Source organism: Bradyrhizobium sp. CCBAU 45384 (genome assembly GCF_028128665.1).
In the GTDB taxonomy this organism is placed as follows: domain Bacteria; phylum Pseudomonadota; class Alphaproteobacteria; order Rhizobiales; family Xanthobacteraceae; genus Bradyrhizobium; species Bradyrhizobium manausense.
On the sequence record NZ_LBIZ01000108.1, the window covers coordinates 114,116 to 171,786 of the forward strand.

The 57,671-nt window shown below is 65.2% G+C and carries 47 protein-coding genes (1 of these 47 cut by a window edge); 27 read left to right on the top strand and 20 right to left on the bottom strand.

Annotated features, from left to right (window positions below; all coding sequences use genetic code 11):
• The first annotated feature begins 245 nt into the window (after window positions 1-245).
• From thiD to XH80_RS19125, 4 genes are all read left to right on the top strand, one after another.
• The gene (thiD, locus tag XH80_RS19110) at window positions 246-1,046 is read left to right on the top strand and encodes a bifunctional hydroxymethylpyrimidine kinase/phosphomethylpyrimidine kinase (RefSeq protein WP_271599983.1); all 801 of its coding nucleotides are present in this window, start codon (window positions 246-248) and stop codon (window positions 1,044-1,046) included.
• Window positions 1,047-1,262: 216 nt separating this feature from the next.
• The gene (locus XH80_RS19115) at window positions 1,263-2,075 is read left to right on the top strand and encodes a UDP-2,3-diacylglucosamine diphosphatase (RefSeq protein WP_271599883.1); all 813 of its coding nucleotides are present in this window, start codon (window positions 1,263-1,265) and stop codon (window positions 2,073-2,075) included.
• Complete coding sequence (locus XH80_RS19120; RefSeq protein WP_271599884.1) at window positions 2,075-3,118, top strand: glycosyltransferase family 4 protein; 1,044 nt, start codon at window positions 2,075-2,077, stop codon at window positions 3,116-3,118. Before XH80_RS19115 ends, XH80_RS19120 begins: the two co-directional genes overlap by 1 nt.
• A gap of 122 nt (window positions 3,119-3,240) precedes the next feature.
• Window positions 3,241-4,224 (top strand): threonine/serine dehydratase, encoded by a 984-nt coding sequence (locus XH80_RS19125; RefSeq protein ID WP_271599885.1) that lies wholly within the window; start codon window positions 3,241-3,243, stop codon window positions 4,222-4,224.
• Window positions 4,225-4,431: 207 nt separating this feature from the next.
• Here the strand turns inward: XH80_RS19125 and XH80_RS19130 are convergent, their stop codons facing one another.
• A complete protein-coding gene (locus XH80_RS19130; protein ID WP_271599886.1) occupies window positions 4,432-6,174 on the bottom strand; it encodes a caspase family protein in 1,743 nt (580 codons plus the stop codon).
• Between the two features lie 269 nt (window positions 6,175-6,443).
• On the bottom strand, window positions 6,444-7,802 hold the full coding sequence (locus XH80_RS19135) for a hypothetical protein (RefSeq protein ID WP_271599887.1): 1,359 nt from the start codon (window positions 7,800-7,802) through the stop codon (window positions 6,444-6,446).
• Window positions 7,803-7,877: 75 nt separating this feature from the next.
• Here XH80_RS19135 and XH80_RS19140 point away from each other — a divergent pair, with 75 nt between their 5' ends.
• Window positions 7,878-9,074 carry an MFS transporter gene (locus XH80_RS19140; RefSeq protein ID WP_271599888.1) on the top strand — a complete coding sequence of 399 codons (1,197 nt, stop codon included), beginning with the start codon at window positions 7,878-7,880 and terminating at the stop codon, window positions 9,072-9,074.
• Here XH80_RS19140 and dgcA read toward each other — a convergent pair.
• A complete protein-coding gene (dgcA, locus tag XH80_RS19145; protein ID WP_271599889.1) occupies window positions 9,044-10,039 on the bottom strand; it encodes an N-acetyl-D-Glu racemase DgcA in 996 nt (331 codons plus the stop codon). The genes XH80_RS19140 and dgcA overlap by 31 nt on opposite strands.
• Window positions 10,040-10,176: 137 nt before the next feature.
• Between dgcA and XH80_RS19150 the strand changes: the two genes are divergently transcribed.
• From XH80_RS19150 to XH80_RS19180, 7 genes are all read left to right on the top strand, one after another.
• Complete coding sequence (locus XH80_RS19150) at window positions 10,177-11,310, top strand: MlaE family ABC transporter permease (RefSeq protein WP_271599890.1); 1,134 nt, start codon at window positions 10,177-10,179, stop codon at window positions 11,308-11,310.
• A gap of 1 nt (window position 11,311) precedes the next feature.
• Window positions 11,312-12,094: an ABC transporter ATP-binding protein gene (locus tag XH80_RS19155; RefSeq protein WP_271599891.1), complete on the top strand. Its 783-nt coding sequence runs from the start codon at window positions 11,312-11,314 to the stop codon at window positions 12,092-12,094.
• A 16-nt stretch (window positions 12,095-12,110) separates the two neighbouring features.
• Complete coding sequence (locus XH80_RS19160) at window positions 12,111-12,992, top strand: MlaD family protein (RefSeq protein ID WP_271599892.1); 882 nt, start codon at window positions 12,111-12,113, stop codon at window positions 12,990-12,992.
• A 225-nt stretch (window positions 12,993-13,217) separates the two neighbouring features.
• Window positions 13,218-13,394: a DUF3311 domain-containing protein gene (locus XH80_RS19165; RefSeq protein WP_083514315.1), complete on the top strand. Its 177-nt coding sequence runs from the start codon at window positions 13,218-13,220 to the stop codon at window positions 13,392-13,394.
• Window positions 13,384-14,874 carry a monocarboxylate uptake permease MctP gene (gene mctP / locus XH80_RS19170; protein WP_271599893.1) on the top strand — a complete coding sequence of 497 codons (1,491 nt, stop codon included), beginning with the start codon at window positions 13,384-13,386 and terminating at the stop codon, window positions 14,872-14,874. The genes XH80_RS19165 and mctP overlap by 11 nt, the downstream gene beginning before the upstream one ends.
• Window positions 14,875-15,007: 133 nt before the next feature.
• Window positions 15,008-18,571 (top strand): hybrid sensor histidine kinase/response regulator, encoded by a 3,564-nt coding sequence (locus tag XH80_RS19175; RefSeq protein WP_271599894.1) that lies wholly within the window; start codon window positions 15,008-15,010, stop codon window positions 18,569-18,571.
• Window positions 18,568-19,221 (top strand): response regulator, encoded by a 654-nt coding sequence (locus XH80_RS19180; RefSeq protein WP_271599895.1) that lies wholly within the window; start codon window positions 18,568-18,570, stop codon window positions 19,219-19,221. The genes XH80_RS19175 and XH80_RS19180 overlap by 4 nt, the downstream gene beginning before the upstream one ends.
• Before the next feature lie 176 nt (window positions 19,222-19,397).
• Here the strand turns inward: XH80_RS19180 and XH80_RS19185 are convergent, their stop codons facing one another.
• Entirely contained in the window at window positions 19,398-25,313 is a 5,916-nt protein-coding gene (locus tag XH80_RS19185) for an apolipoprotein A1/A4/E family protein (RefSeq protein WP_271599896.1), read from the bottom strand.
• 406 nt (window positions 25,314-25,719) lie between these two features.
• On the opposite strand from XH80_RS19185, the gene XH80_RS19190 reads away from it, so the two are divergent.
• Together XH80_RS19190 and XH80_RS19195 are read left to right on the top strand one after the other, a co-directional pair.
• Window positions 25,720-26,094, top strand: coding sequence for an Hpt domain-containing protein (locus XH80_RS19190; RefSeq protein ID WP_271599897.1), 375 nt, complete (start codon window positions 25,720-25,722; stop codon window positions 26,092-26,094).
• 176 nt (window positions 26,095-26,270) lie between these two features.
• The gene (locus XH80_RS19195; protein ID WP_271599898.1) at window positions 26,271-26,591 is read left to right on the top strand and encodes a 2Fe-2S iron-sulfur cluster-binding protein; all 321 of its coding nucleotides are present in this window, start codon (window positions 26,271-26,273) and stop codon (window positions 26,589-26,591) included.
• An 84-nt stretch (window positions 26,592-26,675) separates the two neighbouring features.
• On the opposite strand, the gene XH80_RS19200 is transcribed toward XH80_RS19195, so the two are convergent.
• Complete coding sequence (locus XH80_RS19200) at window positions 26,676-27,143, bottom strand: acyl-CoA thioesterase (protein WP_271599899.1); 468 nt, start codon at window positions 27,141-27,143, stop codon at window positions 26,676-26,678.
• 182 nt (window positions 27,144-27,325) lie between these two features.
• On the opposite strand from XH80_RS19200, the gene XH80_RS19205 reads away from it, so the two are divergent.
• The 3 genes from XH80_RS19205 to XH80_RS19215 all read left to right on the top strand — a co-directional run bounded on the left by XH80_RS19205 (window position 27,326) and on the right by XH80_RS19215 (window position 29,692).
• A complete protein-coding gene (locus XH80_RS19205; protein ID WP_271599900.1) occupies window positions 27,326-28,354 on the top strand; it encodes an NAD(P)/FAD-dependent oxidoreductase in 1,029 nt (342 codons plus the stop codon).
• 124 nt (window positions 28,355-28,478) lie between these two features.
• Window positions 28,479-29,090 carry a DUF2147 domain-containing protein gene (locus XH80_RS19210; protein ID WP_220003052.1) on the top strand — a complete coding sequence of 204 codons (612 nt, stop codon included), beginning with the start codon at window positions 28,479-28,481 and terminating at the stop codon, window positions 29,088-29,090.
• Between the two features lie 245 nt (window positions 29,091-29,335).
• Window positions 29,336-29,692: a hypothetical protein gene (locus XH80_RS19215; RefSeq protein WP_271599901.1), complete on the top strand. Its 357-nt coding sequence runs from the start codon at window positions 29,336-29,338 to the stop codon at window positions 29,690-29,692.
• Window positions 29,693-29,743: 51 nt separating this feature from the next.
• Here XH80_RS19215 and XH80_RS19220 read toward each other — a convergent pair whose 3' ends face one another.
• Both XH80_RS19220 and XH80_RS19225 read right to left on the bottom strand, forming a co-directional pair.
• Window positions 29,744-30,208, bottom strand: coding sequence for a hypothetical protein (locus XH80_RS19220; protein WP_271599902.1), 465 nt, complete (start codon window positions 30,206-30,208; stop codon window positions 29,744-29,746).
• Between the two features lie 21 nt (window positions 30,209-30,229).
• The gene (locus XH80_RS19225; RefSeq protein WP_271599903.1) at window positions 30,230-31,135 is read right to left on the bottom strand and encodes an AraC family transcriptional regulator; all 906 of its coding nucleotides are present in this window, start codon (window positions 31,133-31,135) and stop codon (window positions 30,230-30,232) included.
• A gap of 347 nt (window positions 31,136-31,482) precedes the next feature.
• Between XH80_RS19225 and XH80_RS19230 the strand changes: the two genes are divergently transcribed.
• Window positions 31,483-33,177, top strand: a complete 1,695-nt coding sequence (locus tag XH80_RS19230; RefSeq protein WP_271599904.1) for a hypothetical protein — start codon at window positions 31,483-31,485, stop codon at window positions 33,175-33,177.
• A 20-nt stretch (window positions 33,178-33,197) separates the two neighbouring features.
• Entirely contained in the window at window positions 33,198-33,902 is a 705-nt protein-coding gene (locus XH80_RS19235; RefSeq protein ID WP_271599905.1) for an outer membrane protein, read from the top strand.
• Window positions 33,903-33,918: 16 nt separating this feature from the next.
• Here the strand turns inward: XH80_RS19235 and garD are convergent, their stop codons facing one another.
• From garD to XH80_RS19275, 8 genes are all read right to left on the bottom strand, one after another.
• Window positions 33,919-35,460 carry a galactarate dehydratase gene (garD, locus tag XH80_RS19240; RefSeq protein ID WP_271599906.1) on the bottom strand — a complete coding sequence of 514 codons (1,542 nt, stop codon included), beginning with the start codon at window positions 35,458-35,460 and terminating at the stop codon, window positions 33,919-33,921.
• 119 nt (window positions 35,461-35,579) lie between these two features.
• Window positions 35,580-37,028, bottom strand: coding sequence for an aldehyde dehydrogenase family protein (locus tag XH80_RS19245; RefSeq protein ID WP_271599907.1), 1,449 nt, complete (start codon window positions 37,026-37,028; stop codon window positions 35,580-35,582).
• 81 nt (window positions 37,029-37,109) lie between these two features.
• Window positions 37,110-38,453 carry a glucarate dehydratase gene (gudD, locus tag XH80_RS19250; protein WP_271599908.1) on the bottom strand — a complete coding sequence of 448 codons (1,344 nt, stop codon included), beginning with the start codon at window positions 38,451-38,453 and terminating at the stop codon, window positions 37,110-37,112.
• Window positions 38,454-38,479: 26 nt separating this feature from the next.
• Window positions 38,480-39,424 carry a 5-dehydro-4-deoxyglucarate dehydratase gene (gene kdgD, locus XH80_RS19255; protein ID WP_271599909.1) on the bottom strand — a complete coding sequence of 315 codons (945 nt, stop codon included), beginning with the start codon at window positions 39,422-39,424 and terminating at the stop codon, window positions 38,480-38,482.
• Window positions 39,425-39,561: 137 nt separating this feature from the next.
• Window positions 39,562-40,467 (bottom strand): LysR substrate-binding domain-containing protein, encoded by a 906-nt coding sequence (locus XH80_RS19260; RefSeq protein WP_271599910.1) that lies wholly within the window; start codon window positions 40,465-40,467, stop codon window positions 39,562-39,564.
• A gap of 125 nt (window positions 40,468-40,592) precedes the next feature.
• On the bottom strand, window positions 40,593-41,945 hold the full coding sequence (locus tag XH80_RS19265; protein WP_271599911.1) for an MFS transporter: 1,353 nt from the start codon (window positions 41,943-41,945) through the stop codon (window positions 40,593-40,595).
• A gap of 409 nt (window positions 41,946-42,354) precedes the next feature.
• On the bottom strand, window positions 42,355-44,307 hold the full coding sequence (locus XH80_RS19270) for a hypothetical protein (protein ID WP_271599912.1): 1,953 nt from the start codon (window positions 44,305-44,307) through the stop codon (window positions 42,355-42,357).
• A gap of 110 nt (window positions 44,308-44,417) precedes the next feature.
• Complete coding sequence (locus XH80_RS19275; protein ID WP_271599913.1) at window positions 44,418-45,500, bottom strand: lysylphosphatidylglycerol synthase transmembrane domain-containing protein; 1,083 nt, start codon at window positions 45,498-45,500, stop codon at window positions 44,418-44,420.
• A 426-nt stretch (window positions 45,501-45,926) separates the two neighbouring features.
• On the opposite strand from XH80_RS19275, the gene XH80_RS19280 reads away from it, so the two are divergent.
• The 3 genes from XH80_RS19280 to XH80_RS19290 all read left to right on the top strand — a co-directional run bounded on the left by XH80_RS19280 (window position 45,927) and on the right by XH80_RS19290 (window position 50,494).
• Entirely contained in the window at window positions 45,927-46,433 is a 507-nt protein-coding gene (locus XH80_RS19280) for a YciE/YciF ferroxidase family protein (RefSeq protein ID WP_057749098.1), read from the top strand.
• Window positions 46,434-46,573: 140 nt separating this feature from the next.
• Entirely contained in the window at window positions 46,574-47,989 is a 1,416-nt protein-coding gene (locus tag XH80_RS19285; protein WP_271599914.1) for an MFS transporter, read from the top strand.
• Between the two features lie 105 nt (window positions 47,990-48,094).
• Entirely contained in the window at window positions 48,095-50,494 is a 2,400-nt protein-coding gene (locus XH80_RS19290) for a bifunctional diguanylate cyclase/phosphodiesterase (RefSeq protein ID WP_271599915.1), read from the top strand.
• On the opposite strand, the gene XH80_RS19295 is transcribed toward XH80_RS19290, so the two are convergent.
• The gene (locus tag XH80_RS19295) at window positions 50,491-50,934 is read right to left on the bottom strand and encodes a hypothetical protein (protein ID WP_271599916.1); all 444 of its coding nucleotides are present in this window, start codon (window positions 50,932-50,934) and stop codon (window positions 50,491-50,493) included. The two genes, XH80_RS19290 and XH80_RS19295, sit on opposite strands and share 4 nt — an antisense overlap.
• 59 nt (window positions 50,935-50,993) lie before the next feature.
• Here XH80_RS19295 and XH80_RS19300 point away from each other — a divergent pair, with 59 nt between their 5' ends.
• Window positions 50,994-51,581 (top strand): hypothetical protein, encoded by a 588-nt coding sequence (locus XH80_RS19300; RefSeq protein ID WP_271599917.1) that lies wholly within the window; start codon window positions 50,994-50,996, stop codon window positions 51,579-51,581.
• Window positions 51,582-51,646: 65 nt separating this feature from the next.
• On the top strand, window positions 51,647-52,246 hold the full coding sequence (locus XH80_RS19305) for a YdcF family protein (RefSeq protein WP_271599918.1): 600 nt from the start codon (window positions 51,647-51,649) through the stop codon (window positions 52,244-52,246).
• Between the two features lie 10 nt (window positions 52,247-52,256).
• On the opposite strand, the gene XH80_RS19310 is transcribed toward XH80_RS19305, so the two are convergent.
• Window positions 52,257-53,600 carry an aminotransferase-like domain-containing protein gene (locus XH80_RS19310; protein ID WP_271599919.1) on the bottom strand — a complete coding sequence of 448 codons (1,344 nt, stop codon included), beginning with the start codon at window positions 53,598-53,600 and terminating at the stop codon, window positions 52,257-52,259.
• A 186-nt stretch (window positions 53,601-53,786) separates the two neighbouring features.
• On the opposite strand from XH80_RS19310, the gene XH80_RS19315 reads away from it, so the two are divergent.
• Entirely contained in the window at window positions 53,787-54,023 is a 237-nt protein-coding gene (locus XH80_RS19315; protein WP_271599920.1) for a DUF1127 domain-containing protein, read from the top strand.
• A 211-nt stretch (window positions 54,024-54,234) separates the two neighbouring features.
• Here XH80_RS19315 and XH80_RS19320 read toward each other — a convergent pair whose 3' ends face one another.
• The 3 genes from XH80_RS19320 to XH80_RS19330 are packed head-to-tail and all read right to left on the bottom strand — an operon-like array spanning window position 54,235 to window position 55,721.
• Window positions 54,235-54,693 carry a hypothetical protein gene (locus XH80_RS19320; RefSeq protein ID WP_271599921.1) on the bottom strand — a complete coding sequence of 153 codons (459 nt, stop codon included), beginning with the start codon at window positions 54,691-54,693 and terminating at the stop codon, window positions 54,235-54,237.
• Window positions 54,694-54,708: 15 nt separating this feature from the next.
• Entirely contained in the window at window positions 54,709-55,134 is a 426-nt protein-coding gene (locus tag XH80_RS19325) for a universal stress protein (protein WP_057749171.1), read from the bottom strand.
• Between the two features lie 50 nt (window positions 55,135-55,184).
• A complete protein-coding gene (locus XH80_RS19330) occupies window positions 55,185-55,721 on the bottom strand; it encodes a SixA phosphatase family protein (protein ID WP_271599922.1) in 537 nt (178 codons plus the stop codon).
• A gap of 154 nt (window positions 55,722-55,875) precedes the next feature.
• Between XH80_RS19330 and XH80_RS19335 the strand changes: the two genes are divergently transcribed.
• The gene (locus XH80_RS19335) at window positions 55,876-57,339 is read left to right on the top strand and encodes an NAD(P)/FAD-dependent oxidoreductase (RefSeq protein ID WP_271599923.1); all 1,464 of its coding nucleotides are present in this window, start codon (window positions 55,876-55,878) and stop codon (window positions 57,337-57,339) included.
• A gap of 86 nt (window positions 57,340-57,425) precedes the next feature.
• Window positions 57,426-57,671 carry the 5' portion of a peptide-methionine (R)-S-oxide reductase MsrB gene (gene msrB / locus XH80_RS19340; RefSeq protein ID WP_271599924.1) on the top strand. 267 nt of this gene lie beyond the right edge of the window, so 246 of the gene's 513 nt are visible here — the first part of the coding sequence; it begins with the start codon at window positions 57,426-57,428; its stop codon lies off the right edge, out of view.

Below are 57,671 nucleotides of genomic sequence, written 5' to 3' on the forward strand. Positions count from 1 at the left end.
GATTGCGGCCGAAGCCGGACCGCAATTTGGCGTCGCTGAACGAATCCACTCACTAACGTGTCATTTGCACACTCGGGCGCCAAGGCCGGTCGATGCCGTGGTCATATTTTCTCAGGATATGCACGCCTACGGGACGACAATCCCGCGCAGCACCGGCTCCGCCTGATTCGCCGGCTTGCTGGGGCTGCGCCGGCGCGCTAGGACAGGCGATGGCCAATGTCCTTTTCGAGCAGGAATATCCTGCGATGACGACGCCCGTGGCGCTCACCATTGCCGGCTCGGATTCGAGCGGCGCGGCCGGGATTCAGGCCGACCTGAAGACCTTTGCTGCGCTCGGCGTCTACGGCGCATCCGCAATCACGGCGCTCACGGCACAGAACACCAAGGGCGTCACCGGCATTCACGCGGTGCCGGCAGCGTTCGTCACAGCGCAGATCGATGCCGTGTTTTCCGATCTCGATGTCGCCGCGGTGAAGATCGGCATGGTGGCGCAGGCCGCGAGCATCGATGCGATCGCTGCTGCGCTGGCGCGCTGGAAGCCTCGCCATGTCGTGCTCGATCCCGTGATGGTCGCAACATCAGGCGACCGCCTGCTCGCCGCAGAGGCCGTCACGGCGTTGCGCGCGAGACTGATGCCGCTCGCATCCGTGATCACGCCCAATTTGCCGGAGGCGGCCGCGCTGCTCGAAGAACCGATCGCGCGAAGCGAGGCCGAGATCGAAAGCCAGGGACGCCGCCTGCTGTCGCTTGGCTGCCGCGCGGTTCTGATCAAGGGCGGGCACGGCGAGGGCGCGGAGAGCACCGATTATCTCGTCGCTGCGGACACCACGCTGGCGCTCGCCGCACCGCGCGTCGCCACCCGCAACACCCACGGCACCGGCTGTTCGCTGTCGTCAGCGGTGGCGGCGGGCCTCGCCAAGGGCGAGGATCTCGCGACGGCGGTACGCAACGCCAAAGGCTGGATCAGCGCGGCGATCGGGTCTGCCGACCGTTTCAGCGTCGGTCATGGCCACGGGCCGATCCATCATTTCCACAAGTTTTACTGACGCCGGCGTCCTGCTGGCGCCGTCTGTCCCGATATTAACCAATGAGGCCGGGGGTTCCGCGGTCTTGCGGGCCATCATCGGCTGATCATGTCGCCTGATTGTCGCATGTGACTGATATTCGCGGGGAGGGCGAGGCAAGGTTCGATTCGTATCTGAGGGGCCTCAAGGGTTCAATCGGTCATCCCCTTGTCACGGGACACGGTTACAGGCTGGCGCATGGGAAGTTACGATGTGAGTGACGAGAGCCCGGAGCGGCGCTTTCGCACGTTGTTCATCTCCGACGTTCATCTTGGAGCCCGCGGCTCTCAAGCCGATCTTTTGCTGGACTTCCTGCGCTACCATGACGCCGATACGATTTATCTCGTCGGCGACATCGTCGACGGCTGGGCGCTGAAATCGAGCTGGCACTGGCCGCAATCGCATAACGACCTGGTGCAGAAGCTGCTGCGCAAGGCGCGCAAGGGCGCCAAGATCATTTACGTGCCCGGCAATCACGACGAGTTCCTGCGCAACTATTACGGCACGCATTTCGGCGGCATCGACGTCGTCGAGAACACGGTGCACACCGGCGTGGACGGCAAGCGCTATCTCGTCATCCACGGCGACATCTTCGACCTCGTGGTGCAGAACGCGCGTTGGCTCGCCCATCTCGGCGACAAGGCCTACGACTTCGCGATCCAGATGAATCGCTTCGTCAACTTCTTCCGCCGCCTGTTCGGCGTGCCCTATTGGTCGCTGTCGCAATGGGCCAAGCAGAAGGTCAAGAACGCGGTCAATTATATCGGCGCGTTCGAGCAGGCGCTCTCGGCCGAAGCGCGGCGCCATGACGCCGACGGCGTGATCTGCGGCCACATCCACTATGCCGTGATCCGCGACGAGAACGGCATCCGCTACATGAACTGCGGCGACTGGGTCGAAAGCTGCACCGCGCTGGTCGAGCATGACGACGGCCATTTCGAGATCATCACCTGGGCGGATCATCTGCAGAAACCCGCACAAGTGACGCAAGTGGCAGCAAGGGCAGCTTGATGCGCATCCTGGTCGCGACCGATGCCTGGCACCCGCAAGTCAACGGTGTGGTTCGGACGCTGACCAAGCTCGCTGACGCCGCCAAATCGCTCGACGCCGAGTTCACGTTCCTGACGCCGCAATCATTCCGCACCTTCGCGATGCCGAGCTATCGCGACGTTCGGCTGGCAATGCCGCGCCCGGCCCGCATTGCAAAGCTGATCGAGGACGCCCGGCCCGACAGCATCCATATCGCGACGGAGGGGCCGATCGGCCTGATGGTCCGCCGCCATTGCCGCCAGCGCAAGCTGCCGTTCACGACCAGCTTCCATACCCGCTTTCCTGAATATGTCCGCGCCCGCGTGCCGGTGCCGGGTTCGCTGATCTGGCGGGCGCTGCGCCGATTCCACAGCCCGAGCCGGGCCGTGATGGCGGCGACGCCGGCGCTGGCGCGGGAGCTCGACGAGCGCGGTTTCGACAATGTCGTGCTGTGGCCGCGCGGCGTCGACACCCGCCTGTTCCATCCTCGCGCTGTCGATCTTTGCCTGCCGGCGCCGATATTCCTCTCGGTCGGCCGCGTCGCGGTGGAGAAGAATCTCGAGGCGTTCCTCGATCTCGATCTGCCCGGCACCAAGGTGATCGTCGGTGACGGCCCGGCGCGCAACGCTCTGGAGGAGGCCTATCCCGAGGCGATTTTCCTCGGGGAAAAGCACGGCGAGGAACTGGCCGACATCTATGCGGCGGCTGACGTGTTCGTGTTTTCGAGCAAGACCGATACGTTCGGCCTGGTCCTGCTCGAGGCGCTGGCGAGCGGCCTGCCGGTCGCGGCCTTCCCGGTCAAGGGTCCGCGCGACGTCATCGGCGATGCGCCGGTCGGCGCGCTGGACCATGACCTGCGCAACGCCTGTTTTGCCGCACTCGACATCTCCAGGAAGGCCTGCGTCGAATTCGCCGCCGCCTACACCTGGGAGGCCTCGGCGCGGGCTTTCATCGACGGCATCCGCGCCGTCGGCGCCGTGCTGCCGGGCCGGGACAGGGCGGAACAGCCGCGCTTCGTGGCCTAGATTCTTGTTTTGACGCGTTTTCTTCACGCGAACCGGTACCCACTTCGCTCGAAAACGCTTTGGGAAAATCCTCGCGCGGAGGTGTCTTGCCCGCGCCGCTCCGGGCGCGATAACATCCCGCCATGTCCGAACAGCCCCTTCCGATCGGCCCCGCCGATATCGACGCCGCAGCGCGCGTGCTCGCGCCCTTCGCCGTCCGCACTCCGCTGTTGTCTTTCCCCGTGCTCAACGAGAGCGTCGGCGCAAAAGTGTTCCTGAAGCCGGAGATGCTCCAGCGCACCGGCTCCTTCAAGTTCCGCGGCGCCTTCAACAAGGTGTACTCGATCCCGCAGGACAAGCGCGCCGGCGGCGTCGTCGCATTCTCCTCCGGCAACCATGCCCAGGGGGTGGCGGCGGCGGCAAAAATCCTGGACATGCACGCGACCATCGTGATGCCGGCGGACGCGCCGCTGTCGAAGCGCGAGCGCACCAAATCCTATGGCGCCGAGGTCGTGCTGTACGACCGCTACAACGACGACCGCGAGGCGATCTCGCGCGGCATCGCCGAGAAGCGCGGCGCGACGCTGGTGCGGCCCTATGACGATCCCTTCGTGATTGCAGGCCAGGGCACCGCCGGCCGCGAGATCGCGGAGGACATGGCAGCGCTCGGTCTTGCACCCGATATCGTGGTGGCGCCGGCATCCGGCGGCGGCCTGATCGCGGGCGTCGCCACCGCCGTGAAGGCGCGCTATCCGCAGGCCCAGATCGTGGTGGCCGAACCGGAAGCGTTCGACGATCACGGCATCTCGCTGACCGCAGGCCATCGCGAGCCGCACCCGCCCGCCGGCCGCACCATCTGCGATGCGCTGATGGCGCTGATCCCTGGTGAGATGACCTTTGCGATCAACAGCAAGCTGCTGGCGCGCGGCGTGACCGCGTCGGACAAGGAAGTCGGCGCGGCGGTTGCCTTCGCCTATCACGAGCTGAAGCTCGTGGTCGAGCCGGGCGGAGCGGTCGGCCTTGCCGCGCTGCTGGCGGGACGTCTCGATGTCGCCGGCAAGAGCGTCGTCATCGTGCTCTCGGGCGGCAATGTCGATGCGGATCTGTTCGCCGAGCTGGTGGCTTAGGCGTCATTCCGGGGCTCGCGAAGCGAGAGCCAGGAATCCATCCCTACCGTTTCTCTGCCGCACAATGGATTCCGGGTCTGCGCCTTACGGCGCATCCCGGAATGACAAAATCCAAGAGCTGATACCAAGAAAGGGGCAGAGCGTTGCCGCTCTGCCCCTTATATCGTGCTTGCCCCGCAAGTGGGGGAGGGAGCGCTCCCTCTGCGATCAATGCATGAAGCCGCGGTGGTTGTTGCCGCCGTTCATCGCGGGCGACTGGTTCATCGACTGGCGGAAGTTGTTGTTGCCGCCGCCGTTGCCGATCGCATTGAACTGCGGGTGGTTGTTCACCTGGCCGTTCTGCACCTGCACCTTGTTCACCGGGTTGTTGTTGAGCTTCACGATGCCGGTGTTGCCGTTATTGACCCGGATCGGCTGGTTCTGGGGCTGAACATTCGTCGTCTTCACGTCGGTGCTCTTGACATCAACCGTCGAGCCACCCTTGCCGACATTCACCGGCATGCTCACGATCTTGCCCGCCGGGCCGGCATTGTTGTTGCCGGTGTTCGGCGTGGTGTTGGTCACCGGCAAGGTCACGATCTTGCTGATGCCGGTATTGTTCGTCGTGGCCTTGGTCGGCGCCGGCAGGGTGACGATCTTGCTGATCACTTTGCCATCGACCGGCTTCTGCACGACCGGCAGGTTGCCGTTCGTCGGCGAGCCGCCATTGCCCTGCTGCTGGATCAGCGGCATGTATTTGGGCTGACCGAGATTGCCGATCTTCAAGGTCGGGGCAATGTTCTGCGGAGCCAGGAACTTCGTCGCCTGCAGCAGCGGGATGATTTTGGGTTGCGCCTCGAGCTTCAGCGCGGCTTGTGCATAGGGGCTGTTGCTGTAGTGGCTGTAGAAGGTCTGGTAGCCGATCGGCGAGTTCGCGAGCACCGCTTCGTGCCAGGCCTGCGAGATCAAGAGGTTCGCCAGCAGCCAGCGGATATGATCGCATAGCGGGTCGTGCGGATACATCGCGACGAACTCCTGATAATATTCCGGCTTGCCCTCGGACAGCACGTAATCATAGGCCTGGCGCGCCGAGCGGCTCGGCAGGTTGGAGGCCATCTGCACCACCGGCGCATGCACCGGCGCACGGCTCGCGGCCACGGCCGTGTCGCCGAAGAAGGTGAAGTCCGAGGTCAGCGAGGAACTCTCCCAGGGGACCTGCGCACCGCTGGTGATCTGGTTCACCGCGAGCCGCACGCGCTTGAACAGCTGCTCGATCGGCACGTTGGGCTCGCGCGCGACGTTCAGGAAGGCCTGCGTATAGGGGCTGTGGCCGCCCGTGCCGTCGAGCGCTTCGGCGCCCGGCGCGGTCGAATAGCCGACAATCGAGCCGTTCGGCGCGTCGACGATGGCAAGGCCCCGGCCGGCGTCGTTCACGTTGGGGAACGGGTTGTTGCGGCAGGCGTCGAGAACGACGATGCGCATCCGGCTTGGGATCGTCTCCAGCGTCGACATCACGTCGACCAGGCGAACCGAGTCGTTGACGAGGTCGGTCTGGTTCGAGACTTTGGCATCGACGGGCACGAGGTAGTTCTCGCCGGCAAGCTGCACGCCGTGACCGGCGTAATAGACCATTGCCACCGTGTTCGGTCCGCGCGCGGACACTTTCGCGGAGAAATCCTGCACCACGCGCAGCATGTCGTTCTGGCCGAGGTCGGTGGCGGAGATCACCTCGAAGCCCGCGGAGTTGAGGAATTGCGCCATCGACTGGGCGTCATTGTCGGGGTTCGCAAGCTGCGGCGCGTTCTGGTAGTTCGAATTGCCGATCACCAGCGCCACCCGCTGCTCCGGGCCTTGCAGCGTGGTCGGGGCGGGCGTGACGGGGGCAACTTGCGCAGAAACAGGCCCGCAGGCGAAGCCGAACAGGCTTCCCAGCAGGCCAACAGTCATCACGGCGGATTTCAGGCGGAACATGGCGTGCTCCTTTGGCACTCATCTCGATGCGAGTTTGGTTGCGAGGAGACTAGGTCGCGTTCGAAGGCGTGGTCCGTGATCGCGATCACCCTGGACGGGGCGTGATCTAGATCACGCTGGTCTCAGCTACTCGCCAAGTGCTTGGAAATTGTAGGGTGGGCAAAGGCGCGAAGCGCCGTGCCCACCATCTCTTTCGATCACGGACAATGCGTGGGCACGCTTCGCTTTGCCCACCCTACGGCAGTGGTGCAGGGGTGCGTCAAACGCCGCTACGAGAAGAACGCGATCTTCTCGGCCTGGGTCATGCGGCGGATCGGGGCGAGCGCGTCGTTGGCGGCGGGGCGGGGCTTCTGCACGATGCCGCTGGCGAGGATGGTGGCGCCGAGCGAGGGCTCGGGCAGGGGCGACGGCAACGGCAGCGTTGCGCTGGGGGCTCCGCCAGAGAATGCTGCGGCCGCCATGGCGGGGGCCGGCTGCTCCATCACTTCGGCGGCGGCTTCCGCGATGGCATCGGTCAAGCGCGCGAGCGATTCCATCGCGATCGGCGCCTCGACGACGGGCTCCTCGACCTCGGGCTCCTCAATATGGGGCGCGATCGGCGGCTGCTCGGCGACCGGTTCCGCGATCTCCGCGGGCATCTGCTCCGGCATCGGCTCGGGAACTGCTGCACCCATCTCCATGGGCTCGACGATCGCGTCGAACTCCGGATCGGGCGCGGCCATCTCCAGCGCGATGGCGTCGAGGATGGCGTCGTCCTCGGCCTCAGCGGCCGCGTGAAGGGAGAATTCGTCGGTGATCTCGGCAACGTCTGCGAGTCCGGCGAGGTTGTCCTCGACCGCGGCAAAGTTCTCCTCGACGGCGGGAGCGTGGCTTTCGACGATCTCGGGCGCGACCGCGACGTCCATCATCGCCTCCTCGGCGATGCCACTGATGTCGGCGACTGCCTCAGGCTCGGGAGCAATCTCCTGCGGCGTCTCCGTAGAAGCCACGGGTGGTTCGCTCGCCATCGCCGGTCGCGCTTCGCCAACAGGTGCCCCAGCCGCCGGCTGCTCGGGCGTAGGTCGCGCCGTTGCCTGCTGTGCAGCAGCGCCCCCAGCGTCCGTCTGCTCGATCCGGTCCTTGAGCAGATCAAAGGCGGCCTTGAGGTCGCCGCGCGGATCGATCCCCGACACCTGGGCGCAGGCCGCTTCGATCGAGGCGAGCTGCGAATCAATCAGATCGCAGATTCGCCCGTCGGCGCCGATCTCGCGCCAGCGCCAGGAGATCTCCTTGATGATGCGTACGCCGCGCGTCACAGGCGCAAGGCTCGCTTCGATCGCGGCGGGATCGAACGCCCTGGCGACGGTGCTTTCTGTGTCCTCGACCGCGCGGCGGATCGCGACCAGCGCTTCCGGCAGGCGATCCTCGACGACGGGTTGTCGCTGTGCCGCAAGGGCTTCTTCGATTTTCGCGACCGCATCGAGCACCATGCTTGTGTCGGCGTTGCGGTTGCGCTTGGCGTATTCGCCGAGGAACCAGCGGCCGCGCGCCGTCTCCATGAAGGCTTCGCGGATCGCGTCGTAATCCTGCTCGTTCGGCTCAGCCGCGCGGGCAGACATGGGCGAGAGGGCGAATGCTTCGTTGGCCATGGCAATCTCGTCGCGCAAATCAGTGCGCGTTACTGTAACGATCACCACGATATCGACCGAATCGCAATTGGTTTGATGCAGAGCGAATCACAAATCCCCACGCCAGCGGCGGTCAAGCGGCGATTCGCCGTGAGTCTCGCGCTGTTCTACGGCACGTCCTACGGTGTCCTGGGCACCCATCTGCCGTTCTTCACTGTGTGGTTGAAGGCCATCGGCATCGAGCCGGGCTGGATCGGAATCATCAGCGCCGTCCCCGCCGTCACGCGCTTCACGACGCTGCCCGTCGTGACCGGCCTTGCCGAACGGCGCCGCGCATTGCGCGGCGCGATGATCCTGACGGCGTCGGCCACCGCGCTTCTCTTTATGCTGGTCGGCACCCAGCAGCTGCCCTTGCCGGTGCTCGTGCTCTACATCGTGACCTGTTGCTGCTGGACCCCGCTGACGCCGCTTACCGATGCCTACGCTTTGCGCGGCGTCGCCTGCTACAAATTCGACTACGGACCCGTGCGACTCTGGGGATCGGTCGCGTTCATCCTGGGTGCGCTCGCCTGCGGACTGTTGATCGAATTGATTGCGGCGCGCCAGCTGATCTGGATCATTGTCGCGATGGCGACGATCTCGGCCTTGACAGGGCTTTCGCTGCAGCCGCTGGAGGAGGTGCCGCGAACGTCTGGGGTGGCGGAGGGCGGCAGGCCTCTGCTGCGCGACGCAGGCTTCCTCGCCATTATCGTCTCGTCCGCGCTGATCCAGTCCAGCCACGTCGCCTACTACACCTTCGCCTCGATCAACTGGCAGAGCCACGGTCTTGGCGGATTGACCATCGCGGGGCTGTGGGCGCTCGGCGTGTGTGCCGAGATTGTCGTCTTCGCGGTGTCGCCGCGCTTTTCGTTGCATCCCGCGCTGCTGGTGGTGATCGGAGGCTTGAGTGCGGTGATGCGCTGGTCGATTACCGCGCATGAGCCGCCGATCGGCCTGCTTGCTATCGCGCAGCTCGGACATGGCCTGAGCTTCGGCCTGACCCAGGTTGGCGTGATGACTCTCCTGGTGCATCACGTGCCGCCCCGTCAAATGGCGCGAGCACAGGGATACTACGCGGCGACCACCGGGTTGTTGAGCTCGGCGACGTCGATCATCTCAGGCGCGATCTACGCAAGCTATGGCGAGGGGCTGTACTACGTCATGGCGGGGATGGCCGCGGCCGGCGCGCTTCTGATCTGGTCGGCGCGGCATCGGCTGAAGGATCAGCCCCACAATGCGGCATCAGGCGGATAGACCAGGCTGCCGTCGTAACGAAGCCCATGATCGCGGTCGCGGGCGAGCAGCAAGGGACCATCGAGATCGACGAAGCGCGCTTGCGGCGTCACCAGCATGGCAGGCGCCATCGACAGCGAGGTCGCGACCATGCAGCCGATCATGATCTCGAAGCCGAGTGCCTGCGCCGCATCGGCCATGGCGAGCGCTTCGGTGAGGCCGCCGGTCTTGTCGAGCTTGATGTTCACCGCGTCGTAGCGCGCGCGGAGCGGTGCCAACGAGCTGCGGTCATGCACGCTCTCGTCGGCGCAGACCGCGAGCGGCCGCTTGATCCGCGCCAGCGCCTCGTCCTTGCCCGCCGGCAGCGGCTGCTCCACCAGGGTGACGCCGACGGCGGCGCAGGCCGCGAGGTTGGCCTCCAGATTGGCCTCGGTCCAGGATTCGTTGGCATCGACGATCAGCTCGGATTCGGGAGCGGCCTTGCGCACCGCCGCGATCCGCTCCGCATCGCCGTCGCCGCCGAGCTTGATCTTCAATAGCGGCCGATGCGACGCCTTGGCGGTTGCCGCCGCCATGGCCTCGGGCGTGCCCAGCGAGATCGTATAGGCGGTGGTGCGCATCCCCGGCTCCGGGCGGTCCAGCAGGTTCCAGGCCCGCTGGCCGGCCGCCTTGGCCTCGAAGTCGATCAGGGCGCAATCCAGCGCATTGCGGGCGGCTCCCGGCGGCATGGCGGCCTGGAGGGCCTGCCGCGTCAGGCCATCAGCCACGGCCGCCCGCATGGCCTCGATGGCCGCAAGGGCTGCCTCGGGGGTTTCGCCATAGCGCGGATAGGGGACGCATTCGCCGCGGCCGAAGAGGCCGTTCTGGCTCACTTCGGCCACGACGGTCACCGCTTCCGTCTTGGCGCCCCGGCTGATGGTGAAACTGCCGGCGATCGGAAACCGCTCGATTCGCGCGGAAAGGGCAGGAACTTTGCTGGAAGTCATTTTGAACTCTGGCGAAATCTGAACCTGGCGGTTACCTCTAGCAACTAATATTAACCAAATGGGGATACCTTTTCCGGGTACGGGCGCGTGCGCAACAATCTGATTTCCTCCGCCCTGGTCGTATGGGAGCGGACACCTTGAGCGGCGATCCGAAGCTGGAACGGATTGCCAAAGGCAATGCGCTGGCCCTCTGCGCCACCGGGACCTGGACCGCGAGCTTCGCGCCGGCCCTGGAGCGGATGGTCGCAGATGCCGAGAAGCTCGCCGGCAGCCCGCAAAACATCTTCATCGACGTCTCCGAGGTTGCCAAGCTCGACACCTTCGGGGCCTGGCTGATCGAGCGGCTCCGCCGCAGCCTGACGAAAGGCGCCGTCGAGGCGCAGATCGCGGGGCTCTCCGCCAACTATTCGAGCCTCGTCGACGAGGTGCGCCGGGTCCGTGCGAGCCCTGTGGCCGAGATGTCGGCGATCACCATCACCGGCATGCTGGAGCAGATCGGCCGCGCCGTAGCCGGTGTCGGCGGCACCTTTGCCGGCCTGATCGACATGCTGGGCGCCGTGCTTGCGGCGGGCGTTCATGTGCTGATCCATCCCCGCTCGCTCCGCCTGACCTCGACCGTGCACCACATGGAGCAGGTCTGCTGGCGCGCGGTGCCGATCATCGTGCTGATCACCTTCCTGATCGGCTGCATCATCGCCCAGCAAGGCATCTTCCATTTCCGCCGCTTCGGCGCCGACATCTTCGTCGTCGACATGCTCGGCGTCCTGGTGCTGCGCGAGATCGGCGTGCTCCTGGTCGCGATCATGGTCGCGGGCCGCTCGGGCAGCGCCTACACCGCCGAGCTCGGCTCGATGAAGATGCGCGAGGAGATCGACGCGCTGCGCACCATGGGCTTCGATCCGATCGAGGTGCTGGTGCTGCCACGCATGCTGGCCTTGGTGCTGGCGCTGCCGATCCTCGCCTTCCTGGGCGCCATGGCCGCGCTCTACGGCGGCGGCCTCGTCGCCTGGCTCTATGGCGGCGTCGATCCCGAAGCGTTTCTGCTGCGCCTGCGCGATGCCATCTCGATCGATCATTTCATCGTCGGCATCGTCAAGGCGCCCGTGATGGCCGCGGTGATCGGCATCGTCGCCTGCGTCGAGGGCCTCGCGGTGCAGGGCAGCGCGGAATCGCTCGGACAGCACACCACGGCCTCGGTGGTGAAGGGCATCTTCTTCGTCATCGTGATGGACGGCGTGTTCGCCATCTTCTTCGCCTCGATCGGGATGTGAGATGGCGCAAGACACGCAAAGCGCGATTCAAAACCCCATCATCCGCGTCCGCGACATCACCGTGCAGTTCGGCAGCACACGGGTGCTCGACGGCCTCAACCTCGACGTCAAGCGCGGCGAGATTCTCGGCTTTGTCGGTCCTTCAGGCGCGGGCAAGTCGGTGCTGACCCGGACCATCATTGGCCTCGTACCGAAGATCGCGGGCTCCATCGAGGTGTTCGGCGTCGACCTCGATTCCTCCAACACCGCGCAGCGCCGCAATGTCGAGCGGCGCTGGGGCGTGCTGTTCCAGCAAGGCGCGCTGTTCTCCTCGCTCACCGTCAGGCAGAACATCCAGTTTCCGATGCGCGAGTATTTGCGTGTCTCGCAGCGGCTGATGGACGAGATCACCATGGCCAAGCTCGCCATGGTCGGCCTCAAGTCTGAGGTGGCCGAGCGTTTCCCCTCGGAACTGTCCGGCGGCATGATCAAGCGCGTCGCGCTCGCCCGCGCATTGTCGCTCGACCCTGATCTCGTTTTCCTCGACGAGCCGACCTCGGGCCTCGATCCGATCGGCGCCGGCGACTTCGACGAGCTGGTCAGGACGCTGCAGCGGACTTTGGGGCTGACCGTTTTCATGGTAACCCACGACCTCGACAGCCTTTACACAGCTTGCGACCGCATCGCCGTTTTAGGGAACGGTAAGATCATTGCGGCAGGGTCGATTGCCGACATGCAGGCCTCGCAGCATCCCTGGCTGAGGCAGTATTTCCATGGCAAGCGCGCCCGCGCAGTGATGGGTTGAGTAGCCGGAGCACCTGATGGAAACGCGGGCAAACTACGTATTGATCGGATCTTTCACGCTGGCGGTGATTGCGGCTGCGATCGGCTTCGTGCTCTGGTTCCAGTCGCTGCACACCACCAAGCTGCGCAGCCCCTTTCGCGTCGTGTTCGAGGGCCCCGCGGCCGGCCTGCGCAACGGCGGCAGCGTCAATTTCAACGGTATCCGGGTCGGCGAGGTGGTCTCGGTGAAGCTTGACAATCCGCGGCGGGTTGTCGCACTCGCCATGATCGAGAACAACACGCCGCTGCGCAAGGACACCCTGGTCGGCCTCGAATTCCAGGGACTGACCGGCGTCGCCGCGATCTCGCTCAAGGGCGGCGAGGAGGCCGCGCCGCCGCCGCCGCTCGACGAGGACGGCATTCCGACGCTGACGGCGGATCCGAACAAGCTCCAGGACGTCACCGAGGCGATCCGCGGCACGCTGCAGAACATCAACAAGATCGTCGCCGACAATCAGGAGTCGGTGAAGAACTCGCTGAAGAATCTCGAGACCTTCACCAATTCGCTCGCGCGCAATTCCGAGAAGATCGATGGCGTAATGGCCAAGGTCGACGGCGTGATGCTGAAGGCCGACAACCTCATGCTCGGCCTCAATACGCTTGCCGGCGGCAAGGATGGCGGCGAGCTGTTCCTGACGGTGAAGTCGATCCGCGAACTGGCCGAGGATTTCGACAAGCGCTCCGGTGCGCTGATGACCGACGGTCGCCGCACCCTCGGCGACATCAGCCGCGCTGTGAACAATTTCGACCGCAACCCGACCCGCGTGCTGTTCGGCGCCAGCAACAGCGCACCAGCCGCAGCGCCGCCTCCGGCCGAGCCGCCGAAGCCGGCACCGGCGAACGAGCGCAAGCGGCAGTAGGCGTCTCCCTCCTCCGTCATTGCTTCATCGCCTGCGCAAAATTGCGACGCAATTTTGTCGCGGGCTTCTTGCAGTGACGACCTATCGGTCGCCGCGCCCATACGAAAGTATGGGTGGCTGGCCGCGCCAAGGTAGGGGGAGGGGCTGGCGGTAATCTCCGCTATATCGCGCTCAAGGCGCGCTTCACGAAAAGCGCGTCGACTTCACTCATAGGGAGGAGAGAGCGTGATACGTCTGCTGCTGTTGTTGCCGTTCATCGGCCTGATGATCGTGCCGTTCTACAATATCCGGGAGCCCTATCTGTTCGGCTTCCCGTTCTTCTACTGGTACCAGCTCGCCTGGGTGCCGTTGACCTCGCTGCTCACCTACATCGTCTACAGGAGCGTGCGTCGTGCTGGCTAATGTCGATAGCGCGGCGTTCGCCGTTTTCCTCGTATTGTTCATCCTCGTCACCGGCATGGGCTTCGTCGCTGCGCGCTGGCGCAAGCCTGAGACGCTAGCTCACCTCGACGAGTGGGGCCTCGGCGGCCGCAAGTTCGGGACCTTGATCACCTGGTTCCTGGTCGGCGGCGATTTCTACACCGCCTACACCGTGATCGCGGTGCCCGCCCTCGTTTACGCGGTCGGCGCCTACGGATTCTTCGCGTTGCCCTACACCATCATCGTCTATCCCTTCGTCTTTGCGGTGATGCCGGTGTTGTGGAAGGTCGCCAAGAACCGCGGCTATGTCACGGCCGGCGACGTGGTACGCGGCGCCTACGGCTCGCGCGGGCTCGAGCTTGCCGTTGCGGCGACCGGCGTGCTGGCAACGATGCCCTACATCGCGCTCCAGCTGATCGGCATGGAAGTCGCGATCAAGGCGCTCGGGCTGCGCGGCGAGGTGCCGCTCGTCCTGGCCTTCCTGGTGCTGGCGCTCTACACCTATTCGTCGGGCCTGCGCGCGCCTGCGCTGATCGCCTTCGTCAAGGACATCATGATCTACATCGTGGTGATCGCCGCGATCGCGATCGTGCCGTCCAAGCTCGGCGGCTACGGCGCGATCTTCACCGCGGCGGATGCAGCGTTTGCGGCCAAGGGCTCGGGCGGCATCCTGCTGTCGCCGGCGCAGATCGTGCCCTACGCCTCGCTGGCGCTCGGCTCGGCGCTCGCCGCCTTCATGTATCCGCACACGCTGACCGGCATCTTCGCCTCGTCAGGCGGCAACACCATTCGCAAGAATGCGATGCTGCTGCCGGCCTACACGTTGCTGCTCGGCCTGCTGGCGCTTCTCGGCTACATGGGCCACGCGGCAGGGCTGAAGCTTGCGAGCAACAATGACGTCGTACCGGAGCTGTTCAAGACGCTGTTCCCGAGCTGGTTCGCAGGCTTTGCCTTCGCGGCGATCGCGATCGGTGCCTTGGTGCCGGCAGCTGTCATGAGCATTGGCGCGGCCAATCTGTTCACCCGCAACTTCTGGAAGGTGTGGGTCGATCCGAAGGTGACGCCGGCAGGTGAAGCCAAGGTCGCCAAGATCACGTCCATGCTGGTAAAGGTCGGCGCGCTGCTCGCCATCCTGTTGATGCCGACGCAGTTTGCGCTCGACCTGCAATTGCTTGGAGGCCTCTGGATCCTGCAGACGCTGCCGGCGCTGGTGTTCGGTCTCTATCTGACCTGGTTCTCGAGCACGGCGCTCTTGGCCGGCTGGGCCGTCGGCCTTGCGGGCGGATCGTGGCTGGCCTGGTCGGATGGGCTGAAGCCGCTGCACGGCATGGACTTCGGCGCCGGCAAGGTCGCGATCTACACCGGTCTGCTGGCGCTCGTGCTCAACATCGTGGTCGCGGTCGTAGTCAACCTCGTGCTCAAGGGCCTTCCGCAGGCTCGCTTGTCGCGCGAGGCGGCCTGACGTCAAGACTGGATCGGCGGCTGGACAGCCGGCCGCCGATCCAAAGTGCCTTCCATGCGATTGAAAACGCTTTAGTATCCGCCCGCGTTCCGAGCCCTCATGAGTGGGCGGATCGGTCTGGAGTGAGGATATCTTGCAGGCGTGGTTCGTTCTCGCGGTCGCGGCCGGTTATGTGACTACGCTGTTCCTGATTGCCTGGTGGGGCGATCGGCGGAGCGCGGACGGACCGCTGGTCTCGCCAAAGTCCTGGGCGGCGGCGATCAGCTATTGCCTGACGCTTGCGGTCTACAACACCTCATGGAGCTTCTACGGGTCGGTCGGCCGCGCCGCCACCAGCGGGCTGGACTTCGCCACGATCTATATCGGTCCGACGCTGGTGCTGCTGTTCGGCCAGAAGTTGCTCGGCAAGTTGATCGCCATTGCGAAGGCCCAGAACGTCACCTCGATCGCCGACTTCATCGCCGCACGCTACGGCAAGAGCCAAGTACTCGCCGCCTTCGTGACGCTGGCCTCGCTGCTCGGAGTGCTTCCCTATATTGCGCTTCAGCTCAAGGCCGTCGGCAAGAGCTTTGACTATCTGATCCTGCAGCCTGAGCGCGCCAGCGGCGAGGCGCTGCGGTTCTGGCAGGACTCGGCCTTCGGCGTCGCGGCGTCGATGGCGCTGTTCGCAATCGTGTTCGGCGTTCGCCACGTCCATGCCAGCGAGCATCATCGCGGCTTGATGCTGGCGATTGCGTTCGAGAGCGTGGTCAAGCTGATCGCCTTCCTTGTCGTCGCGTTGTTCGTGCTGTTTGGGCTCTCAGGAGGACCAGCCGCGCTGCTGTCGCAGTTCTCTTCGGATCCGCAATTGGCTGGGATCCTCGCCTTCGATCCCGCCCAGCCGGTCTGGCCCTCGACGATCATCATCTCGGCGATTGCCTTCCTTTGTCTGCCGCAGGCGTTCCACGTCGCCGTCGTCGAGAACGAGAGCCCTGGCCATACGCGCACCGCAGCGTGGCTTTATCCTGCCTATCTTGCGCTGTTCAGCCTGCTGATCCTGCCGATCGCGGCCGCCGGCCTTGCAAGGTTCGGTGCGATGACGGACCCCGACACCTACGTCATCTCGCTGCCGATCGCAGCGGATGCGGGCACCATCAGCCTGATCGCCTTCCTGGGTGGACTGTCGGCCGCCACCGGCATGGTGATCATGACTTCCGTCGCTCTGAGCACCATGCTCTGCAACGACGTCATCATGCCGCTGTTGCTGCGCTCGCGCTTCTTCGGCCTGCGCGCCCAAAGCCGGCCGGTGACTTCGGTGCTGATGACGGTGCGCAGGCTCTCGATCCTCTGCATTCTGCTGCTGGCCTACCTCATGCACCGCCTGGTCAACCAGGCCTATCCGCTCACCGTCATCGGCCTGTTGTCGTTCGTCGCAGTCGCGCAATTCGGTCCAGCGTTCGTCGGTGGCCTGTTCTGGCAGCGTGCCAACAAGATCGGTGCCTCGATGGGAATCGCCGCCGGATTCCTGATCTGGGCTTATACGCTGCTGCTTCCCTCGGCCGCACCGCTATGGCCCGCCTTCGAGGAGATCGTTAGCCACGGCCCGTGGCAGCTCGCTTTCCTCAAGCCGAACGCACTGTTCGACCTCGGCGGGCTCGATCCGATCTCGCACGCGACGCTGTGGAGCCTTGCCGCCAACATCATCTGCTTCGTTGCGTTTTCGCTGCTGGGGCGGCAAACCACCGTCGAGCGCAATCAGGCTGCGGCATTTGCCGACGGTGTCGTCCGCGACACGGTGCCAAAACTGTCATCGCGCGTGGTGGTCCGGCTCGACGATCTCCGCGCGCTCGCCCGGCGCTTTGTCGGTGCGGAGCGCGGCGAGGCGGCTTTTGACGGCTATCTCACATCGCGTATGGCGGGCACCGGGCCGCGCCTCGATCCGTCCGACTTCGTCGATCTCGACTCGATCCGCTTCACCGAGAATCTTCTCGCTGGCGCGATCGGTGCTGCGTCGGCGCGCGTGGTGATTGCAGCCTCGCTGGAAGGGCACTCGCTGTCGCGGCGGGCGGCGATGGCGATGCTTGACGAGGCTTCAGAAGCCCTCCGCTTCAATCGCAGCCTGCTGCAAAGCACGCTCGAAAGCGTGCCACAGGGCATCTGCGCGTTCGACGCCGATTTCAACATCACGGCCTGGAACGGGCGGTTTATCGCGCTGCTCGACCTGCCGCCGGATTTCGTGCGCGTCGGCCTTCCGCTCTCCGAGCTCATTGCCTTCAATGTCGAGCGCGGCGAATACGCCGCGTCCGAATTCGCTGCGCTCCTGGTCAATCGCGACGTCGCGACCCAGAGCTGGCCCTATCTGTACGAGCGCAAGCGGCCGGACGGCACGGTGCTCGAGATTGTCTACAATCGCGCCGCCGAGGGCGGTTATGTCTCGACCTACACCGACGTGACCGAACGTCACCGCGCTGCGGAAGCGTTGCGGCGCGCCAACGAGGATCTCGAACTGCGTGTCCGCGAGCGGACCGAGGCGCTTGAGCAGGCCAAGGCGGAGGCCGAGCAGGCCAATCTCGGCAAGACCCGCTTCTTGGCGGCGGCCAGCCACGATCTGCTGCAACCGCTGAACGCGGCGCGTCTGTTCCTGTTCGCGCTTGACGAGAGCCTCCATGCTTCTTCGCACGCTGGTGCCGCGGGGAAGGAGCGAACTCTCGCCGGTAGCGCCATCACGGCGCTGCGCTCGACCGAGCATGTCCTCGATCGGCTGCTCGACATCTCCTCTTATGATGCCGGTGCCGTTCGTGCCGAGCCGATCGACTTTCCGATCGCGGATCTGCTCGTGCAGCTGAACGTGGAATTCTCCGCGATGGCGCGCGAGCGTGGGCTCGTCCTCCGCGTCGTCGATTGCCGGCTCGCTGTGCGCAGCGATCCGCATTTGCTCCGACGGATCTTGCAGAACCTGCTCTCGAATGCGCTGCGCTACACGCCCAAGGAGACTTTCAAGGGACGCATCCTGCTTGGCTGCCGGCGACGCGGCGGCGACTTGCGCATCGAGGTCTGGGATACCGGGATCGGCATCGCCGCGGCGGATCAGAAGCGCGTTTTTGAGGAGTTCCAACGCCTGGCACCGGGATCGGAGAAAGGGCTGGGCCTAGGGCTCGCGATCGTCGATCGCATCTCGCGGCTGCTCAGTCATCCCGTCGACCTCCGTTCGCGCCCCGGACACGGCTCCTGCTTTGCCGTCACGGTGCCGCTCGCGCACGGGCCGGGAACGTCGCTCCAGCGCAAATCGGCCGACGCGGCGCCTGATGTGACGGAGCGTGCGCTGACGATCCTGTGCCTGGACAATAATGCAACGATCCTCGATGGTCTGACGGCGCTGCTCGGCGGCTGGGGTCATCGCGTCCTGGTCGCAACCGATGCCGCCAACGCGATGGCGGCGGCCGCGGCAAGCCCGCCCGACGTCGTGCTGGTCGATTATCATCTTGATGGCGAGCGTACCGGCTTGGACTTTCTCGACGATCTCAGGCAGAGATCGGGCCGCGGCGCCTGCGCGCTGGTCGTCACCGGAGATCGCAGCGAGGCCGTCCGGACAGCGGCGAAGGCACGTGGCTGCGAGGTACTGTCCAAGCCGCTCAAGCCCGCGGCGCTGCGTCGCTTCCTCGGGGGTGAGGCCTTGAGCCGGCAGTTCGGGACCCAACAGGGAGCCTCATCAGTGTGACCATGCGCATCCTTATCGGCGATGATCATCCGCTGGTGCAGGCTGCGCTCCGCAGCGCGCTGTCGACCGTGCTGCCCGACCTCGACATCATAGCCTGCCAGTCCCTCGACGAGGCGGTGAGCGTGCTCTCGGCGCAATCGGACGAGATCGACCTCATCCTATGGGACCTGACGATGCCGGGGATCCAGGGATTTGCCGCGCTATTCATCCTGTCGGCGCAATTTCCGATGGTGCCGGTTGCGATCATCTCGGCGCGGCAGGACGCGGCCACGATCCGTCGCGCCATCGCCTATGGCGCATCCGGCTACATCCCGAAATCGCTCAGCCTGCCCGAGATGGCGGAGGCGATCACGAAGATCCTGGCCGGCGAAATCTGGATGCCCCCCAATGTCGGCGGCCGCGGCTCGATCCAGAGCGCCGATGTCGAGCTTGCCGCCCGCATGGCCTCGCTGTCGGCGCAGCAGCTGCGCATTCTCACGATGATCGTCGAGGGCAAGCTCAACAAGCAGATCGCCGGCGAGCTCGACATCGCCGAGCAGACCGTGAAGGGTCACGTCTCCACGATCCTGCGCAAGCTCGGTGTCGGCTCGCGGACCCAGGCTGCGGTCCTCGCCGAGCGGCTGTCGTTCGGGCAGCCCGGCGGGGCCTGATCTCGCAAGGTCAAAAAAACAAAACGGAGGCCGTAAGGCCTCCGTTCTCATTCATAGGTCGCTAAAGCATGATCCGAAAAAGTGCGAAGCGGTTTTCCGAAAAGATCATGCTCAAACAAAGAGCTAAAGCGCGATGACGATTGAACCTAATCTCATCGCGCTTAAGCCTCGCCGCTTTATCCCAACCGCCCCGCCGCATGTGCGAGCAGGGTGTAGACCAGGCCCGTCTCCGAGGTCAGGTGGCTGCGCAGCTCCTGCGGGCCGCGGCCGTCGCGAGCGACTTCGTCGAGCAGGCGTTCGAACTCGCCGATGTAGCGGTCGACCGTGGCCTTGAAGTTGCGGTCGGCGCGATATTTGCGGCCGACCTCGTCGAAGGCCTTCTGGCCGGCGGGCGTGTACAGGCGCTTGGTGAAGGCCTTGTTCTCGCCGCGCTGGTAGCGGTCCCACATCTCGGCGGCGAGGTTGCGGTCCATCAGCCGGCCGATGTCGAGCGACAGCGATTCCAGCGGATTGCTGCTCGCCTGCGGGGCCTGCGGCTGCGGAGCGGGGGCAGCCTGGCGGCCGCGCGGGGCGGCCTCACGACCGGTCGAAGTCGCCTGGCCCGCGTCCGTGCGGTTCAAGAGATCCGACAGCCAGCCGTCGCGGCCCTGGTCGTTGCCACCAGGGGCGACCGGGGGGGCCTCGGTGCGACGCGAGGAGGCGGGCATGCCGAGGTCCGGCGGCGGCAGCGTCGAGGCGCTGCCGGTGTCGCGCGTGCGGGTCTCGATGCCACGACCGCCCACGCTTGCCATCACCGGCTCCTCCTGGCGCTGGACAGCGACGGAGGCGCGGCCCGCCGTGGTGACGTCGAGGCCGCGGCCGTGCTGGGCCACGATGCGGTTGAGCTCGGCGAGCGCCTCAATCTGGTCGACGATCACCTTGCGCATCTGCGCGGTGCTCTCGGCGGCCTCCTGCGGCATCTCGAGCACGCCGCGGCGCAGCTCGTTACGGGTGGCTTCGAGCTCGTTGTGCATCTCGAACGCCATCTGCTTCATGCTGGCGACCAGGTTGCCGAACTTCTCGGTCGACTGCTTGAACATCGCATCCGCCTCGTCGGTGGTCTGGCGGTAGATGTCGTGCATGGCCTCGATGGTCTGGCGATGCTCCTCTTCGGACGCCGCGCGCACCGCCTCGAACTGGCGGGTGATCGCGGCCGAGCCTGCGCCGGCGGTCTCGGCGACCACGCGCGCGATGTCGCGGGCGCGCTCTTCGGCCGCAGCGAGCGACTCATCGAGCAGCCCGGTGAAGCGCGACAGGCGCTGGTCGAGATCGGCGGTGCGCAGGTCGATGGTGGTGACCAGCGATTCCAGCGCCGCCTTGCGTTCGGCAAGCGAGGCGGTGGTGTTCTTGTTGCTCTGCTCGACCACCTGTGCGGCCTCGACCAGCGCCTGGCCGTGCTTGTCGAACTGGGTCGACAGCTCGCCGAGATCCTGCAGCGCCCGGGTGGTCTTCGTATTGAAGACATTGAGCTGGTCTTCCAGGTTCTGCGTCGCCGCTCCGTTGCGCGAAGTGACGTCGTTCATCGCCGAGACGAAATCGGCGACGCGCGTCACCAGTGCCCGCTCCAGCGAGTTGAGGTTGTCGTGCGCACCGGTCAGCACCTCCTGGAGCAGGATGTTGCCTTCGCGCAGACGCTCGAACAGGGCGACCGTGTCGGTGCGCAGGATCTTGCTGGTCTCCTGCATCTCGGTGACCGCAGCGATGGAGACCTGGCGCGACTGGTCGATCGCCGCGCGCGAGGCTGTTTCGAGGTCCTTGAGCGACTTGCCGACGGCGCTGGTCGCGATCTCGCTCGCCGCGTTGATGGTGCGGGCGACTTCGTTGCCGTTGCCCATCATGCTCTGCGAGAAGGCCTGGCCGCGCGTCTCGATCGACTTCAGCGCGTCGGAGGTGACGCGGTCGATGTCGAGTGTGAGCTGGCTGGTCTTCGAGCCGATCGCGTCCACGAGCGAGCCGCGCTTGCCGTCGATCATGTTGGAGAGGCGGTCGGCCTGCTGCTGCACATAGGTGACGATCTCGTCGGTCTTGCCGGTCATGGCCTGGCCGAAGCTCGAGCTGGCGGCGAGCACCGAACGCTCGACGTCGGCCGAGCTCGACTTGACCCGCGAGCTCGCCTCATTGGAGGCGGAGATCAGCGCGTTCTGGGCATTGAGCGCGCTGGTCTGGATGTCGTTGGTCGCGTTCGCCGTGGCCGTGCTGAGCGCGCGCTCGATCTCGGTCGAGATCGTGCGGATCTGACTTGCGGCGTCCGCCGAAGTCGAGGTCAGCGAGATCTGGGCCTCACGCGCGCTGCTCAGGATGGTCGAGGCGGTGTCGGCGCCGACCGCGGTCAGCGTGCGCTCGATATCCGTCGTTAGCGACTTGATCTGGGTCGCGGCGTCGGTCGAGGCCGAGATCAGCGTGCCCTGGGCCTCGCGCACGCCGCTGGTGAGCGCTTCGATGGTGGCGCCGCCCGCGGTTGCCAGCGCGCGCTGCATCTCGGCGGCGAGCGAGCGGACCTGGCTGGTCTGTTCGGCCGAGACGGAGAGCAGGGTGCTCTGGGCGTCGCGGGCGCTGGCCGTGATGGTTTCGGCGGTCGTCAGGCCGACCTGCGACAGCGAACGATGCACTTCGGCCGCGAGCGACTTGACCTGGCTTGCGGCCTCCGAGGACGCATTCACGAGCGTGCTTTGAGCTTCGCGGGCGCCAGCCAGAATGCTCTCCGCCGTCGAAGTGCCGGCCATGGAAAGCGAGCGCTGCACGTCGGCTGTGAGGGCCTTGACCTGGTTTGCCGCATCCGCAGATCCGGCGACGAGCGTGCTCTGGGCCTCGCGCGCGCCCGTCACGATGCTCTCGGCCGTCGCGGTCCCCGCCATCGAGAGCGAACGCTGCACGTCGGAGGACAGTGCCTTGATTTGGTTGGCGGTCTCGGTCGAGGCGGCGATCAGCGTGCTCTGCGCATCGCGGGCGCCCGCGGTGATCGATTCCGCCGTCGAGGTGCCGGCCATCGAGAGCGAGCGTTGCACCTCGGCGGTGAGCGTCTTGACGTGGTTGGCCGCATCCGAGGAGGCGGTGACGAGCGTGGTCTGCACCTCCCGGGCGCCGGCCAGGATCGAGGCCGCGGTCGCCGAGCCGGCTGCCGACAGCGTGCGCTCGACGTCGGCCGCGAGGCCCTTGATCTGGTTGGAGGCATCGCCCGAGGCTGCAACCAGCGACGACTGCGCTTCGCGGGCGCTGGTCAGGATCGAGTTCGCAGCACCGGTGCCGACCGCAGTCAGCGCGCGCTCAACTTCGGCCGAGGTCATCTTGAGCTGGGCGTTGACGTCGGAGGAGACCGTCATCAGCGACTGCTGCGCGGTGCGCGCACCGGTCTGGATCGTCTCGCTGGTGTTGACCACGAGGTTGGTGAGCGAGCGCTCGGCATCCTCGACATGCGAGCGGATCGCGGTCGAGATCATCTCGGCGCGGGACATCATGTCCTCGCTGGCCTGGCGGCCGCTGCTCTCGATGCGGCCTGCGACGGCCTCGACACGCGAGCCGAGCAGATCCTCGAACTGCGCCACGCGGACGTCGATGTCGCTCGCGACCGAACCGACCTTGGTCTCGATCGCCTGCTGGATGTCCTGGAAGCGCGCCGTGACCGTATCGGTCAGATGCATGCTGCGGCCGTCGATGAGGTCGGCAACGCTGGTGATGCGGCGATCGACCGCCTCGATCGCCTGTGCGGTGCCGTCGGTGAGCGTGGATGTCAGGAGGCCGAGGCGCACATCGATGGACTGCAGGGCTTGCGAGGCGCCGTTTGTCAGGGCGGTGTTCAGATAGGTGAGGCGGGTGTCGATGGTCTCGAGGGCCTGCGCCGAGCCGCCGGTGAGCGTCGTGGTGAGATGGGTCAGGCGGCTGTCGATTGTCTGGATGGTTTGCGATGCGCCGTCGGTCAGCGTCGTCGTGAGGTTGGTCAGGCGCGAGTCGATGGATTCGAGCGCCTGCGCCGCGCCGCCGGTGAGCGTCGTCGTGAGGTTGGTCAGGCGCGAGTCGATGGATTCGAGCGCCTGCGCCGCGCCGCCGGTGAGCGTTGTCGTGAGGTTGGTCAATCGCGCATCGATCGATTGGATCGCCTGCGTCGCACCGTCGGTCAGCGTCGTGGACAGCGCGTTGAGACGGCCGTCGATGGTCTCGGTGACGGACTTCGCACGGGCATCGAACGACTGCTCGAGCGCGCCAACGCGGCCGCCGAGCTGTTCGTCGAAGGTCTTGATGTGGCCTTCGATCGTGCCGTCGAGGCTGGTGATCTTGCCGTTCAACGAGGCGTCGAGATTAGACACGCGCTCGCCGATCGTGGTCTCGAACTGCACCAGGCGCTGGTCGAGAATGGCCGTGATCTCGCCGCCGTTGGCGGTGAAGCGGGTGTCGAAATTCTCGACATAGGTCTTCAGCGAGTCATGAATGTCCTGCGTGCGCTGGCCCATGCGCTCGACGATCTCGCCGCCGAAGGTCTTCACGGTGCGGTCGAACTCGGAGATGTGGCGGGTGATCAGGGCGCCCAGCGTGCCGGAATCGCGGGCGAACCTCTCGACCAGCTCGGTACCCTGGTTCTTCACCAGCTCGTCGAACGCGCTCATCTGCAGCGACAGCGAATCGTGCGCGGTCTCGGTCTGGCTGACGACATTGGCGACGAGGGTGTTGACCGTGGCCTCGAGCGCTTCGCTCGCCTTGTCGCCGGAGGTCATGATCTGGCCGGCGAGGCGGTTGCCGGCGTCGTCGATCTTGGCGGAAAGATCGTTGGAGCGCAGCTCGAGCTCGAGCAGCAGCGAGTCCGACGAGTTCTTGAGGCTGTCGTGCACCTGCTCGGTGCGCTCGGAGATGCCCTCGACGATCGCGGTGGAACGCTGCTCGAACTCGCCGGTGATGCGGTCGATACGCTCGTTCAGCATCTCATGGACGCGGTCGGCGAGGTCGACGAATTCGTCGTGGACGTGGCCGGTCTTGAAGTTGAGGCTGGTGGTCAGCCGCTCGCTGGCGTCGAGCACCGCGCGCGTGGTTTCGGCGCTGGCCTCCTCGAGGCGGTCGAGCAGGTCGCCGCCGCGCTCGCCGAGCGCCAGGATCATGTTGTCGCCGGCATGGCTCAGCGCGCCGGTGATGTGGGCGCCGCGCTCTTCCAGCGCGCCGGTGATGGATTTGGCGACCTCGTCGACGCGCGAAGCGATCGCATCCGAGATCAGCGCGATGTCGTGGCGGAGGTCGATCTGCACGCCGGAAATGGCGCTGCGGACCTGCTCGGCCTGGCCGACCAGGTTGTCACGCTGGTGGGCGATGTCCTGCAGCAGGGCGCGGATGCGCACCTCGTTGTCGGAATAGGCGCGCTCGAGTGCCGCGACCTCGTTGGCGACAAGGGTCTCGAGTTCGCCGGCACGCGCGATGGCGCGCTCGATGCCGTCGCCCATCGCCGCGACCTCGCGGCGGATGGCCTGACCGACGGTGACCATGGAATCGGAGGCCGAGCCTTCCGGCTCGGAGAAGCGGATCGCGACCTGCGCCATCGCTTGCGCGACCTGGCTCATCTGCTGGCCGCGCCAGACGAGGCTCGCGAGGAAATAGAACAGCATGATCGGCGCAAAGAACATGGTGGCGAGGCCGGCGATCGCCAGCACGCCGCCGCTCTCACCCATGGCGGCCCGAATCGAGGGCAGGAAGCCGACCGTCAGCGCGGCGCAGGCTGCAAGCCAGACCGCGGTGAAGATCGTGGCGCCGGTGTAGATGTTGCGGGCAGGGCGGCCCGTCTGCAGCGACTGCAGCAACTGGCCGATGGTCTCGCGGTCATCATTGGCGGCGCGGCGCGAGGTCCGCGGTTCCTCGATGGAATCGAACACGGCGCGCTCATTGGCGGCAGGCCGCGGTTCGAAGGCCGGATCGTCGAACACGGGCGGCGCGGGCGGTGCGACCGGCGGCACCGTTTCGTTGCGCATCGATGCATTCCGGCTGGTGTCGGCAGCCGTGTCGCTGATGTTGAGGGCTTCCTGGATCGCAGAAAGCGCAACTTCTGTGGGGTCTTTGACCTTTTTGGGAGTATTGGCCATGTTCAGTCCGAGCCCTCGTTACTTACTTGTACGCGTCCCCCGCGAGCCCTGCGCGCGGCGCAAGCCCACAGACCGGATCATGCCGCTTGCGCGGATCTCCAAGCCGTCCCCACCCGGACGGCTTGTCCGCCAATTTCCGCAACATCCTATTGGCAGAGCGTCGCGAATGAAATGCCCGCGATTAAGACATTCTTAATCATCCTTAATCATCGTTAACAGGAATGGGCCGTAACACCTTAGGCCTAAATGAAATTCTCCACTGGACTCGGCTGATTGCGGCAACTTTTCGTCAAGAAACCGGCGGATTTGCGTAAAACGACCCAAACACTTCGTTAACCATTTCCGTGCTTCGGTTGGGAGGAACCGCCGGACCGGCGGACCATCGCGCGATGCCGGGGCCTGCGCCATGACGCCTGAACTGCAACGGATGGACTGGATGCCCTCGCCCCCGCTTGCGCCCATCGACAGCCCGCTCGACCTCGACCACCTCTCGCGCATGACGCTGGGCGATGCCGAGCTTGAGCAAGAGGTGCTGGCGATGTTTGCCGAGCAGGCGGTCCGCCTGATCGCGGCCATGGCCGCGCTGCCGGCCGAGACCGGCGCGCTGGCACACAAGCTCAAAGGCTCGGCACGCGGGATCGGCGCGTTCGCGGTCGCCGATGCGGCGGCCGGCCTCGAGACGGCGATCAGGACCGGCGACAACCCGGCGAGGGCCTTTGCTGCCCTGAAAGAGGCGGTGGCCGAGGTTCGTGCCGCGATCGCGACGATCCTCAAGCACTAAAGCCGGGGTCTCCAAAGGGCCCTGGTCTGCTCACCGCATGCTTTGTTTCGGCGCTCTTTCTCTCCGGCGAACAGGTCCTCACTTCGCTTGAAAACGCTATGGCGCGGCCCTGAGCGACCCGTTATAGGACAGCCCAGACCTCCTTTTTCCCCCAGATCGCGGCAGCACGAGAACACATGGCCAAAATTCACTTTGTCGACCACAAGGGCGAAACCCGCACGGTGGAAATTGAGAACGGCGCGACCGTGATGGAAGCCGCCATCCGCAACAGCATTCCCGGCATCGAAGCCGAGTGCGGCGGCGCGTGCGCCTGCGCGACCTGCCATGTCTATGTCGATGAAGCCTGGCGCGAGAAGGTCGGCAGCCCGACGCCGATGGAAGAGGACATGCTCGACTTCGGCTTCGACGTGCGCCCGAACTCGCGCCTGTCGTGCCAGATCAAGGTCTCCGACGACCTCGACGGGCTCGTGGTGTCGACGCCGGAACGTCAGGCCTGATCTTCCTCTTTAAGAGCGCATGATCTTTCCGGAAAACCGCTACACACTTTGCGCTAACGCGGCCCTGCGGGTCCGGATCTTGCGCTAAGCGGCCGGCGGCGCGACTTCGATGCCGCGCTTGTGCCAGGGCTTGAATTTCTCGACCACCTCCGCAGTCAGCGGCGCCGGCCGCCGCGTCGCCTCGTCGAGCAGGACGCCGACCGACGTCGCCGATGCGATGCACGTTCCATTCGAGAACACGACCTGCTCGAAGGTCACTGACGTGCGTCCCAGCTTGACCACGCCGAGGCCGAGCTCGATCATGCCGGGCCAGTGCAACTCGGCGCGAAAATGCATGTCGAGCCGCACCATGATCCAGGCGAAGCCCGGCGGGGTCAGCCCGTATTCGGGAAGCTTCATCAAGGTGACGCGGCCGGTCTCGAAATAGGTGGCATAGACCGCGTTGTTGACGTGCTGGTTCGGGTCGAGATCGCCGAAGCGGACATTGTCGCTGAGGCGAAAAGGGAAGTCTTCCAGGCGCGGCGTCGTATCGAGGCGGCTTGGTGCGTTCACCGATTGATCTCCGTCAAATCCAGCCTCGTTACAGCCCAGTTATCTTGGCCCGGCAAGTGGGTGTGCCTGCGGGGCGCTCCCGCTTTTATGCCTTCCCTGATCCATTCCCGTTGGCTAGACAGGCAGGGTCACCTCTGCCCGCCGGGCGCCGTCCAACCGATAACGACCGATAAAGAGACGACATGAGCGACGTGATCAAAACCGATGTGCTGATTATTGGCGCAGGCCCCTGCGGTCTGTTCGCCGCCTTCGAGCTTGGCCTTCTCGACATGAAGGCGCATTTCGTCGACATCCTCGACAAGGTCGGCGGCCAGTGCGCCGAGCTCTATCCGGAAAAACCGATCTACGACATTCCCGGCATTCCGCAGGTTTCGGGGCAGGGGCTCACCGAAGCGCTGATGGAGCAGATCAAGCCGTTCCACCCGACCTTCCATCTCGGCGAGATGGTCGAGACGGTCGAGAAGATCGGCGACCCCTTGTTTCGCTGCACCACCGACGCCGGCAAGGTGTTCGAATGCAAGGTGGTGGTGATCGCAGCCGGCGGCGGCTCGTTCCAGCCCAAGCGTCCGCCGGTGCCGGGGATCGAAGCCTATGAAGGCACCTCGGTGCACTACGCCGTGCGCAAGATGGAAACCTTCCGGGACAAGAACGTGCTGATCGTCGGCGGCGGCGATTCCGCGCTCGACTGGACGCTCAATCTGCATCCGGTCGCGAAGCGCATCACGCTGCTGCATCGTCGCGACGATTTTCGCGCCGCGCCCCACAGCGTCGAGCAGATGCGCGCGCTGGTTGCCGCCAGCAAGATGGATTTGCGGCTCGGCCAGGTCACCGCGCTGTCAGGTGCTGACGGCCAGCTGACCGGCGCCACGGTCAAGGGCAACGACAACAATGTCAGCGAGATCGCCTGCGACACCATGCTGCCGTTCTTCGGACTGACCATGAAGCTCGGTCCGGTTGCGAACTGGGGCATCGCGCTGGAGAATAATCTGGTGCCGGTCGAGACCAGTGCGTTCGAGACCAACGTGTCAGGCATCTTCGCGATCGGCGACATCAACACCTATCCCGGCAAGATCAAGCTGATCCTGTGCGGTTTCCATGAAGGCGCACTGATGTCGCAAAAAGCCCACCGTTATGTCTATCCGGAGAAGCGGCTCGTGTTCCAGTACACGACCTCCTCCTCCAGCCTGCAAAAGAAGCTTGGTGTCAATTAGTGGCGCCGGTGTCGGGCGCGTAGCGTCCCATGGTTCTGGTGCTGGAATCGTTCGCGAAATCGCCGTAGTCTGCGGCCAATCCGGTCTTGACGAGCAAGGTGTTTGGCTTAGCAAGGTGATGATGATGCGGAATCCTTTTTCGAGCTTTCGGCTGCTCTCGCTTCTGACGCTCGCCCTCGCCCTGTCGATAGGCGCGGCGAAGCCGGCTGCGGCGCAAGTGCCGGCTCAGCAGCCGACCGCAGCGGGGCTCTGGCAGAAGGTCGAAGACGGCAGGCCGGTGGGCTGGTTTCTCTTCATCGATCACAACGGCATCTTCGAAGGCGTCATCGCCAAGACCTTTCCCCGTCCCGGCGATGATCCGAACGAGGTCTGCGCGAAATGCACTGACGATCGCAAGAATCAGCCGGTGCTCGGGCTCTCCTTCATCCGCGACATGAAGCGCGATGGGCTGAAATATGAGGGCGGCAACGTCGTCAATCCGCGTGACGGCAACATCTGGAAAGCCAAGATGACTGTCAGCCCGGACGGGCAAACGCTGACCATGCGTGGCTTCCTCGGCATTTCGCTGTTCGGCAAGGACGAGACCTGGCAGCGCCTGCCTGATGCCAATCTGGCCGAGGTCGATCCCGCGATCATCGCCAAATATCTTCCCGCGCAAGCCGCCGCCGCAAAGACACCGCCGTCCGCGACCAAGAAGGGCGGTGCGATGATGATGGCGCCGGCGGCGAAGAAGTAGGCGCCGCGCGGCCGTTGCGGCCGCTGCCTCACACAGCACTGCCATTTCTGCAGGCGAGCGCATTCGTCGAAAGGCCAATGCCGCCTACGACTGCGCCAGTAGTTCCCCGGAATGCGCCTTGGCGCCGGATTTGCATAGCTGTCGCAAAGCCGCTGGGGGAACGAGTCGTCGTTTCGCGCCTGTTCAAAAGGCGTGAGCGGCCTCGTCTGTGCCTCGTGGCGCAATTCGATCCGCGAGAAGACGATATGAGACTTGCAAGATCGTGTCCGGCGATGGTGCCGGGACTGCTCCTGCTGCTGGCAACATCGGCGCTCGCGCGCGATGACGGCCGCTATGCCAACTCACCGCTCAAACCCTGGTTCGAGAGCCTGCGCAGCGAGTATGGGTTGTGCTGCTCGGACGCCGACGGCTATGTGGTCGCCGATGTGGACTGGGAGTCCGACAAGGGACACTACCGTGTCCATCTCGACGACGAGTGGGTCATCGTTCCCGATGGCGCCGTGATCACCGAGCCGAACAAGACCGGCCGCACCATGGTGTGGAAGCATTATCTCGACGGCCACCCGCGTGTGCGGTGTTTCATGCCGGGCAGCATGACGTGAAAATGCTTGCAGCGCCCGCACGGGATGCGAGCGCTGCGAATTGCGGATGATCTAGCGCGCTTCGCTGTCGGAGGTCGTGCTGGCGAGCCGCTTCACGCGTGGCGTGAGCACCGACATCTGTACGGGAGAGGCGGGCATTCCGGCGACGATCATCATGGGCGCGGTCGACTGTTCCTCGACACCGGCGCCGCCGAGCACCTGCACTTGCACCGCCGAGATCGGAAACGACTTTACTTCGTAGGAGGGGAGTTCGCCGGCAAATGCGCTGGCCGTGCTCGCAATCATCGCGCCGGTCACGGCAATCATCGAGAGAATACGCATTTCAAAATCTCCGTGAGAAAATGACAATCGCAGATTTGGTCGCGGCACGACCGCGCCAGGTTCGCTTCCGAACCAGCATTCGATGCGGATCGATGGAGATATTTGATTGCGCGCGCCGACGGGACGAAACGCTCCGGAAACGCGCAGCTCATAGGTTTCAGCACCGTTTCGCCGGAAACTGTCGCGTGCGGCCAAGCGATGTGAGGGAGTGCGTTCTCAGCGAATCCGGAATGTGGCCGCGCGGATGTCGGACGGCGTCGCGCCATAGGCCCGGCGGAAGGTCCGGTTGAAATAGGAGATGTCCGAGAAGCCGCACTCGAAGGCGATTGCGCTGATCGTGTGGGCTGCAAAGGCAGGATCGCGCAGCATCTGCGATGCGCGCTCGAGCCGGCGCGCAAGCAAATATTCCGAGAACGTCGTGCCGTCGCGTTCGAACAGCTTGTGCACGTAGCGCGGCGTCACCGCGTGTCGCAGGGCGATCGTCGCGGCCGAGAGGTCGCCTGAGCCGAGCCGCTGGCGGATCTCCGCCTTGATCGACTGCAATCGCGCGGCGGCCACCCCACGCTGCTTTGCCTCATGCGCCGCATCGGCATTGGCGCCGATCGCGAGCGCGGCGAGATCGACGATGTGGCTCGCGGCAGCCTTGGCCAGCGACGCCTCGAGCGGGCCGTCCTCGTGCAGGGTCTGCACGTAGCGGACCAGCAGCCGCAGCGCGCGGTTCTCGGCGGGAAGCTGGCTCGCATAGGTCGAGTCGAGGTCGCGCACCAGAGCCGAAACGGCCGGCCGGGGCAGCACGATGGTGATGAAGCTGCCGAAGCTGTGCATCGTGTTCACCGAAGGATCGGTCCCGGAGATGATCGAGGCAGAGCCGGGCCGGCCGACGATCTCGCGGCCGAGCTGCTTGGTCGTTCCGGCTCCGCTCATCAAGACCGATATTCCGAAGCCGTCCCGCGCACTGGCGAGATGCTGACGGGTGACATGGTAGTGCGCCGGAGAGCGCGAGCCGGCGACCACCCCGACGCCGGGCAATCCCTGGAAGGTCACGCTGGCATGAAAGGGCGTGTCGTCGATCGTCTCGATGTCCACATTGGCGATGTTGCGGCCGTAGACCTCGCGCCACATGGCAAGGCGCCGGTGAGCTGGGAACGCGTCAGTCGAAGTGCGGACGGGAACGAAGGGCGGGGTCGGAGACGTCATGCTGCTTGGGTCGCGATCCATCGTTCGGCAGTTCGATGGCTCTGGCGCCTTGTTAGCGGATTCTCGCACCATTTCAACCGCGAGGGTCCGACTGTGGCCGCGATGCATCGAATGTCGGCAAAATGCCGATGAGTTCACACCGGTCCAATCCAGTTCATCCCAGTCCGAGCCTGCCGCGGCAGCCGCCGTTTAGGTGTTCGCACGAGCCGAAGCAGCCGCGTCGGCGTTGAGTCCCGACGCGTGCGGCGGAGACGATTTCTGGAGGAGTGGGAATGAGGATTGGTCTCGGATTTCGCAACGTGTTGCTCACGACGACATCCGTCGCGGCATCAGCGGTGTGCGGCGTCACGTCGGCCATGGCCGGCGACAACGAGGCGCTTCTGTCGCTGCTGGCCAGCAAGGGCGTGATCTCGCCAGGCGAAGTCCGCGCCGTCAGCTCGGCCCCGCCTGCTCAGCAGAACGACCGTCTGGTGGCGATCCTGCGCAAGAAGGGCGTGCTCGCCGACGGCGACATCCAGGCGCTCAAATCGAAGTCGCGGCCGGAGAGCGTGGCCAGCACGGATGCCCGACCAGCCCCGGCGTCCACCGTGCCGCCTCCGGCCGCGGCGCCTGCCGGTGCCGCGACGATGCCGCGCAAGGCGGCTGTGCTCGAGGTCGGCGGGTTCGAGATCGCGCCGGTCGGCTACATTGCGCTCACTGGCGTCAGCCGCAACACCAACACGGGCAACGCGACCACGACCAATTTCGGCGCGATCCCGTTCGACAATACAATCGGCGGTAACATGACCGAGACGCGCATGTCGGCGCAAAACTCGGTGTTCGGCCTGCGCGCGCACGGCAACGTCAGGGGCGTCGATCTCACCGGTTATTTCGAGGGTGATTTCAACGGCAACGATCCTGCCAATGTCTTCGTCAATTCGAACAGCCATACCTTCCGGATGCGGCTTGCCTATGCCGACGTGAAGACCGGCCAGTTCGAGACGAGCTTTGGCCAGACCTACAGCTGGTTGACGCCGAACCGCTACGGCATGGGCCCCGATCCGTCGGACGTCTTCCTGACCAACAATATCGACCAGAGTTTCCAGGTCGGCCTGCCATGGGCACGCCAGGCGGCGGCGCATTTCGCCTGGCACGCGACGCCGAACTTCACCATCGGTGCCGGCGTCGAAAATCCGCAGCAATATATCGGTGCGGGTGAGGTGACCTATCCGTTCGCGTTCAATGCGCAGCTCCAGTCGCAGTTCGATACCGGCGCCGTCCCCGGCACGCCGAACCGGACGCCCGATGTGGTCGCGAAGGCCGCCTACGACAGCGACGTCTGGTCGGGCACGCGGCTGCATGTCGAGGCGGCCGGCATGTGGCGGCATTTCCGCTCCACGAATATCCCCTCGCTCATCGGATCGAGCTGGAGCTGGCATGATACGAACGGATGGGCGGCGACGGTGGGGGCGAACCTCGAATTCTTCAGGACGTTCACGCTTGTCGGCAATGCGTTCTGGGGCAATGGCGGCAGCCGCTATCTCGGCGCACTCGGTCCTGATGTCGTAGCGTTGCCGACCGGGCCTGCCGGCGGTGCGCACGATATCACGCTCTCGACGGTCAGTTCGCACGGCTTCCTCGCCGGCGCCGAGTGGCGCGTTCTCGATCCGACGATCCTGTCGGCGTATTACGGCCAGGCCTATTTCGATCGCAACTACACCCTCGACACGACCAACCCGTCGGCATTCCCGGCATACGCCGGCTTCGGCGGTCCGAACTCGCCGAACACCGCCAACAAGCAGATCGAGCAGTGGACGGTCGATCTCAAGCACACCTTCTGGGCCGATCCGCAATACGGCGCCATCTCCGGCCTCACCCAATACTCCTATCTGCGGCGTGAGCCCTGGTTCGTGGCTATCGGCGCGCCCGGCGAGGCCCACACCCATCTGTTCTTCACCGAGCTGCGCTACCAGCTTCCCGGCACTTGAGCGAAACGAGGGTACGAACAATGATCAAGCACGCAATTGCCCTCGTTTCGCTGATGAGCGCTTTCGCCGGCCAGGCTGCGGCCGCGGATCTCGCAGCGGTGCCCTACGCGGCTGCGACCGCGGCGGCGCCGTGGACCGGCTTTCACGTCGGTGTCGTCGCCGGCGGGGGGCGTGGAACGGCAAACCACGATTATCCTAATCTCCCGCTCATCGGCAAGTCCGGCGACTTCGGGCAGACCGGCTGGATCGGGGGAGCCACGGCCGGATACGACTGGCAGTTCGGCACGTTCGTCGTCGGCGTCGAAGATGACCTTTCCGCTGCGAACATTGATGGCAACACATCGAACGGCTTCTGCGCCGGCACTCCGTGTCGGACGAAAATCACGTGGCTGCACACCGGCCGCGCCCGCGTCGGCGTGGCGCTCGGAGACGTCATGCCATACGTCACCGGCGGCGTCGCCGTCGCTGGATTGAAGTCCTGGAACAAGTTCAACCCGACCAATTCCGAGCCGAACGCCATTTGGGGCGGCGTCGTTGGCGGCGGCGTGGAATGGTCGTTCCTGCCGAATTGGTCGGCCAAGGCCGAATATCTGTTCGTGCCTTCGTTCGCGACGGCCACCTCGACCGACCTGCCGGACGCCAAGGTGAACGAACGCAATGTCAGCCTGGTGCGGTTCGGCGTGAACTATCACCTCGGCGACGCACCGCTGAGGGCGCGGTATTGAGCGCCGCCGTCACGGTTCACGTCACCGGCGCTGGATTGAACAGCGTCAGATCGTTGTGGATGCCCCAGCGATCCGACCACGGTTTGGTGCGGCCGGAGGCGACATCGAGGATCAGGCGGAACAGGTCCCAGCCGGTTTCCTCGATGGTCTTGGCGCCGGTGGCGATGCCGCCGGCGTCGAAATCGATCAGATCTTTCCAGCGGCGTGCAAGCTCAGTGCGGGTCGCGACTTTGATGACGGGCGCGGCGGCCAGGCCGTAAGGCGTGCCGCGGCCGGTGGTGAACACTTGCAGCGTCATGCCCGAGGCAAGCTGGAGCGTGCCGCAGATGAAGTCGGACGCCGGCGTTGCCGCGAACAGCATGCCTTTCTGCGTCGCCTTCTGGCCGGGCGAGAGCACGCCGGTGATGGCTGACGAACCGGACTTGACGATCGAGCCCAAAGATTTTTCGACGATGTTGGCAAGGCCGCCCTTCTTGTTGCCGGGCGTGGTGTTGGCGCTGCGATCGGCGCCGCCACGGGCGAGATAAGAATCGTACCAGGCCATCTCGCGCACCAGCGCGCGGCCGACATCCTCGTTGATGGCGCGGCGGGTGAGCAGCTGGATCGCATCGCGCACCTCGGTGACCTCGGAGAACATCACGGTGGCGCCGGCGCGCACCAAGAGGTCGGCGGCGAAGCCGACGGCAGGGTTGGCGGTGACGCCGGAGAAGGCATCGCTGCCGCCGCATTGGAGGCCGATGACGAGGTCGGAAGCGGGACAGGTCTCGCGCTTGCGGGTGTTGAGCACCTTCAGCCGCGCCTCGGCCTGGGTCATGATCGCGTCGACGATGGCGCCAAAACCGTCGAAGGCCTCATCCTGCATGCGGACGATGGCATCGTTCACGCCCTCCGGCACCAGCCGTTCGGGTGCAAGCTTTTCGCAGCCGAGGCCGACGACAAGGATCTCGCCGCCGAAATTCGGGTTCAGCGCGAGGTTTTGCAGCGTGCGGATCGGCACGACCGCATCCGGCGCGGTGATGGCGACGCCGCAGCCATAGGCGTGGGTCAGCGGCACGACGTCGTCGACGTTCGGGTACTTCGGCAGCAACTCGGCGCGGATGCGCTTCACCGCGTATTCCATCGTGCCCTTGACACATTGCACGGAGGAAGAGATGCCGAGGATGTTCTTGGTGCCGACCGATCCGTCAGGATTGCGGTATCCCTCGAAGGTGAAGCCTTCGAGCGGCGGCAGCGGCGTGGGAACGGCGGTCGAAATCTCGAGCTTGTCGAGGGCAGGGGCCTCCGGCATGCGGATTCGGGCTTCATCGACCCATTCGCCGGCCAGGATCGGCGACAGCGCGTAGCCGATCACCTCACCATAGCGGATGATCGGCTCATCTTGGGCGATGTCGACCAGGGCAGTCTTGTGCCCTTGCGGCACAAAGGCGCGCAGCGTCAGTCCGCAGGCAAAGCGGGAGCCGGCGGGAAGCCCGAAATCATTGACCACGATCGCGACGTTGTCGCGCGCGTTGAGCTTGATGTAGCGGGGCTGCTCTTTCGCTGCGACGTCCTGGTCCATTTGCTCTTGCCTCGGAGACTGAAGTCGTAGGGTGGGCAAAGGCGCAATGCGCCGTGCCCACCATTCTTCACGTCATGCGCAGGTGGTAGGCACGCTTCGCTTTGCCCGCCCTAGATATCTCAACCCGGGAACGTATAGGCCGTCTTCACCGTCGTGTAGAACTCGCGCGCATAGGAGCCCTGCTCGCGGGGGCCGTAGCTCGAGCCCTTCCGGCCGCCGAACGGCACGTGATAGTCGACGCCAGCGGTCGGCAGATTGACCATCACCATGCCGGACTCGCTGTTGCGCTTGTAGTGCGAGGCGTATTTCAGGCTGGTGGTGCAGATGCCGGAAGCGAGGCCGAACTCGGTGTCGTTGGAGATCGCGAGCGCCTCCTCGTAGTTCTTGGCGCGGATGACGGCGGCGACCGGTCCGAAGATCTCCTCACGCGCGATGCGCATGTTGTTGCTGGCTTCGGTGAACAGCGCCGGCTGCAGGTAATGGCCGGGGTTCTCGCGCTTGAGCAGCTCGCCGCCGAAGGCGAGCTTGGCACCTTCGTCCTGGCCGATCTTGATGTAGCGCAGGTCCTGGTCGAGCTGGCTCTGGTCGACCACCGGGCCGATATGCACGCCGGCCTTGAGCGCATCGTCGACCGACAGGCTGTTCAGACGTTCGGCCACCGCGGCGACGAAGCGATCATGAATGCCTTCGGTCACGATCAGGCGCGACGAGGCGGTGCAGCGCTGGCCGGTCGAGAAATAGGCGCCATTGACGGCGACCTCGACGGCGATCTTCAGATCGGCGTCGTCAAGCACGACCAGCGGATTCTTGCCGCCCATCTCGAGCTGGAATTTCTTCATCGGGTTCGAGAGCACGCAGGCCTGCGCGATCTTGCGGCCCGTCTGCACCGATCCGGTGAAGGAGATCGCCGCGACATCGGTATGCTCAAGCAGGGTCTGGCCGACCACCGAGCCGGAGCCGACCACGAGGTTGAAGACCCCAGCGGGGACGCCGGAGCGGGTGATGATCTCGGCGAGGGCGTGGCCCGAGCCGGGCACCAGCTCGGCCGGCTTGAACACGACCGTGTTGCCATAGCAGAGCGCGGGCGCGATCTTCCAGGCGGGAATGGCGATCGGGAAATTCCAGGGCGTGATCATGCCGACGACGCCGACCGGCTCGCGGGTGATCTCGACATCGAGACCGGGACGCACCGAGGCACCCTTCTCGCCGATCAGCCGCAGGGCCTCGCCCGCGAAGAACGCAAAAATCTGGCCGGCGCGGGCGACCTCGCCGATGCCCTCGGGGAGCGTCTTGCCTTCCTCGCGGGCGAGCAGGCGGCCAAGCTCTTCCTTGCGAGCGAGGATCTCGGTTGAGATCTTGTTCAGCGCGTCGTAGCGCACCTGCGGCGTCGACTGCGCCCAACCCGGGAAGGCGGCCTTCGCGGCGGCGATCGCCTTCTCGGTCTGCGCCTTGTCGGCCTTGGCATATTCGCCGACGAGATCATTGGTGTTGGAGGGGTTGATATTCGTGGTGACGCCGGAGCCATCGACCCACTCGCCGCCGATGAAGTTTTTCAGGATCGCAGTCATACAGTCCTCCAAGTCATTTAAGGGGGCATGATCCAGGTCGGAAAACCGGTACCCACTTTTCCGGGACCATGCCTCAGTTTCTTAGCGAACGAGGCAGGGACGCTTGTCGTCAAAGGTCCAGCCCGGGATCAAATCCTGCATGGCAATAGCGTCATCGCGGGCACCGAGTCCATGCTTCTTGTAGAGCTCATGCGCGGCCTCGATGGCCGCCCGGTCGATCTCGATGCCGAGGCCCGGACGATCCGGAACCGCGATCTTGCCGCCGCGGATCAGCAACGGCTCCTTGGTCAGCGCCTGGCCATCCTGCCAGATCCAGTGGGTGTCGATCGCGGTGACCTTGCCGGGGGCGGCGGCGCCGACATGGGTGAACATGGCGAGCGAAATGTCAAAGTGGTTGTTGGAGTGCGAACCCCAGGTCAGACCGTTGTCACGGCAGGTCTGGGCGACGCGCACGGAGCCTTGCATGGTCCAGAAATGGGGATCGGCGAGCGGAATGTCCACCGCGCCGAGGCGTAGCGCGTGGCTGAGCTGGCGCCAGTCGGTCGCGATCATGTTGGTCGCGGTCGGCAGGCTAGTTGCGCGGCGGAACTCGGCCATGATTTCGCGGCCGGAGAAGCCGGCCTCGGCCCCGCAGGGGTCCTCGGCATAGGCGAGGATGCCGTGCATGTTCTTGCAGAGGCTGATGGCCTCATCGAGTGACCAGGCGCCGTTCGGGTCGAGCGTGACGCGGGCGTTGGGGAAGCGCTTGGCGATGGCGGTGACCGCCTCGATCTCCTGCTCGCCGCGCAGCACGCCGCCCTTCAGCTTGAAGTCGGCGAAGCCGTAATGGTCCTGCGTGGCCTCCGCGAGCCGGACGACCGTCTCAGGCGTCATCGCCTCCTGATGGCGGAGGTTGAACCATTCCGCCTTGCCGGTCTCGCCCTTGACGTAGTCGACCTTGCTCTTGCTCCGATCGCCGACAAAGAAGAGATAGCCGAGCGTCTCGACGCTGCTCCGCTGCTGGCCTTCGCCGAGCAGAGCTGCGACCGGCAGATTGAGGTGCTGGCCGAGCAAATCGAGCAGGGCGGATTCAACGGCGGTGACGGCGTGGATCATCACGCGCAGGTCAAACGTCTGCTTGCCGCGGCCGCCGGCGTCCCGGTCGGCGAAGGTGGTTCTGATATCGGCGAGGATGTTGTTCATTGCGCCGACGGTCTTGCCGATCACGAGCTCGCGGGCGTCCTGCAGCGTCTGCCAGATCTTTTGCCCGCCCGGCACCTCGCCGACGCCGGTATGGCCGGCATTGTCGGTGAGGATGACGATGTTGCGGGTGAAGAACGGTGCATGCGCTCCGCTCAGATTGAGGAGCATGCTGTCGCGGCCGGCGACCGGAATCACCTGCATCGCCGTGACAATCGGTGCGCCAGATATATCCGTCTGGGCCATCGCGCGCTTCTCCCTGTTGTTGCCTGTTATTCTGCAGCCTGTTGTGACGATGGGATGGCGGGCAGATTCTTCACCAGCGCGGTCAGTTCCGCCATCTCCTGCTCGGTCAGGTCGGTCAGCGGCGGACGGACCGGGCCGGAATCGCGGCCGATCACCTTCATGCCGGCCTTGATGATCGAGACCGCATAGCCCTTCTTGCGGTTGCGGATCGCGATTAGCGGCAGGATGAAATCCTTCAGCCCGGCGTGGATGGTCGCATGATCGCGCTTGCGCACGGCGGCGTAGAAATTGGTGGCGAACTCCGGCACGAAATTGAACACGGCCGAAGAATAGGTCGTCACGCCCATGTCGAGATAGGGCAGTGCGAAGGTTTCAGCGGTCGGCAGGCCGCCGACATAGGTCAGGCGATCGCCGAGCTTGGTGTAGACGCGGGTCATCAGCTCGATGTCGCCGATGCCGTCCTTGTAGCCGACGAGGTTCGGGCAACGCTCGGCGAGGCGGGCGAGCGTGTCGGGCTGCAGGATGGCGTTGTCCCTGTTGTAGACGATGACGCCGATCTTCACGGCGGCGCAGACGGCCTCGACATGGGCGGCAAGGCCGTCCTGCTCGGAATGGGTGAGGTAGGGCGGCAGCAGCAAGAGGCCATCCGCGCCGGCCTTTTCCGCGCCAACAGCGATCTCGCGGGCGATGGCAGTGCCATAACCCGTGCCGGCGAGCACGGGCACGCGGCCCTTGGTCTCGTCGACGGCGACCTTGACCACCTCAGGAACCTCGTTCGGGGTCAGCGAGAAGAACTCGCCGGTGCCGCCGGCGGCGAACAGGCCTGCGACCTCGTACCCGCACAACCAGTCCATGTTGGCGCGGTAGGTCGCTTCGTCGAAGGAGTAGTCCGCCTTGAACGGCGTGACGGGGAAGGACAGGAGGCCCGATCCGATCTTCTGGGCCATTTCCTGCGGGGTCATCTTGCTCACGGGGCGCTGCTCCCTGCTCTCGTGTGTGTCGGGGACGCTCACTGAGGCACTGAGGCACGCGTCCATGGGCCGCTGTTTAGGAGACCGTTCGATGCGCGTCCAAGCCAAAGCCTATATCGACCGATGCGGATTGAGCATCAATCCTCCACGATCTCCGCGGACGATAATTCGCTGGCGATTTTGACCAGCGCCGACAGCAGCGGGTTCTCGTCGTCGCGGCGCCAGACCATGAAGAGCTCGACCGGGACGCGGTTGCGCAGCTTCAGCGGCCGCAGCCGCACGTCGGAGATCTTGAGGCCGGCGGCCGCGGCCGGCACGATGGCAAGGCCAAGGCCGGCGCGCACCATCGCCAGGATCGAATGGATCTGGCTGAGGTGCTGGACATAGCGCGGCAGAATGTCGGCGCGGGTGAACAGCGCAACCAAGAGGTCGTGGAAGTAGCGGCTTTCATAGGGCGAATACATCACGAAGGGCTGGTCGTCGAAGTCCTTGATGGTGATGTTCTCGGCATTGGCCAGCGGATGCTTCTTCGGAATGGCGGCGAGCAGGGGCTCGGCGACGACGCGGCGGCTGGCAAGCTCGGGCCGCGCGATCGGCGGGCGCAGCAGGCCGGCATCGATCTGGCCCGAGGTGAGGGCCTCGAACTGGTCGCCGGAAACCATCTCCTTCAGCGAGAAGTCGACCTCCGGCAGCTTGGCCCGGCAGGCCGCGATCAGCTCAGGCAGAAAGCCGTAGGCGGCGGCGGCGGTGAAGCCGATCTTGAGCGAGCCGGTCTTGCCGAGCGCGATGCGGCGAGCCACTTGCGAGGCGCTTTCGGCAAGCTTCAGGATACGGCGTGCCTCGGGCAGGAAGCTGCGGCCCGCCGGGGTCAGGCGCACCGACCGGCTGGTGCGCTCCAGGAGCGGCGCATCGATGATGTGCTCCAGCACCTGGATCTGCCGGGACAGCGGCGGCTGGGTCATGTTCAGTCGCGCGGCGGCGCGGCCGAAATGCAGTTCCTCCGCCACTGTGACGAAACAGCGGAGCTGGTTGAGGTCGAACATCGATACATGCCTTAGATGAATAAGGCGTTTCCCCGGCACTTCTAGCATCGATCACCTCCAAAAACAAAGACGGCGGCTTTTGAGGGCCGCCGTTGAGTTGCCTGGTCAAGCTCCCATGGGAGCCCTCAGGAGGAACGTTTGAGCGTCACCCGCTCGATCTTGCCGACGATGACGAGATAGGCGAACGCCGCCACCAGCGCGTTGGCGCCGACGAACACCAGCGCGCCGTTGAAGGAGCCGGTCGCGGCGAGGATGTAGCCGATCACGATCGGCGTGGTGATCGAGGAGAGATTGCCGAAAGTGTTGAACAGGCCGCCGGAGACGCCGCCGGCTTCCTTCGGCGAGGTGTCGGAGACGACAGCCCAGCCGAGCGCGCCGATGCCCTTGCCGAAGAAGGCGAGCGCCATGAAACCGACCACCAGCGTCTGGCCGTCGACATAGTTGCAGGCGATGATCGACATCGACAGCAGCATGCCGCCGACGATCGGAATCTTGCGCGCCATGGTCAGCGAGCCGGTCCGGCGCAGGATCGCATCGGAGATGATGCCGCCGAGGACGCCGCCGATGAAGCCGCACAGCGCCGGCAGCGTCGCGACGAAGCCGGCTTGCAGGATCGACAGGCCGCGCTCCTTGACGAGATAGACCGGGAACCAGGTCAGGAAGAAATAGGTCAACGTGTTGATGCAGTACTGGCCGAGATAGACGCCGAGCATCATGCGATTGGTGAGCAACTGGCGGATGTGGTCCCAGCCGGAGCCGGCCTCGGGCGCGCGTGCCCGCTTCAGATCGTCCTTGGGCGCATCGAGATCGACCAGCGCGCCGCCATCTCTGATGTAGTCGAACTCGGCCTCGTTGATGCCGGGGTGCTCCTTCGGTCCGTACACGGTCTTGACCCAGACCAGCCCCATGATCACGCCGAGACCGCCCATCACGAAGAATACGTAGCGCCAGCCGTAATCATGGGCGATCCAACCCATGAGCGGCGCGAAGATCACTGTCGCGAAATATTGCCCTGAGTTGAAGAACGCCGACGCGGTGCCGCGCTCGTTGCCGGGAAACCAGGCCGCGACGATGCGGGCATTGGCGGGGAAGGACGGCGCCTCCGCGACGCCGACCAGGAGGCGAAGCGCGAACAGCACGGCGACGGCAGCGCCGGCGCTGAGGAATCCGACCCAGCCCTGCATCATCGTGAACAGCGACCAGACGATGATGCTGAAGGCGTAGACGAGGCGCGAGCCGTAGCGGTCAAGCAGCCAGCCACCCGGCACCTGGGCGACGACATAGGACCAGCCGAAGGCCGAGAAGATCCAGCCCATGGCGACCGGATCGAGATGAAGTTCCTTGGAGAGGGCGGGACCTGCGATCGAGAGCGTGGCGCGGTCGGCGTAATTGACCGTGGTGACCAGGAACAGCATGGTCACAATGAATAGCCTGACTCGAGACCTCTTCACGTCCGTTGCGGACACCACTGCGCTCATCAGGCGCTCCTTAGAACTTGAAATGTTTCCTCGCTCCGACTCCTAGAGGCGCGCGTGGGAAAGTGTCCAAGTTGAAGGGGGTATCGATTGATGCCGGTTTTGAATTGATGGAACGACGGGGTGTGGAAACGAGCGTGAAATTGCGAAAATGCAGGCGCGATGTTGTGGGTGACGAGCTTGCGCCAGGCACACCACTGTCGTTCCCCGCGACCCGGCTACGCCAAGGCTTCGCCGGCGTTGAGGTCCAGGGGCGCCGAAGCTTTAGCGTAGGCGGCAGGCGGGGAATCCCGCAGCTTCTCGATTCAATCAGCCTGCCGTGGAGTACTGGATCGCCCGCCTGCGGGCGATGACACCGCGTATGTGGAAAGTGCGAGTTCGCAACACGGCGCGGTGGGAGATTGCTTTGCTTCTACTGCTGCGTACCGCCCAGCAGTGGCGGCAGCAATCCGCGCGTGACACCCGGCGGCACCGCGTCCAGGCCAAGCACGGCGCTTGCGGCGGGCAGCGTGGCATCCGCCATCGCGGCGTGGCCTTCGGCGCTCGGATGCACGGCGCCGCCGTAAACCGCCGAGAGCACGCCCCAGGTCGCGTCGTGGATGTCATTCGGCTGGCTCGCCGCCGGCAATCCTTGCGGATAGGTCATCGCTGCGAAATAGCTGTCATTGGCATCGCGGATCCAGCGCGCGCGCGGTAGATAGGTGCGATACTCCGAGGCGCCGCGGCCGCACAGCATCGGCTGGCTCGCCGCCGACACGATGTCCGGATTGAAGCTCTGTCCGTTCTCGGCAAAGCAGGTGCGGTCGAATTCCGGATCGCCTCCGGCATGCGCGCAGAAGCCGTGATCGGCAAACGCGGCCTGGTGGGAATCGACAAAGGTCATCCGGTCGGCCTCGGGATCGCGGCACAGCGCACCCTGCGTGCAGGTGGCCAGCCCCTTCAACTGCGGCAGGAACTCGGTGTCGACGAAGGTCGAGACGCGGGCGAGGCGCTGCGGATCTGCGCTGAAAGCGGGGTGGATGTCGAAGCCGCTGCGGCCGCCGCGACAGGGCACGCCGCCGTCGGCGAGCGCCGGATTGGCGTAGGAGACATAGACCACGTGCGAGAGATCGCCGCCGAGCAGCGGCTTCAGCGCCTCGCGTAAGCGGACGAAATTCTGCGGCAGCTCGCGCTGGAGCGCGTCACGGGAATCGTCGACGCTCGCCATCACGCCGGAGCGGCGGAACAGTGCCCGTTCGGTCGCGGTGTCGACGATGACGTCGGCGACCAGGCCGGAGAAGTAGACGTCGTTGGCGCCGATCGAGAGCAGCACCAGATCGAGATTGCGATCCGGCTGACGCTTCTTCGCGGCGGTCAGTGCCTCGCGCAATTCGGCGACCTGCGCATTCACGCTGGTGTTGCAGACGCCCGACTTGCCGGGCGGGCACTCGCGGGCGCGCTGGGAGCCGAGCAGCCCGTCGCTGATGCTGGCGCCGGTGCAGGCGAGCGGCAGATAGGTGACGGCGATATGGGTGTAGCGCACCGCCAGCGCGAGCGCGGTGCGGGCCTGGTAGCTGTAGAGCGAGCGGTGGCACGGCGAGTTGAACCAGAGCGCGCCATAGCGCTGCCAGTTGGCGAGCGTATCCGGCGCCTCGCAGGCGCGTCCGCCCTTGAAGCCGGCGCGGCTCGGCCGGTAATACTGTCCGCCGCCGGTGCCGAGATAGGAGCGGAAGCAGAAGCCCTCGTCCGACAGCGCCAGCGCCCGGTCCGGATTGCCCTCGCCGGAGGCGATGCTGTCGCCAAGACCGGCAATGAAGATGTCGCGGACCTGGATCTCGGTCTGAAGGCGCCGGGTCGGATCGGAGCCGGAAGAGACGTCGACGGTTGCGACCGTCTGCTTGCCGTAGCGGACCCGCAGATTGACCGGTTCGGCGCAGTCGAAGGTGGAGGATTGCGGCCCGTCACCGTCGTCGAACGACCAGGCGCAGGTGGCGCCGACCGGCACCGCGCCGGCCAGGCGCACGGCGATGGGGTGGTCGACCGGGGTGAGGTAGTTCTCTTTGACGTTGTCACGGGTGCAGGGCTGGTTGACCCGGCCCTGCAGATCGATGCAGAGCCGATTGACCATGTTGCGGGCCCAGCCACGGCCTTCGCTTTGCAGCTCCAGCGACTGCTCGGCGGCGAGAATGCTGCGGTTACGGGCATTTTCGACATGCAGCAGGAAGTCGCGTTCCTCGCGGAACAGTCGGAAGCGGTTGCGGACCTCCCAATTGATCTGCATGGCGCCGGCATCCTGCGCGAGGACGCGCTGAAGCGGCAGAACGGTGAGGAGCCCGGCCAAAAGCAGGGCACCCGCAAGGAAACGGCGAGGGGAAACTGGGGTCATGGCCCGCGTCTTCAACGGCAAAGTTGAGGCGGAAATAAGAGAGCATAGCCCCTGGCCTGCAATCCTCTCGCTGTGGCCTTTGCGGGCTTCCGGCGCGGCCGCTGGCCGGCTTACCGTTTGCTGGCCTGGCGCACCAACCGTTCGCGCTCCATCGGCGTCACCTCCTTGGGCAGGTTGGCCTGAGCGCAAGCTTCCGCCAGTCGTCGCCGTTCCTGCCAGGGCCGCACCACGTTCATCCAGAGCTCCCTTGTGCCCATAATGGAAATGGCGACACCGAACGGGATCACGAAATAAAGGATACGGAAGACCAGCAGGGTTGCGAGCAGTTGCTCGCGGCCGAATTCGGGCAGCGCCACCAGCATGGCGGCGTCGAACACGCCGATCGAGCCGGGTGCGTGGCTGGCGAAGCCCAGCAGCGTCGCCAGGATGAACACCACCGCGAGCGACAGGAAGTCGATCGGCGGATCAGCCGGAATCAGCAGGTACATCGCGAAGGCACAGAAGCCGAGATCGACCACGCCGATCAGGATCTGGACCAGCGTCAGCGGCGCCGACGGCAGCACCACTTTCCAGCCCTTCTGGCCGAGTTCGCGGCGTTTCTCGCCCATGCTGAGCCAGATCAGATAGGCGGCGATCGAGGCGAGGCCGCCGCACGCGATCAGCCGGTTGATCGACGATGGCAGCTGGTCCATGTAGGACGCCGCATCCGGATGGATGGCCATGCCGATCGACAGCACAAAAATGTTACCGAGCCAGAAGGTCAGGCCGGAGAGGAAGCAGATCTTGGCGACGTCGATCGCGTTCAGCCCGTAATCCGAATAAATTCGGAAGCGGATCGCACCGCCGGTAAATACCGTGGCACCAATGTTGTGGCCGATCGAATAGGACGTAAAGCTCGACAGCGCTGCGATGCGATACGGCACGTGTTTCTTGCCAATCGTTCGCAGTGCAAAAAAATCGTAGAAGGTCAGCGTACAGAACGCGAAGAAAACGCAGATCGCGGCGAGCCCGATATGTCCGCGGGGAATATCGGCCAATGCGGTCAGGATGACGCCGGTATCGATGCCCTTGAGGGTCCGCACGAGCGTCGTAACCGCGAAGGCGATGATCATCACGCTCGCGGCAACCCCCAGCCGTCGCCAGCCGATCCATCTCTTGAAGCCGCGTTTCAGCGCGGGCAGCAGTCCGTGCATTCATCCTCCCGGCGGGGGGCAAGGCCGGCCGGGCCAGACATTGGCCGGTCGGTTGCGATCACTTGCCCGAGGCGGGCGTGGATCACTAGGCATGATGTAGCCCATTTAAGGCAAAAACACCGACTTGTGCAGCCCTTGACAACAACAGGTTCTGGGCCGGACCCGCCGTTTTGTCATACGTGGTTCACATGGCCGGCGCGTTAGGCATATGAGTCGAGGGCCACGCCTCGACTGCGCCCCCGTTTTTGCAAATGGTCTCAAATCCTGCGCTCGCAAGCATTGTTCCGGCGCAAACGACGCAGACTTTTTTGGAACGACGGCGCTGCGCACCGGTTAGGCTCCATCAGCAATCGAACACGGCGAAATCGCGGCTTTTGTTCAAGCCGACGCTGTCGTGTTCCCCAAGACTTCTCGAGGATTGGAACGATGGGACTGTTCACCAAAGACATCAAGACCATGAACGACCTGTTCGTGCATCAGCTGCAGGACATCTATTACGCCGAGCAGCAACTCACCAAAGCGCTGCCGAAAATGGCAGATAAGGCCACAGATCCGCAGCTGAAGCAGGGCTTTTTGACGCACCTTGAAGAAACCAGGCAGCACGTCACACGGCTCGAGGAAGTGTTCAAGATGCACGGCGTTTCGGTGAAGGCGGTCGATTGCCCGGCCATCGACGGCATCATCGAAGAGGCGGAGGAAACCGCGGGCGAGGTCGCCGACAAGGCGGTGCTCGATGCGGCCCTGATCAACGCGGCACAAGCCGCCGAGCATTACGAGATCGTCCGCTATGGCAGTTTGATCGCCTGGGCCAAGCAGCTCGGCCGCAGTGACTGCGCCGCCGTGCTTGCCAAGACGCTCGAGGAAGAGAAGGCAACCGACAAAAAGTTGACCACGCTGGCCGAGAGCAAGGTGAACTTGCGGGCGGCGAGCTAAGCCGGAGTAGCCCTCAAGAGCGCCGCGCGGTTCTCCCGCGCGGCGCTTGCGTTTCGGGTATACATCATTCGGTCGTTGTCGAAACATGACAACGGGAGCGCGGCGTAGAGTTGGCGTGGGGCTGCAACCGAGATGGCAGCATGCGAGCCAACACCGTCAAATATGAAACCTTCGACGCGGGTGGTGCCCCGCGCACCGCATCGCGCCTTGCAACCTCGCTGACGCTGGCTGCGATGAGCCTCGGCTATGGCGTCGTGCAGCTCGACGTCACCATCGTCAACACGGCGCTCGACGCCATGGGCAAGACGCTCGGCGGCGGCGTCGCGGAGCTGCAATGGGTGGTCAGCGCCTACACCATCGCTTTTGCCGCCTTCATCCTGACATCAGGCGCACTCGGCGATCGCATCGGCGCCAAGCGTATCTTCATGGCGGGGTTCGCGATCTTCACGGCCGCTTCGCTGGCCTGTGCGCTGTCGCCCAACGCCATCGTGCTGATCGGCGCGCGACTGGTGCAGGGACTGGCGGCGGCGATCCTGGTGCCGAATTCGCTGGCGCTGCTCAATCACGCTTACACGGACGATCTTGCGCGCGGTCGGGCCGTTGCGGTCTGGGCGGCAGGTGCGAGCCTGGCGCTGACGGCCGGTCCCTTCGTCGGTGGCGCGCTGATCACGCTGGTCGGGTGGCGCGCGATCTTCCTCGTCAATCTGCCGATCGGCCTTGCAGGCCTGTGGCTGAGCTGGCGCTATGCCACCGAGACCACGCGCGCGCGCTCACGCGAGATCGATCTACCCGGTCAGCTTGCTGCGATCGGAGCCTTGGGCGCGCTCGCCGGTGCAATCATCGAAGCTGGCGCGCTTGGATGGGGCCATCCGGCGGTGATCGCCGCCTTCATCACTTCCGCCGTCCTCGCAGCGCTATTTGTCTGGCGCGAGGCCAGCACCGAGCAGCCAATGCTGCCACTGTCTCTGTTCAGTCATCGGCTGTTTAGCCTGACCACGATCGTTGGCCTGCTTGTCAACGTCGCGATCTATGGTCTGATCTTCGTGCTGAGCCTCTATTTCCAGCGGATCAACGGTCTATCGGCCTGGTGGACCGGCCTCGCCTTCGTGCCGATGATGGGAGCGGTGCTCCCGGTCAATCTGCTGGCGCCGCGCCTGGCCGAACGTATCGGCCCGTGCCCGACCATCGTGGCAGGTGCCTGCATCTCTGCGCTCGGCTGTCTTGGCCTGGTTTGGATCGAGGCCGGAACGAGCTACCCTGCGATCTCTGTGCAGATGATCGCGATCAGCGGCGGGCTTGGCCTCCTGGTGCCGCCGCTAACCTCGACCGCGCTCGGCAGCGTCGAGAAAGCGCGCTCGGGTGTCGCTGCGGGCGTCCTCAACGCGACACGGCAAACCGGCAGCGTCCTTGGCGTTGCGCTGTTCGGCTCGCTGGTGGCGTCCGATCGCGCGTTCATGACCGGCCTTCACCAATCGCTAATCATATCGGCTGCGGTGCTGCTGCTGGCCGCCTGCGTGATCGGCCTTGGCGTCATCGCGCAGGGGCGAGAAATGTGAGCGGCCACACACATTCTCTGTTCACCAATCCGGCAACCGGCGCCGCGCCGGTTACCGACTGTCCATCTCTGCCGGCTCTAGTGCCTGATGGAACAGGGGCCGGCGATGTATCAAGTTCTGTTTTGTCTCACGGACCAGCATGATTGGCGGCTGGTCGCACTCGGCGGCGCCGTGTGCCTGCTGGCGAGCGCGGCGGCAATCAGTCTGTTTCATCGGGCGCGAGCGGCAAATGGCGGTGCCCGCCTCGTGTGGATCACGCTCGATGCTGTCGTGACGGGTTGCGGCATCTGGGCAACCCATTTCATCGCGATGCAGGCCTACGGGCCCGGCGCCGGTGGCGCCTACAACATCCCAGTGACGATCCTTTCGCTGATCTTTGCGATTGCGGTCACCTTCATCGGTCTCAGTATTTCGGTTTCGACGAGGCGCGGCGCTCTGGTCGCGCTTGGCGGCGCTGTCGTGGGTGGCGGCGTGGCAGCCATGCATTACACCGGCATGATGGCGTTCGAGATTCCTGCCCATGTCGGTTGGACCGCCGGCACCGTCGCGGTATCGATTCTGCTGGGCATTGTCCTTGGATCGTCCGCCCTGTTCGTCGCGGGGCGGAGCGACAGCCTGTCCAACGCGTTGGGCGCCACGATCCTGCTCACCGCTGCCATCGTCTCACACCATTTCACCGCGATGGGCGCACTGCAGTTGACGCCCGATCCGACGCTTGCAATCAGCGGCCTTGCGATCCCGCCGGCGTCGTTGTCCATCATGACCGCCAGCGCGGCCGTTGCCATCATCGCTATCGCGCTCACGGCCGCCGTGCTCGACCGTCGCGCCAAGGGCGAGATCGGGCGCCAGCAGATCGTGCTCGACACGGCCCTCGAGAACATGTCGCAGGGACTGTGCATGTTCGATGCCGAAGGCAAGATCATCCTGTTCAACGAGCGTTACGCGGCGATGCTCCGCCGCTCCGACATGCAGCTGACCGGCCGCCTCCTGCTCGATATTCTCCGCGAGGAGGCGGCCAAGGGCCAGTGGAACGGTGATGCCGAACAATTCTTCGCGCGCCTCGTCGAGGATGCCCGGGAGGGACGGACAACGACGGACGTCGTTCGCCGGTTCGAGCGCTCGATCCGCGTCGTCAACCAGCCGATGCGGGGCGGCGGTTGGGTCGCAACCTTCGAGGACATCACCGAATGGCTGGACGCGCAGGCCAAGATCTCGCACATGGCGCGTCACGACGCGCTGACCAATCTACCGAACCGCGTGCTGTTCCACGAGCAGCTCGACCAGGGACTGCGCCGGGCGGCCGCGAACGACCAGCTCGCGGTGTTCTGTCTCGACCTCGATCACTTCAAGGACATCAATGATTCGCTCGGCCATCCCATTGGCGATGCGCTGCTGAAGCAAGTCGGCCAAAGGCTGAAGGCGACGGTCGGCGAGCACGACACCGTGGCCCGTCTCGGTGGCGACGAGTTCGCCGTGGTCCAGATCGGCCGATCGGAGGAGGCTGCAGCGCGGGCGCTCGCAAGACGCATCGTCGAGGTGATCTCCGCGCCCTACGAGATCGCGGACCATCAGATCGTGATCGGCGTCTCGATCGGCATCTCATTGTCGCCGCAGGACGGCAGCAATCCGGATGAGCTGCTGAAAAACGCCGACCTGGCGCTATATCGCGCCAAGGCCGACGGCCGCGGCACCTATCGCTTCTTCGAAACCGGTATGGATGCGCGCGCGCAGGCCCGGCGCCTGCTGGACATGGATATGCGCGCGGCGCTGCAGCGCGATGAGTTCCAGCCGTATTATCAGCCGATCCGCGACGTCGTCAGCGATCGCGTTGTCGCCTTCGAAGCGCTGTTGCGTTGGAATCATCCGGAGCGCGGCCTGATCTCGCCCATCAACTTCATTCCGCTCGCGGAGGAGACCGGCCTCATCGTCCAGCTCGGCGAGCTCGTGCTGCACCGCGCCTGTGCGGATGCCGCGACCTGGCCGGATGATATCGGCGTCGCCGTCAATTTGTCGCCGGTCCAGTTCAAGAGTCCGAACCTGATTGCATCGGTGACGGAGGCGCTGACGAATTCGGGGCTCGCAGCGCGTCGCCTCGAGCTCGAGATCACCGAATCCGTACTGCTCCAGAACAGCGAGGCGACGCTGACCACGCTGCACGATTTGCGCGCCATGGGCGTGCGGATCTCGCTCGACGATTTCGGCACCGGCTATTCCTCGCTGAGCTATTTGCGCAGCTTTCCCTTCGACAAGATCAAGATCGACCGCTCCTTCGTGTCCGAGCTTGCCACGCGCGAGGATTCCGTCGCGATCATCCGCGCCGTCACCGGCCTTGGCCGCAGCCTCGGCATCGTCACCACGGCGGAGGGGGTCGAAAACGACGCGCAGCTCGAGCTGCTCCGGCGCGAGGGCTGCACCCAGGCGCAGGGCTATCTGTTCAGCCAGCCGCGGCCCGCCTGCGAAGTCGGGATGATGCTGGATCGGCCGCGGCTGCGCGCTTCGGCTTAGTTGGGCTTGCCGCCGCGCAGCGCGAAATGCGCGCCGCAGAAGGCCATCACGGCACCGAGACACAGCGCCGCGAGGCCCGCGAGCACGCCGGAGACGGTCGGAAGCGGGCTCGGCGCCGAGGCCGCTTGCCCGGCGCCGGCGAGCAGCAGCACGCCGACCACGATCAGGAACTGACGCATCCGCTGCGGGATCTGGCCGGAGACGGCGCTCTGCATCAACGTCGCCGTGAAATAGCCGCCGGAAAATCCGACCGTCGCGATCAGCCACCAGGCGATCGCAGCGCCGGTCGGCATGAACTCGTGCGGGTCGGAGCGCCAGAGGCCGCCGAGGTCGAGCCCGTAGCGCGCACCCAGCATGTGGACCGCGAGCGCAAGCAGTACGCCCGCGATCGCAGCAGCCCCGAGAATCAGGCGGCGCGGAAAATAGATCGTCTCAGCCATGCCTCGCTTGTAGGATGGGGAAGGGCGATCGTGCAAGCGGATCGCAGGCGGATCGGGTGATGCAGATGTCGGACGGGCAGGGCGGATCGGTCACGAGCTACGCCTACAAGGCGTCGCTGATCGGTTCGGCGCATCGCTTCGAGCTGACGGACGAAGGATTGTCCTGGCACATCGCCGGCCGCTCCGGCCTCTGGCGCTATGACGAGATCAGTGCCATCAGGCTGTCGTTCCGCCCAGTCTCGATGCAGCAGCACCGCTTTCGCGCCGATCTCAGCCATGCCAAGGGCGGTCGCATCGCGATCCTGTCGACGAGCTGGCAGACCGCGGCGCTGATGGCGCCGCAGGACAATGGCTTTCGCGACTTCATCGTCGCGCTGCACGCGCGGATGGCGAAGGCCGGCAGCCGGGCCGAGCTGACCGCCGGCCTTGGCCGCAAGACCTATGCCGCCGTGCTCGCCTTCCTGGCGCTGCTGGCCCTGGCTATGGCCGGGCTGTTGATCCGCGCGCTGCTGATCGGCGAGTTTGCCGGCGTGCTGTTCATCCTCGGCTTTGCGGCGCTGTTCGTCTGGCAGGTCGGGGGCTTCGTCCGGCGCAACCAGCCGCGCAGCTACAGTTTTGATCAACTGCCTCGCTCCTTGCTGCCCTAGCGTCTGCAATGCGCCGCAATCAAAATTGACTTCGCCGCCGCGCGCGCTTCCCGCATCGTGCCGCGATGACGTCAATGAATCGCAGCACGCGCCTGCCGACGGCGGACGAGATCGCCGAGATCAATCGCATCCATCTGATCGACACGCCGCTTGTGCCGGCCGATCTCTTGTTCCTGTTCGGCACCCGCGAGGATGTCGCGCTGCGCGTCGAAACCGCCGCGCGGCTGTGGCGCGAGGGCTTTTACCGCTGGTCGATTGTCAGCGGCGGTGTGACCCCGGGCTCGGAGCAATCCGAGTGCGCCATCATCAAGGCGGCGATGGTCGCAGCGGGCATTCCGGCGGACCGGATCCTGGAGGAGCACGCCGCGATGAACACCGGCGAAAACGTGATCTTCTCGCTGCCGATCATCGATGCGGCGCTGGGCCTGCGCAACATCCGCAGCGTGATCTGTCTCGGCAACACCTGGACGGCGCGGCGCTATCCGATGACATTGCACCGGCATTGGCCCGAGGTTACCAAGCTGCTGCTCACCGTCGACAGCTTTGCCACGCCGCGCACGCTCTGGCATACCGATGCCGAATTTCGCCGCCGTGTCCTGCACGAATGGGACAAGATCGAGCCGTACAAGGCGCAGGGCTTTATCGCGCAATGGCCGGAGCCCTGACGGGGCGGGATTACTCGGTCGAGTCGAAATCCTCTTCCTTGGTGCCGAGCAGCGACACGATCGTACGCAGGCCGGAATCGAGCTGCTCGAACGAGGGCGGAGCAAGCGCGAGTCGCACCGCATTCGGTGCATGGCCGTGCGCGACCGCGAAGGTCGAGGACGGCGTCAATGCAATGCCGCGCCGGGCCGCCGCGGCGACGAAGGTCTGCGAGCGCCAATGCGGCGGCAGCGTCAGCCACAGATGATAGGAGCGCGGATCGGCCGAAAGCTGGTAGCCGGCGAGCAGCCGTGCCGCGGTCTGCTGGCGCCGCGCCGCGTCGATGCGCTTCAGCCGCGTCAGCTCGGCGACGGTGCCGTCGGCCATCAACCGTTGTCCGGCGGCGAGTGCGTGGCCGGAGGCGATCCAGCCGCCGGTGCGCACCGCGCTCATCATGCTTTCGCGCAAGTGCGGCGGCGTGACGAGGATGCCGAGCGCCAGGCCCGGTGCAACCTTCTTGGAGAGGCTGTCGAGCACGATGCAGCGGTCCGGCCCGAGTGCTGCAAGCGGCGTATCGTCGGCAAGAAAGCCGTAGACGGTGTCCTCGATGATGGTGAGATCGAGCTTCTCGGCGACGCGCATGATGTCGGCGCGCCGCGTCGCGTTCATGGTGACGCCGAGCGGATTCTGGATGATCGGCTGCAGATACAGCGCCGACAGATGCGCTTCGCGATGCGCCTTCTGGATCGCATCGGGCCGCGCGCCGAATTCGTCCATCGGAATCGGCACCAGCGTGATGCCGAGCCGCGCGGCGATGCTCTTGACGTAAGGGTAGCTCAGCGCTTCGACGCCGCAGCGGCCGCCGGTCGGCACCAGCGCTGCCAGCGCGGCGGCGAGCGATTGCTTGCCGTTGGCGGTGAAGAGGATCTGCTCGGCCGGCGGCGCAAAATCCTTGCGGGCGAGATAGGCGGCGGCCGCAACGCGCGCGCTCTTGGTGCCGGTGCTGGTCGATGAGCGCAGCACGGCTTCCAGCGCATCGACGCGCTCGAGCCCGGCGAGGCTCTTGGCGATCATCGCCCATTGCTGCGGCAATAACGGATAATTGACCTCGAAATTGATCCGCGCGTCGGCCGGCTCGGCGATGGTCTCGACCTCGCGCCTGATGTCGCCGGAGATGAAGGTGCCGCGGCCGACCTCGCCGACCACGAGCCCACGGCGCAGCAGCTCCGTATAGACACGGCTGGCTGTCGAAACGGCAATGCCGCGATCATAGGCAAAATTGCGCTGCGGCGGCAGCCGGTCGCCGGGTCTTAACGTCCCTTTAGCGATATCTGCGGCAATGGCATCCGCAAGCTTCACGTATTCGAACTTGGACATTATTGCACCGAGAGCAATGTTTTTGTTGCTCCGAGAAATGTACTGGAGCATTTAAGTTCCATCAAGGTCCGCGATGGAGCCGAGGGGAGCGAGAGCAATCCGACGGCACATGAGGTGCAGGCGCTTCCAGCGTTTGCGCCAACGGCATTCGCTTCGCCGCGTAGGACCAATGGCCGGAGAAGAAACATGACCACGATCTCGCAAACTGCCGGGCGGAGCTTACGCCCATCCACCTCGAGCGGATTTTTTGCCACGCTCGTCAATGCTGCCTACGCGCTGTTCGACCGCCTGGAGCGCCGCTCCGCCGTCAAGACGCTGAACGAGCTCGACGACCGCGCCCTGCGCGACATCGGCATCAACCGCAGCCAGATCGAGGACGCCGTGTACGGGCAGTTCAAGGCCGAGCTGAGCCGGTTTCTGTGATCTTGCTCGCCTGCGTCCTGGACGCGCTGCAGTGTTCTTGCGCTGCCGCGCAGAGCCGGGACCCAGGAAGCCGCACGGTGCGCTGAGGCATGGGCCCCGGCTCTTGCCGCGTAGAGTGGGTTAGCGAAGCGTAACCCACCGCTTCTGCCTCCACAGAAGCATCAGTGGTGGGTTACGCCTTCGGCTAACCCACCCTACGAGACCGTCCGGATCAAGCCAGTGCAACCTGGCCCCACACACCATAAATTCGATCGTCCTCGGATGCGCCAGGCTTGCGATGCGGCCGCGTTGGAGCGCTACGCTGACGCCCATGCCGGACATCCAGCCGCTGCATCCGTGCTGTGACGCTGCCCGCCAGCATGGCGATCCGCGCCGCCGCTTGTTTGACGACGAACACGACCGTCGTGATGCGACTCAGCACGCCGAGCAGGAACAGCACCGAGAAGATGTCGATATAGGCGAGGAAGTCGCCGATCAACATGAGCTCCGGCGGAATCGGGATGTTGTGATAGTAAGCGCAGATGAGGATGACGACGGGAATGAAGGCGATGACTTTCCGCACCGTCAGCCTGTCGAGCAGCGCAGCAAGTTGCACGACCAGCACCTCCCACAGCGCATCGCCGATTGCGAGCGGGATCTCGTAGGTCCATCTCCGCCAGAATTGCTTCACGCCATTGCTCCCGTTTTAGTGCCGCACCACCAGCACGGAGCATTTGGCATAACGCACCACATGCCCGGCATTGGAGCCGAGGAAATAGGTGCGCATCGCCGGCCGATGCGAGGTCATGACGATCAGGTCGGCCTTCATCTGCGCGGCTTCCTCCAGGATCTCGTGATAGATGCCGCCCTGGCGCACCACGGTGGAGATGTGGGCGGGGTCGATGCCGGATTCGCGGGCGACGATGGCGAGCGCCTCTTCGGAGGTCTGGCGCTGCTGTTCGTCGAAGTCGGCCGGGACATATTCGGCCAGCATCACCGGCGTCATCGGCAGCACGTTGAGCAGCCGGACCGATCCGCTCCAGTTCTGCGACAGCGTCGTCGCGGTCGCGATGGCTGGCTTTGCCAGATCGGTGTCGGCGAGGTCGATGGGCACGAGAATGGACTTGAACATCTGCGCCTCCAAATCTTCCAGTCAGCACGTTCTCCCGGCACGTCGCGCGATCATCCCAGTCGAAGCAGCTTGGGGCTGACGAACAGCACCAGTTTGCCGCGGCGGTAGGCCACGTCCCCCCAATCCTTGACATCAAAGTCGAGGACCGCAAGCCCCGCCGTGGGCAGATTGTCGGCGAGCGCCTTGGCACTGGCCTTGTCGCCGCTGCCCGTCAGCATCAGCGCCGCCTCGTGCATGCCGGGATTGTGCCCGACCAGCAGGAGCCGCTTGGGATTGGCCGGGATCGTTGCAGTGCGAATGGTTTCGAGAATCTGCGCGGGATCGGCGCCATAGAGTTCCGGCAGAACCTCAACCCGCGGCGCTGCGACGCGGTCTTTCATCGCTTCCCAGGCGAGGTCCCAGGTCTGCCTGGCGCGGACGGCGTGCGATACCAGCACGGTCTCGGGGACCGGCGGATGGGTGGCCATCCAGTCGCCCATCTCGGCGGCGTCGCGCTGGCCGCGATGGTCGAGACGGCGGTCCTGGTCGCGGCCGCTTGGCGCGTCGGTCTCGGTCTTGGCGTGACGCAGCAGCATCAAACGGCGCATGGCATTCTCGAATCGTTCCACGTCCAGGATAATCTACAGGTGCCTGTTGAGGACAAGGTGACAAGCGCCTGCTCGGTATCAAGTTGTTGTTTTGAGCATGATCTTGTCGGAAAACCGCTGCGCACTTTTCCGGATCATGCTCTAAGAAAACGACATGAGCGAGACTTTCACAAGCGCGTCCCAGGAAGAAGCCGGCCTTCGCGAGCGTGCCCGGCTGTCGTTCGATCTCGACGCCGATATTTGCGTGATCGGGGCAGGGCTTGCCGGCCTTTCCGTGGCACTCGAGGCGGCACGGCTGGGGGCCAGCGTCGCGGTGCTCGAGGGCCGTCACATCGGCTGGAACGCCTCCGGCAACCAGCTCGGCACCGTGATGCCGGGCTTCGCGCTGCCGCTCACCGATCTGATCGAGCGCATCGGCTTCGAGGATGCCAGTGAGCTGTGGGCGCTCTCGAAGGAGGGCGCCGAGCTCGTCAGGGCCAACGCTACCGAAGAGAACATGCCTGATATCGGCCTCACCGAGGGCGTGCTCGAGGTCTCCAACGTCGATGCCGGCGACCGGCTGATCAGCCGGCTCCAGATACTGTACGAGGATTTCGATACCGAGGTCGAAGGCTGGCAGGTCGATCGCGTGCGCGCGGCGCTCAAGACCGATCGCTACTTCCACGGGGTCTATTATCCCAAAGCGTTCCAGGTCGACGGCCGCAAATATGTGCATGGTCTCGCCGCGCTGGCGCGGCGCGCCGGTGCGCGCATCTTCGAGGATACGCCTGTCGTCAGCATCGATCATTCCGGCATCCGCAAGCGCATCGTCACGCCTTCGGCGCGGCTGCGCGCCTCCCACATCGTGCTGGCCGGCAACATTCATCTCGGTGCGCCATTGCGGCGGCTGTCGGATACGCTGCTGCCGGTCTCGCGCTATGCCGGCATCACCGCGCCGCTCGGCGAGCGGGTGCATGACATCATCGGCTTCAAGGGATCGGTGATGGATGACGACGGCGTCGATCATTTCCGCATCGTCGATGGCGACCGCCTGATGTGGGAGAGCCCGGAAACCACCTGGGCCGCCCGACCGCAGCGCTTTGCAGGCAGCATCAAGCGCCGTATCCGGTCGATCTTCCCCGAGCTCGGCAATGTCGAGATATCGGAGACGTTCGGCGGCGCCACCGGCCAGACCGTGCACGGCATGCCGCAGATCGGCCAGCTGCGCAAAGGCCTGTGGGTGGCGAGCGGGTTCGGCCGCCAGGGCATGAACACGTCGGCCATGGCCGGGCAACTGATCGCGCGCAGCATCCTGTGGGGTGAGGAGCGCTGGAAGCTGTTCGCGCCGTTCGAGCTGGTCTGGGCCGGCGGCACGACCGGGCGGGTCGCGGGCCAATTGGTCGGCCTCTGGGGTAGGGCGAGTTCGTCCGCCGCGGGGACGCTGGCCCGATACCGCGAGCGGGCGCGGGTGAAGGACAGGGAGCGTGAGGCGCGCCTCGCCGAGGCCAACCGGGCCGCCGGCACCGGTCCGCGTCACCAGCCCTCAGGGGTTCGGCCGCGACTGGCGCCGGCGCCACCGCAGGCGGCAGCGACGGAGCAGGCGGAACCGGCCGCGCGGGAGCAGGGCGTCCCCCAATAAGGGCGCGAAAAATCCCGCCTGGACGTGTAACATTGTCCGTCAGAGCCCGTATCTCAGGGCGTACACGCTCCCGCACGGAGAATGAGATGTTTGACCGCCGCATCCTGCTAACCACTGTCGCCGGCCTGTTCGGCCTTTCGGCCTTCCGCTGGCTGAGGACAACGCCGGCGCAGGCTGGAGAGAAAGCCGCGCAAAAATTCGAGATCGAGAAGACCGACGCCGAGTGGCGGGCGCAATTGACGCCGCAGCAATATGAGATCCTGCGCAAGGAAGGCACCGAGCGGCCCGGCTCCAGCCCGTTGCTGAACGAGCATCGCAAGGGCACCTTCGCC

Bases quoted from the DNA above. Each gene is read 5' to 3' on its own strand.
- thiD (WP_271599983.1), top strand. From the start codon at position 246: ATGACGACGCCCGTGGCGCTCACCATTGCCGGCTCGGATTCGAGCGGC.
- XH80_RS19115 (WP_271599883.1), top strand. From the start codon at position 1,263: ATGGGAAGTTACGATGTGAGTGACGAGAGCCCGGAGCGGCGCTTTCGC.
- XH80_RS19120 (WP_271599884.1), top strand. From the start codon at position 2,075: ATGCGCATCCTGGTCGCGACCGATGCCTGGCACCCGCAAGTCAACGGT.
- XH80_RS19125 (WP_271599885.1), top strand. From the start codon at position 3,241: ATGTCCGAACAGCCCCTTCCGATCGGCCCCGCCGATATCGACGCCGCA.
- XH80_RS19130 (WP_271599886.1), bottom strand. From the start codon at position 6,174: ATGTTCCGCCTGAAATCCGCCGTGATGACTGTTGGCCTGCTGGGAAGC.
- XH80_RS19135 (WP_271599887.1), bottom strand. From the start codon at position 7,802: ATGGCCAACGAAGCATTCGCCCTCTCGCCCATGTCTGCCCGCGCGGCT.
- XH80_RS19140 (WP_271599888.1), top strand. From the start codon at position 7,878: ATGCAGAGCGAATCACAAATCCCCACGCCAGCGGCGGTCAAGCGGCGA.
- dgcA (WP_271599889.1), bottom strand. From the start codon at position 10,039: ATGACTTCCAGCAAAGTTCCTGCCCTTTCCGCGCGAATCGAGCGGTTT.
- XH80_RS19155 (WP_271599891.1), top strand. From the start codon at position 11,312: ATGGCGCAAGACACGCAAAGCGCGATTCAAAACCCCATCATCCGCGTC.
- XH80_RS19160 (WP_271599892.1), top strand. From the start codon at position 12,111: ATGGAAACGCGGGCAAACTACGTATTGATCGGATCTTTCACGCTGGCG.
- XH80_RS19185 (WP_271599896.1), bottom strand. From the start codon at position 25,313: ATGGCCAATACTCCCAAAAAGGTCAAAGACCCCACAGAAGTTGCGCTT.
- XH80_RS19190 (WP_271599897.1), top strand. From the start codon at position 25,720: ATGACGCCTGAACTGCAACGGATGGACTGGATGCCCTCGCCCCCGCTT.
- XH80_RS19195 (WP_271599898.1), top strand. From the start codon at position 26,271: ATGGCCAAAATTCACTTTGTCGACCACAAGGGCGAAACCCGCACGGTG.
- XH80_RS19205 (WP_271599900.1), top strand. From the start codon at position 27,326: ATGAGCGACGTGATCAAAACCGATGTGCTGATTATTGGCGCAGGCCCC.
- XH80_RS19210 (WP_220003052.1), top strand. From the start codon at position 28,479: ATGCGGAATCCTTTTTCGAGCTTTCGGCTGCTCTCGCTTCTGACGCTC.
- XH80_RS19215 (WP_271599901.1), top strand. From the start codon at position 29,336: ATGAGACTTGCAAGATCGTGTCCGGCGATGGTGCCGGGACTGCTCCTG.
- XH80_RS19225 (WP_271599903.1), bottom strand. From the start codon at position 31,135: ATGTGGCGCGAGGTCTACGGCCGCAACATCGCCAATGTGGACATCGAG.
- XH80_RS19230 (WP_271599904.1), top strand. From the start codon at position 31,483: ATGAGGATTGGTCTCGGATTTCGCAACGTGTTGCTCACGACGACATCC.
- XH80_RS19235 (WP_271599905.1), top strand. From the start codon at position 33,198: ATGATCAAGCACGCAATTGCCCTCGTTTCGCTGATGAGCGCTTTCGCC.
- garD (WP_271599906.1), bottom strand. From the start codon at position 35,460: ATGGACCAGGACGTCGCAGCGAAAGAGCAGCCCCGCTACATCAAGCTC.
- XH80_RS19245 (WP_271599907.1), bottom strand. From the start codon at position 37,028: ATGACTGCGATCCTGAAAAACTTCATCGGCGGCGAGTGGGTCGATGGC.
- gudD (WP_271599908.1), bottom strand. From the start codon at position 38,453: ATGGCCCAGACGGATATATCTGGCGCACCGATTGTCACGGCGATGCAG.
- XH80_RS19260 (WP_271599910.1), bottom strand. From the start codon at position 40,467: ATGTTCGACCTCAACCAGCTCCGCTGTTTCGTCACAGTGGCGGAGGAA.
- XH80_RS19265 (WP_271599911.1), bottom strand. From the start codon at position 41,945: ATGAGCGCAGTGGTGTCCGCAACGGACGTGAAGAGGTCTCGAGTCAGG.
- XH80_RS19270 (WP_271599912.1), bottom strand. From the start codon at position 44,307: ATGACCCCAGTTTCCCCTCGCCGTTTCCTTGCGGGTGCCCTGCTTTTG.
- XH80_RS19275 (WP_271599913.1), bottom strand. From the start codon at position 45,500: ATGCACGGACTGCTGCCCGCGCTGAAACGCGGCTTCAAGAGATGGATC.
- XH80_RS19280 (WP_057749098.1), top strand. From the start codon at position 45,927: ATGGGACTGTTCACCAAAGACATCAAGACCATGAACGACCTGTTCGTG.
- XH80_RS19285 (WP_271599914.1), top strand. From the start codon at position 46,574: ATGCGAGCCAACACCGTCAAATATGAAACCTTCGACGCGGGTGGTGCC.
- XH80_RS19290 (WP_271599915.1), top strand. From the start codon at position 48,095: ATGTATCAAGTTCTGTTTTGTCTCACGGACCAGCATGATTGGCGGCTG.
- XH80_RS19295 (WP_271599916.1), bottom strand. From the start codon at position 50,934: ATGGCTGAGACGATCTATTTTCCGCGCCGCCTGATTCTCGGGGCTGCT.
- XH80_RS19300 (WP_271599917.1), top strand. From the start codon at position 50,994: ATGCAGATGTCGGACGGGCAGGGCGGATCGGTCACGAGCTACGCCTAC.
- XH80_RS19305 (WP_271599918.1), top strand. From the start codon at position 51,647: ATGACGTCAATGAATCGCAGCACGCGCCTGCCGACGGCGGACGAGATC.
- XH80_RS19310 (WP_271599919.1), bottom strand. From the start codon at position 53,600: ATGTCCAAGTTCGAATACGTGAAGCTTGCGGATGCCATTGCCGCAGAT.
- XH80_RS19315 (WP_271599920.1), top strand. From the start codon at position 53,787: ATGACCACGATCTCGCAAACTGCCGGGCGGAGCTTACGCCCATCCACC.
- XH80_RS19325 (WP_057749171.1), bottom strand. From the start codon at position 55,134: ATGTTCAAGTCCATTCTCGTGCCCATCGACCTCGCCGACACCGATCTG.
- XH80_RS19330 (WP_271599922.1), bottom strand. From the start codon at position 55,721: ATGCGCCGTTTGATGCTGCTGCGTCACGCCAAGACCGAGACCGACGCG.
- XH80_RS19335 (WP_271599923.1), top strand. From the start codon at position 55,876: ATGAGCGAGACTTTCACAAGCGCGTCCCAGGAAGAAGCCGGCCTTCGC.